General features: G+C 72.6%; 46 protein-coding genes and 1 pseudogene (2 of these 47 cut by a window edge). 23 read left to right on the forward strand and 24 right to left on the reverse strand.

Translation table 11 applies throughout. The features are described from left to right. From AS97_RS33390 to AS97_RS33420, 7 genes are all read left to right on the forward strand, one after another. Window positions 1-733, forward strand: the 3' portion of a protein-coding gene (locus AS97_RS33390) for a carbohydrate ABC transporter permease (RefSeq protein WP_059141706.1). It extends 218 nt beyond the left edge of the window; the window shows 733 of its 951 coding nt (coding positions 219-951); its start codon lies beyond the left edge, outside the window; it ends in the stop codon at window positions 731-733. Window positions 734-1,127: 394 nt separating this feature from the next. Further along, the gene (locus AS97_RS33395) at window positions 1,128-2,327 is read left to right on the forward strand and encodes an ROK family transcriptional regulator (RefSeq protein WP_059141854.1); all 1,200 of its coding nucleotides are present in this window, start codon (window positions 1,128-1,130) and stop codon (window positions 2,325-2,327) included. Between the two features lie 216 nt (window positions 2,328-2,543). After that, window positions 2,544-3,644, forward strand: a complete 1,101-nt coding sequence (locus AS97_RS33400) for a substrate-binding domain-containing protein (protein ID WP_079059089.1) — start codon at window positions 2,544-2,546, stop codon at window positions 3,642-3,644. Window positions 3,645-3,773: 129 nt separating this feature from the next. Then, on the forward strand, window positions 3,774-4,553 hold the full coding sequence (locus AS97_RS33405) for an ATP-binding cassette domain-containing protein (RefSeq protein WP_079059090.1): 780 nt from the start codon (window positions 3,774-3,776) through the stop codon (window positions 4,551-4,553). After that, a complete protein-coding gene (locus AS97_RS33410; RefSeq protein WP_059141709.1) occupies window positions 4,550-5,866 on the forward strand; it encodes an ABC transporter permease in 1,317 nt (438 codons plus the stop codon). The genes AS97_RS33405 and AS97_RS33410 overlap by 4 nt, the downstream gene beginning before the upstream one ends. Before the next feature lie 171 nt (window positions 5,867-6,037). Beyond that, window positions 6,038-8,002 carry a 1-deoxy-D-xylulose-5-phosphate synthase gene (gene dxs / locus AS97_RS33415; RefSeq protein WP_059141710.1) on the forward strand — a complete coding sequence of 655 codons (1,965 nt, stop codon included), beginning with the start codon at window positions 6,038-6,040 and terminating at the stop codon, window positions 8,000-8,002. 195 nt (window positions 8,003-8,197) lie between these two features. Then, window positions 8,198-9,769 carry an amino acid permease gene (locus tag AS97_RS33420; protein WP_236670382.1) on the forward strand — a complete coding sequence of 524 codons (1,572 nt, stop codon included), beginning with the start codon at window positions 8,198-8,200 and terminating at the stop codon, window positions 9,767-9,769. A gap of 14 nt (window positions 9,770-9,783) precedes the next feature. On the opposite strand, the gene AS97_RS33425 is transcribed toward AS97_RS33420, so the two are convergent. Further along, on the reverse strand, window positions 9,784-10,191 hold the full coding sequence (locus AS97_RS33425; RefSeq protein ID WP_210566170.1) for an NTP pyrophosphohydrolase: 408 nt from the start codon (window positions 10,189-10,191) through the stop codon (window positions 9,784-9,786). 69 nt (window positions 10,192-10,260) lie between these two features. On the opposite strand from AS97_RS33425, the gene AS97_RS33430 reads away from it, so the two are divergent. Continuing rightward, entirely contained in the window at window positions 10,261-11,307 is a 1,047-nt protein-coding gene (locus AS97_RS33430) for a hypothetical protein (RefSeq protein ID WP_210566171.1), read from the forward strand. A 95-nt stretch (window positions 11,308-11,402) separates the two neighbouring features. Here AS97_RS33430 and AS97_RS33435 read toward each other — a convergent pair whose 3' ends face one another. The 5 genes from AS97_RS33435 to AS97_RS33455 all read right to left on the reverse strand — a co-directional run bounded on the left by AS97_RS33435 (window position 11,403) and on the right by AS97_RS33455 (window position 18,185). Continuing rightward, the gene (locus AS97_RS33435) at window positions 11,403-13,541 is read right to left on the reverse strand and encodes a 3-hydroxyacyl-CoA dehydrogenase NAD-binding domain-containing protein (protein ID WP_059141713.1); all 2,139 of its coding nucleotides are present in this window, start codon (window positions 13,539-13,541) and stop codon (window positions 11,403-11,405) included. Beyond that, window positions 13,538-14,755: an acetyl-CoA C-acyltransferase gene (locus AS97_RS33440; RefSeq protein WP_059141714.1), complete on the reverse strand. Its 1,218-nt coding sequence runs from the start codon at window positions 14,753-14,755 to the stop codon at window positions 13,538-13,540. The genes AS97_RS33435 and AS97_RS33440 overlap by 4 nt, the downstream gene beginning before the upstream one ends. A 168-nt stretch (window positions 14,756-14,923) precedes the next feature. Continuing rightward, on the reverse strand, window positions 14,924-16,201 hold the full coding sequence (locus AS97_RS33445; protein ID WP_059141715.1) for a ribonuclease D: 1,278 nt from the start codon (window positions 16,199-16,201) through the stop codon (window positions 14,924-14,926). A gap of 113 nt (window positions 16,202-16,314) precedes the next feature. Then, window positions 16,315-16,974, reverse strand: a complete 660-nt coding sequence (locus AS97_RS33450) for a response regulator transcription factor (protein ID WP_014055528.1) — start codon at window positions 16,972-16,974, stop codon at window positions 16,315-16,317. A gap of 482 nt (window positions 16,975-17,456) precedes the next feature. After that, complete coding sequence (locus tag AS97_RS33455; protein WP_210566172.1) at window positions 17,457-18,185, reverse strand: DUF3000 domain-containing protein; 729 nt, start codon at window positions 18,183-18,185, stop codon at window positions 17,457-17,459. Between the two features lie 91 nt (window positions 18,186-18,276). Between AS97_RS33455 and hemE the strand changes: the two genes are divergently transcribed. Then, window positions 18,277-19,383, forward strand: coding sequence for a uroporphyrinogen decarboxylase (hemE, locus tag AS97_RS33460; RefSeq protein ID WP_059141717.1), 1,107 nt, complete (start codon window positions 18,277-18,279; stop codon window positions 19,381-19,383). Window positions 19,384-19,426: 43 nt separating this feature from the next. Next, window positions 19,427-20,956 carry a hypothetical protein gene (locus tag AS97_RS33465; RefSeq protein WP_236670471.1) on the forward strand — a complete coding sequence of 510 codons (1,530 nt, stop codon included), beginning with the start codon at window positions 19,427-19,429 and terminating at the stop codon, window positions 20,954-20,956. Window positions 20,957-21,197: 241 nt separating this feature from the next. On the opposite strand, the gene AS97_RS33470 is transcribed toward AS97_RS33465, so the two are convergent. The 4 genes from AS97_RS33470 to AS97_RS33485 form a co-directional block, all read right to left on the reverse strand. Continuing rightward, window positions 21,198-22,595 (reverse strand): FAD-dependent oxidoreductase, encoded by a 1,398-nt coding sequence (locus tag AS97_RS33470; protein WP_125760520.1) that lies wholly within the window; start codon window positions 22,593-22,595, stop codon window positions 21,198-21,200. A 43-nt stretch (window positions 22,596-22,638) separates the two neighbouring features. Continuing rightward, a complete protein-coding gene (locus tag AS97_RS33475) occupies window positions 22,639-22,989 on the reverse strand; it encodes an MFS transporter (RefSeq protein WP_247204563.1) in 351 nt (116 codons plus the stop codon). Window positions 22,990-23,264: 275 nt separating this feature from the next. Continuing rightward, window positions 23,265-24,077, reverse strand: a complete 813-nt coding sequence (locus tag AS97_RS33480; protein WP_086710517.1) for an IclR family transcriptional regulator — start codon at window positions 24,075-24,077, stop codon at window positions 23,265-23,267. A gap of 23 nt (window positions 24,078-24,100) precedes the next feature. Beyond that, window positions 24,101-25,282 (reverse strand): 4-hydroxybenzoate 3-monooxygenase, encoded by a 1,182-nt coding sequence (locus AS97_RS33485; RefSeq protein ID WP_086710516.1) that lies wholly within the window; start codon window positions 25,280-25,282, stop codon window positions 24,101-24,103. 79 nt (window positions 25,283-25,361) lie between these two features. On the opposite strand from AS97_RS33485, the gene AS97_RS33490 reads away from it, so the two are divergent. Genes AS97_RS33490 through hemQ form a run of 3 tightly spaced genes read left to right on the forward strand, consistent with a single transcriptional unit; the run spans window position 25,362 to window position 29,327 of the window. Continuing rightward, window positions 25,362-27,119, forward strand: a complete 1,758-nt coding sequence (locus tag AS97_RS33490) for an IclR family transcriptional regulator C-terminal domain-containing protein (protein ID WP_185930155.1) — start codon at window positions 25,362-25,364, stop codon at window positions 27,117-27,119. Next, window positions 27,116-28,606, forward strand: coding sequence for a protoporphyrinogen oxidase (gene hemG, locus AS97_RS33495; protein ID WP_125760522.1), 1,491 nt, complete (start codon window positions 27,116-27,118; stop codon window positions 28,604-28,606). The genes AS97_RS33490 and hemG overlap by 4 nt, the downstream gene beginning before the upstream one ends. A 4-nt stretch (window positions 28,607-28,610) precedes the next feature. Further along, complete coding sequence (gene hemQ / locus AS97_RS33500; RefSeq protein WP_059141724.1) at window positions 28,611-29,327, forward strand: hydrogen peroxide-dependent heme synthase; 717 nt, start codon at window positions 28,611-28,613, stop codon at window positions 29,325-29,327. Window positions 29,328-29,395: 68 nt separating this feature from the next. Here the strand turns inward: hemQ and AS97_RS33505 are convergent, their stop codons facing one another. From AS97_RS33505 to AS97_RS33520, 4 genes are all read right to left on the reverse strand, one after another. After that, window positions 29,396-31,246 (reverse strand): alpha/beta fold hydrolase, encoded by a 1,851-nt coding sequence (locus AS97_RS33505; protein ID WP_125760524.1) that lies wholly within the window; start codon window positions 31,244-31,246, stop codon window positions 29,396-29,398. 85 nt (window positions 31,247-31,331) lie between these two features. Continuing rightward, on the reverse strand, window positions 31,332-32,138 hold the full coding sequence (locus tag AS97_RS33510) for a TIGR04222 domain-containing membrane protein (RefSeq protein ID WP_059141726.1): 807 nt from the start codon (window positions 32,136-32,138) through the stop codon (window positions 31,332-31,334). Window positions 32,139-32,763: 625 nt separating this feature from the next. Beyond that, a complete protein-coding gene (locus tag AS97_RS33515; protein ID WP_210566173.1) occupies window positions 32,764-33,744 on the reverse strand; it encodes a TIGR04222 domain-containing membrane protein in 981 nt (326 codons plus the stop codon). Continuing rightward, entirely contained in the window at window positions 33,741-35,048 is a 1,308-nt protein-coding gene (locus AS97_RS33520) for a DUF692 domain-containing protein (RefSeq protein WP_125761089.1), read from the reverse strand. The genes AS97_RS33515 and AS97_RS33520 overlap by 4 nt, the downstream gene beginning before the upstream one ends. Before the next feature lie 424 nt (window positions 35,049-35,472). Here AS97_RS33520 and AS97_RS33525 point away from each other — a divergent pair, with 424 nt between their 5' ends. Then, complete coding sequence (locus AS97_RS33525) at window positions 35,473-37,452, forward strand: transglycosylase domain-containing protein (protein WP_059141729.1); 1,980 nt, start codon at window positions 35,473-35,475, stop codon at window positions 37,450-37,452. 329 nt (window positions 37,453-37,781) lie between these two features. On the opposite strand, the gene AS97_RS33530 is transcribed toward AS97_RS33525, so the two are convergent. Both AS97_RS33530 and AS97_RS33535 read right to left on the reverse strand, forming a co-directional pair. Then, window positions 37,782-39,071, reverse strand: a complete 1,290-nt coding sequence (locus tag AS97_RS33530; protein ID WP_059141857.1) for a hypothetical protein — start codon at window positions 39,069-39,071, stop codon at window positions 37,782-37,784. Between the two features lie 109 nt (window positions 39,072-39,180). Beyond that, complete coding sequence (locus tag AS97_RS33535; protein ID WP_125761087.1) at window positions 39,181-40,578, reverse strand: hypothetical protein; 1,398 nt, start codon at window positions 40,576-40,578, stop codon at window positions 39,181-39,183. A gap of 153 nt (window positions 40,579-40,731) precedes the next feature. On the opposite strand from AS97_RS33535, the gene AS97_RS33540 reads away from it, so the two are divergent. Together AS97_RS33540 and AS97_RS33545 are read left to right on the forward strand one after the other, a co-directional pair. After that, on the forward strand, window positions 40,732-42,024 hold the full coding sequence (locus tag AS97_RS33540) for a molybdopterin-dependent oxidoreductase (protein ID WP_125761085.1): 1,293 nt from the start codon (window positions 40,732-40,734) through the stop codon (window positions 42,022-42,024). 44 nt (window positions 42,025-42,068) lie between these two features. Continuing rightward, complete coding sequence (locus AS97_RS33545) at window positions 42,069-42,659, forward strand: hypothetical protein (RefSeq protein ID WP_247204564.1); 591 nt, start codon at window positions 42,069-42,071, stop codon at window positions 42,657-42,659. Window positions 42,660-42,885: 226 nt separating this feature from the next. Here AS97_RS33545 and AS97_RS47785 read toward each other — a convergent pair. From AS97_RS47785 to AS97_RS33565, 4 genes and pseudogenes are all read right to left on the reverse strand, one after another. Next, window positions 42,886-44,394: pseudogene (locus AS97_RS47785) on the reverse strand (glycosyltransferase 87 family protein); the annotation flags it as partial. 3 nt (window positions 44,395-44,397) lie between these two features. Further along, window positions 44,398-45,246: a methyltransferase domain-containing protein gene (locus tag AS97_RS33555; protein ID WP_247204565.1), complete on the reverse strand. Its 849-nt coding sequence runs from the start codon at window positions 45,244-45,246 to the stop codon at window positions 44,398-44,400. After that, the gene (locus AS97_RS33560) at window positions 45,243-45,866 is read right to left on the reverse strand and encodes a DUF2064 domain-containing protein (protein WP_125761803.1); all 624 of its coding nucleotides are present in this window, start codon (window positions 45,864-45,866) and stop codon (window positions 45,243-45,245) included. The genes AS97_RS33555 and AS97_RS33560 overlap by 4 nt, the downstream gene beginning before the upstream one ends. A 152-nt stretch (window positions 45,867-46,018) precedes the next feature. Continuing rightward, window positions 46,019-46,741 (reverse strand): glycosyltransferase family 2 protein, encoded by a 723-nt coding sequence (locus AS97_RS33565; protein ID WP_210566174.1) that lies wholly within the window; start codon window positions 46,739-46,741, stop codon window positions 46,019-46,021. Window positions 46,742-46,857: 116 nt separating this feature from the next. On the opposite strand from AS97_RS33565, the gene AS97_RS33570 reads away from it, so the two are divergent. Together AS97_RS33570 and AS97_RS33575 are read left to right on the forward strand one after the other, a co-directional pair. After that, entirely contained in the window at window positions 46,858-47,706 is an 849-nt protein-coding gene (locus AS97_RS33570; RefSeq protein WP_125761801.1) for a response regulator transcription factor, read from the forward strand. Beyond that, window positions 47,699-48,811: a HAMP domain-containing sensor histidine kinase gene (locus tag AS97_RS33575; RefSeq protein ID WP_059141735.1), complete on the forward strand. Its 1,113-nt coding sequence runs from the start codon at window positions 47,699-47,701 to the stop codon at window positions 48,809-48,811. The genes AS97_RS33570 and AS97_RS33575 overlap by 8 nt, the downstream gene beginning before the upstream one ends. 244 nt (window positions 48,812-49,055) lie before the next feature. Here AS97_RS33575 and AS97_RS33580 read toward each other — a convergent pair whose 3' ends face one another. After that, window positions 49,056-50,108, reverse strand: a complete 1,053-nt coding sequence (locus AS97_RS33580; RefSeq protein ID WP_210566175.1) for an NAD-dependent epimerase/dehydratase family protein — start codon at window positions 50,106-50,108, stop codon at window positions 49,056-49,058. 258 nt (window positions 50,109-50,366) lie between these two features. Here AS97_RS33580 and AS97_RS33585 point away from each other — a divergent pair, with 258 nt between their 5' ends. Then, window positions 50,367-51,278 carry a class I SAM-dependent methyltransferase gene (locus AS97_RS33585; protein WP_125760005.1) on the forward strand — a complete coding sequence of 304 codons (912 nt, stop codon included), beginning with the start codon at window positions 50,367-50,369 and terminating at the stop codon, window positions 51,276-51,278. Window positions 51,279-51,316: 38 nt separating this feature from the next. Here AS97_RS33585 and AS97_RS33590 read toward each other — a convergent pair whose 3' ends face one another. Beyond that, the gene (locus tag AS97_RS33590; RefSeq protein ID WP_125760011.1) at window positions 51,317-52,030 is read right to left on the reverse strand and encodes a peptidyl-tRNA hydrolase; all 714 of its coding nucleotides are present in this window, start codon (window positions 52,028-52,030) and stop codon (window positions 51,317-51,319) included. A 190-nt stretch (window positions 52,031-52,220) separates the two neighbouring features. On the opposite strand from AS97_RS33590, the gene AS97_RS47790 reads away from it, so the two are divergent. From AS97_RS47790 to AS97_RS33600, 3 genes are read left to right on the forward strand one after another with little or no spacing between them, the layout of a single operon-like run. Next, window positions 52,221-53,267: an ATP-binding cassette domain-containing protein gene (locus AS97_RS47790; RefSeq protein WP_247204566.1), complete on the forward strand. Its 1,047-nt coding sequence runs from the start codon at window positions 52,221-52,223 to the stop codon at window positions 53,265-53,267. Beyond that, a complete protein-coding gene (locus AS97_RS47795; protein ID WP_236670370.1) occupies window positions 53,264-53,932 on the forward strand; it encodes an ABC transporter in 669 nt (222 codons plus the stop codon). The genes AS97_RS47790 and AS97_RS47795 overlap by 4 nt, the downstream gene beginning before the upstream one ends. A 46-nt stretch (window positions 53,933-53,978) precedes the next feature. Continuing rightward, window positions 53,979-54,161 (forward strand): hypothetical protein, encoded by a 183-nt coding sequence (locus AS97_RS33600; RefSeq protein ID WP_210566176.1) that lies wholly within the window; start codon window positions 53,979-53,981, stop codon window positions 54,159-54,161. A 377-nt stretch (window positions 54,162-54,538) separates the two neighbouring features. Here AS97_RS33600 and AS97_RS33605 read toward each other — a convergent pair whose 3' ends face one another. Together AS97_RS33605 and zapE are read right to left on the reverse strand one after the other, a co-directional pair. Continuing rightward, the gene (locus tag AS97_RS33605) at window positions 54,539-55,933 is read right to left on the reverse strand and encodes a PhoX family protein (RefSeq protein WP_185930061.1); all 1,395 of its coding nucleotides are present in this window, start codon (window positions 55,931-55,933) and stop codon (window positions 54,539-54,541) included. A 191-nt stretch (window positions 55,934-56,124) separates the two neighbouring features. Beyond that, entirely contained in the window at window positions 56,125-57,249 is a 1,125-nt protein-coding gene (gene zapE, locus AS97_RS33610; protein WP_086710120.1) for a cell division protein ZapE, read from the reverse strand. A 61-nt stretch (window positions 57,250-57,310) separates the two neighbouring features. On the opposite strand from zapE, the gene AS97_RS33615 reads away from it, so the two are divergent. Next, a protein-coding gene (locus tag AS97_RS33615) for a pyrimidine reductase family protein (RefSeq protein WP_125760007.1) crosses the window boundary here: on the forward strand, window positions 57,311-57,671 show its start. The gene runs 494 nt beyond the window's last position; the window shows 361 of its 855 coding nt (coding positions 1-361); it begins with the start codon at window positions 57,311-57,313; its stop codon lies beyond the right edge, outside the window.

Genomic DNA, 57,671 nt, shown 5'->3' on the forward strand with positions numbered 1-57,671 from the left:
CCTCAAGACCGACAAGCAGATCTTCACCTCGCCCTGGGGGCTGCCCTCCGTCCTGCACTTCGACAACTGGTCCCGGGCCTGGAGCAAGTCGAACATCGGCGACTTCTTCCTCAATACGATCCTGGTCGTGGGCTGCTCCCTGATCGGCACGATGCTGCTCGGTTCGATGGCGGCATACATTCTGGCTCGCTTTGAATTCCCGGGAAAGCGATTCATCTATTTCATGTTCGTCGGCGGGATGAGCTTTCCCATCATCCTGGCGCTGGTGCCGCTGTTCTTCGTGATGAAGAACATGAGTCTGCTCAACACGTTCCATGGGCTCATTCTGGTCTATATCGCCTATTCGCTGCCGTTCACGGTCTTCTTCCTCACCTCGTTCTTCAAGACGCTGCCGTCCTCGGTCGCGGAGGCGGCTCTGATCGACGGGGCGTCGCACACCCGTACGTTCTTCCAGGTCATGCTGCCGATGGCGAAGCCCGGCCTGATCAGCGTCGGGATCTTCAACTTCCTCGGTCAGTGGAACCAGTACATGCTGCCCACGGTGCTCAACACCGATGAGGACAAGCGGGTGCTCACCCAGGGGCTTGTGCAGCTCGCGGCCAGCCAGCAGTACAAGGGCGACTGGTCCGCGCTTTTCGCCGGTCTGGTGCTGGCGATGCTTCCGGTACTGGGCGTCTACATCCTCTTCCAGCGGCAGGTCCAGGCGGGCCTGACCGCGGGCGCGCTCAAATAGGGGCAGCCGGAGAGCGCTTTTCACGGCCCCGTCCTTTCCGTCGCGCGGAAAGGACGGGGCCGTGTGCCGCGGGCCGCCCCGGGGATTCCGTTTCGCCGCGCCGGTCGTACGCTGGCGGGGATATCGCCGCGCTGCCGCGGACCCGCCGGAAGACGGACGGGAGTGTCCGGAGGTGCCCGGGAGCTGTCCGGGGGCGGGCGGGAGGCATCAGGAGGTGGACCGGAGATATCAGAAGGTGTCGCCGGGCGTCCCGCGACGGTCAGGGACTTGACGTGGGACAACCGTGGCGGCTCAGCTTAGAGTTCACATGTTGGAGACACCGCTGGGCCTCACTGCTGCGGCCCGGCCGGCGGAGCGGCCGTCGTGCCGCCCGCGAAGGCGGGAGTGGATGGGCGTGGAGACTCCGGGATCGCAGTCGTCGCTGCACCGGGCCAATCTCGAGCGGGTGGTCCGGGCGGTGCGGATGGCGGGCTCGCTGACCCAGGCGGAGATCGCCCGGTCCACCGGGCTGTCCGCCGCCACCGTCTCCAACATCGTGCGTGAGCTCAAGGACGGCGGAACGGTCGAGGTCACCCCCACCTCGGCGGGTGGCCGCCGGGCGCGCAGCGTCTCGCTCAGCGGCGACGCGGGCATCGTCGTAGGGGTGGATTTCGGCCATACGCATCTGCGCGTGGCCATCGGCAATCTCGCCCATCAGGTACTGGCCGAGGAGGCCGAGCCGCTGGATGTGGACGCCTCCGCCTCACAGGGGCTGGACCGGGCGGAGCAGCTGGTCAGCAGGCTGATCACGGCCAGCGGGCTCAGCCAGGACAAGGTGGTCGGCGTCGGCCTCGGGGTGCCCGCACCGATCGATGTGGAGACCGGCACGCTGGGCTCGACCGCGATCCTGCCGGGCTGGGCGGGCACCAATCCGCGCGATGACCTGGCCCAGCGGCTCGGGGTGCCGGTGCACGTGGACAACGACGCCAACCTCGGCGCCCTCGGCGAGCTGGTCTGGGGCTCCGGCCGCGGGGTCGCCGACCTCGCGTACATCAAGGTCGCCGACGGTGTCGGCGCGGGGCTGGTGATCAGCGGGAAGATCTACCGCGGCCCCGGCGGTACGGCGGGCGAGATCGGCCATATCACCCTCGACGAGTCGGGCCCGGTGTGCCGCTGCGGCAACCGCGGCTGCCTGGAGACCTTCACCGCGGCCCGCTATGTGCTGCCGCTGCTGCAATCCAGCCATGGCGCGGACCTCACCGTGGAGCGCATGGTGCAGCTGGCCCGCGAGGGCGACCCCGGCTGTCGGCGGGTGATCGGGGATGTCGGCCGGCACATCGGCAGCGGGGTGGCCAACCTCTGCAATCTGATCAATCCGAGCCGGATGGTGCTGGGCGGTCAGCTCGCCGAGGCGGGGGAGCTGGTGCTGGGCCCGATCCGGGAGTCGGTCGCGCGGTACGCGATCCCCAGCGCGGCCCATCAGCTGTCGGTGATGCCCGGGGCGCTCGGCGGCCGGGCCGAGGTGCTGGGCGCGCTGGCGCTGGTGCTCAGCGAGATGGGAGATTCGACGCTGCTGGACGGTGCGCTCTCGGCGGGGGCTCCGGCCCTCACCTGACCGCCGGACCGCGGCCGTTGGCCCCGGTCTTGCCTGAGCGCCTTTGTCCGGTCACGCTCCGTCTATCCGGCCTGTCCGGCTGCGTTCACTCAGATAACGAATGGCACCGTTGCCATCTCGTTAAGGATTTACTTCTTGACGCCATGCGGGCGGCCGAGTTGACTTCCAGCCACCTCGGCCGCAATGACGCGGCCTCGTCAGGGAGGTCACCCCCAAATGAACGCAACGATGCGTCGCGTCGCTCTTGCTGCTTCTGTCGTGTCGATGACCGTAGCCCTCGCCGCTTGTGGTTCGGCGAAGGAGGCCGACAGCGACAAGAAGGACGAGAAGAAGAAGACCGGTCCGCTCACGATCGGGCTCTTGCTGCCCGAGGACCAGACGGCCAGATACGAGAACTTCGACCGGCCATACATCACCAAGAAGGTCAAGGCGCTCTGCGCGGACTGCAAGATCCTTTACGTCAACGCCAAGTCGGATACGTCGGTTCAGCAGCAGCAGGTCGACTCGATGATCACCAAGAAGGTCGACGCGCTCATCCTCGACTCGGTGGACTCCAAGTCCATAGCCTCCTCGGTCAAGAAGGCCGACGAGGCCGGGATCCCGGTCGTCGCCTACGACCGGCTGGCCGAGGGCCCGGTCTCCGCGTACACCTCGTTCGACAACGAGACGGTCGGCAAGGTCCAGGGCCAGGCGCTGCTCGAGGCGCTGGGCGACAAGGCCAAGAGCGGCAAGATCGTGATGCTCAACGGCTGGGAGGCCGACCCCAACGCCGCCCTGTTCAAGAAGGGCGCGATGTCCGTCCTCAAGGGCAAGGTGAACGTCGGCAAGTCGTACGACATCGACCGCTGGCTCGCGGACAAGGCCAACGAGGCCATGACGGGCGCCATCTCCTCCCTCGGCAAGAAGAACATCATCGGCGTCTACTCGGCCAACGACAGCATGGCGGGCGGCGCGATCACCGCGCTCAAGAGCGGCGGCTTCAACCCGCTGCCCCCGGTCACCGGCCAGGACGCCGAACTCGAGGGTGTGCGCCGGGTCGTCACCGGCGAGCAGTACATGAGCGTCTACAAGTCCTACCTGGACGAGGCCGCCGCCGCCGCGGAGATGGCCATCGCGCTCGGCCGCGGCGAGAAGGTCAACGAGTCCAACACGGTCGACAGCCCGACCACCAAGGACATCCCGGCGACGCTGATCACCCCGATCTCGCTGACCAAGAAGAACATCAAGGACACCGTCGTCAAGGACGGGAACTACACGGTCGCCCAGATCTGCACCGCCAAGTACAAGGCGGCGTGTGACGAGGCCGGTCTGAAGTAGCGGCGCGGGGCCGTCCGCCCCTCGCGGACGGCCCGCCCGCCCCCTGACACCCCCCCAACCGAGGGGAGAGCGCGCTCTCCCCTCCGTCACACAGCAGGGATCTCCCTGCCCGGAACGGAGCTGGCCATCGTGCCGAACGGACCCGTGTTGGCGTTGCGCGGGATCTCCAAGCGGTTCGGCGCCGTCCAGGCGCTCACCGACATCGATCTGGAGGTCCACGCCGGTGAAGTCGTCGCCCTGGTGGGCGACAACGGCGCCGGCAAGTCGACCCTCGTCAAGACCATCGCCGGAGTCGGCCCCGCCGACGAAGGCGTCATCGAGTGGCAGGGCAAGTCCGTCCAGGTCACCCGGCCGCACGACGCCCAGGGACTGGGCATCGCGACGGTGTACCAGGACCTCGCCCTCTGCGACAACATCGACGTCGTCGGCAACCTCTTCCTCGGCCGCGAGATCCTGCGCGCCGGGGTGCTCGACGAGGTCGAGATGGAGCGGCGCTCACGCGAGTTGCTGCAGACCCTGTCGATCCGCATCCCCAGTGTGCGGATCCCGATCGCCTCGCTCTCGGGTGGCCAGCGGCAGACCGTCGCCATCGCCCGTTCGATGCTCGGCGAGCCCAAGCTGGTGATCCTGGACGAGCCGACCGCCGCCCTCGGTGTCGAGCAGACCGCGCAGGTCCTCGACCTGGTCGAGCGGCTGCGCGACCGCGGCCTGGCCGTCATTCTCATCAGCCACAACATGGCCGACGTCAAGGCCGTCGCGGACCGCGTCGCGGTGCTGCGGCTGGGCCGAAACAACGGCATCTTCGATGTGAAGACCACCTCTCAGGAAGAGATCATTTCCGCCATCACCGGCGCCACGGACAACGCCGTGACCCGCCGCAAGGCGCGTAGCGGGGAGGTCGCGAAGTGACCACGAACGTCGACAAGACCAACGGCGGTCCGTCGAACGGCGGCAACAAGGCGAGCGGCCCGGCCGACGTCAACCCCGTGGCCAAGGACGCGGTCACCGTCGTCGACCCCCGGCTGCTGGTCCGTCAGGAGGGGTTCAAGGGCTATCTGACGGAGTTCGGCCGGAAGATGCGCAGCGGCGATCTGGGCGCGGTCCCGGTCATCGTCGGCATCGCCATCATCTGGGCGGTCTTCCAGTGGAAGGACAGCGCCTTCCTCTCGCCCAAGAACCTCTCCGACCTCTCGATCCTGCTCGGCGGCACCGGCATGATCTCGGTCGGGATCGTCTTCGTGCTGCTGCTCGGTGAGATCGACCTGTCCGTCGGCTCGCTCAGCGGTCTGGCCGCGGCCACGTTGGCGGTGCTCAACGTCAACGAGGGCGTGCCCGAGGGGATCGCGGTGCTCGCCGCGCTCGCCAGCGGCGCGGTGCTCGGCGCGCTGCACGGCTTTTTCTTCGCCAAGATAGGCGTCCCGGCCTTCGTGGTGACCCTGGCCGGTCTGCTGGCCTGGAACGGTCTGATGCTCCAGGTGCTCGGCACCACCGGCACCATCAGCATCGCGGACGACAGCTTCGTGCGGGATCTGACCGCCCACTACTTCAGCCAGCTCATCGCCGCGTACGGGGTGGCGGCGCTGGCGACGGCGGGCTTCTTCCTCGCCCAGTTCCTGGACAGCAGGCGCCGTAAGGCGGTCGGCGTGCCCTCGCGGCCGCTGAGCGAGATCCTGGTCCGCACCGGCGTGCTCGCGTTGATCGCCTTCACCGCGGCCTGGCGGCTGAACGAGTACAAGGGCCTGCCCCTGGCCCTGGTGATCTTCGTGGCGGTCCTGGTGATCCTCGACTTCGTGGTCCGGCGCACCGCCTACGGGCGCAAGGTGATCGCCCTGGGCGGCAGCGTCGAGGCGGCCCGCCGCGCGGGCATCAACGTCGTCGCCATCCGGATCTCGGTCTACTCGCTGGCCGGCCTGATGGCCGCCTTCGGCGGCATCATGATCGCCTCCCGGATCGGCTCCGCGAGTCAGCAGGCCGGCACCGGCAACCTGCTGATGGAGGCCATCGCGGCCGCGGTCATCGGCGGCACCAGCCTCTTCGGTGGCCGGGGCTCGGTCTGGTCGGCGCTGCTCGGCATGCTGGTCATCGGCTCGATCTCGTCGGGGATGAACCTGCTGGGCGTCGCGAACTCCGTCCAGTACATGATCACCGGTGGGGTGCTGCTGGCCGCCGTCGTCATCGACTCGGTGTCGCGCAGGACACAACGGTCCGCGGGTCGCGGCTGACCCGCACGTCTCACCCGGCTGCCCGGTGCCTCCACAAAGGCGCCGGGCAGCTGTCCGAAAAGAACACGCGTGACAGACATCGCACGGGGGGAGGTCTGCGCCGGAGGGCGGAACATTAGACTCGGGCGGACCGGCAAGCTCCATGGAGACGCTCGAAGCAAGGAGGCACGGGTGCTGCTGACCCGCATCACGGGACCGCGCGATCTGGACCGGCTCACTCCGGAGGAGCTGGACCAGTTGGCCGCGGAGATCCGCTCCTTCCTCGTCGACGCCGTCTCCAAGACCGGTGGCCATCTCGGCCCCAATCTCGGCGTGGTGGAGCTGACCATCGCCCTGCACCGGGTCTTCGAGTCGCCCCGGGACAAGGTGCTGCTGGACACCGGGCACCAGTCCTACGTCCACAAGCTGCTCACCGGCCGCCAGGACTTCTCCAAGCTCAAGAGCAAGGGTGGTTTGTCCGGTTATCCCTCGCGGTCCGAGTCCGAGCACGACGTCATCGAGAACAGCCACGCCTCGACCGTCCTCGGCTGGGCCGAGGGCCTCGCCAAGGCCAATGAGCTGCTCGGCAAGCAGGACCATGTGGTCGCCGTGATCGGCGACGGCGCGCTGACCGGCGGTATGGCCTGGGAGGCGCTGAACAACATCGCCGCGGCCAAGAACCGCCCGCTGGTCATCGTCGTCAACGACAACGAGCGTTCCTACGGCCCGACCATCGGCGGCCTGGCCAACCACCTCGCCACCCTCCGCACCACGGACGGCTATGAGCGCTTCCTGGCCCGCGGCAAGGACCTGCTGGAGCGCACCCCGGTGGTCGGCAGGCCGCTGTACGAGACGCTGCACGGGGCCAAGAAGGGGCTGAAGGACTTCATCACCCCGCAGGGCATGTTCGAGGATCTGGGGCTGAAGTACGTCGGCCCGATCAACGGCCATGACATCGAGGCGCTGGAGTCGGCGCTGCAGCGGGCGAAGCGTTTCGGCGGCCCGGTCATCGTGCACTGTCTCACCGAGAAGGGCCGCGGCTACCAGCCCGCCCTGCAGGACGAGGCGGACCGCTTCCACGCCGTCGGCAAGATCCACCCGGACACCGGGCTGCCGATCTCGGCCTCCGGCGCCGACTGGACCTCGGTCTTCGGCGAGGAGATGGTCAAGCTCGGCGAGGAGCGCGAGGACATCGTCGCGATCACGGCGGCCATGCTGCACCCGGTGGGGCTCACCGAGTTCGCCAAGCGCTTCCCGGAGCGGGTCTACGACGTGGGCATCGCCGAGCAGCACGCGGCGGTCTCGGCGGCCGGGCTCGCCACCGGCGGTCTCCACCCGGTCTTCGCCGTCTACGCCACCTTCCTCAACCGTGCCTTCGACCAGGTCCTGATGGATGTGGCCCTGCACAAGTGCGGGGTGACCTTCGTACTGGACCGCGCCGGTATCACCGGCACCGACGGGGCCTCGCACAACGGCATGTGGGACATGTCGCTCCTGCAGGTCGTCCCGGGCCTGCGGATCGCCGCCCCGCGCGACGCCGACCAGGTCCGCGCCCAGCTGCGCGAGGCCGTGGAGGTGGAGGACGCGCCGACCGTGGTGCGCTACTCCAAGGGCGCGGTGGGCCCGGCGGTCGCGGCCGTGGGCAGGATCGGCGGCATGGACGTGCTGCGGGAGCCCGCGGCGGCCGACCGCGAGCGGCCCGATGTGCTGCTGGTCTCGGTGGGCGCGCTGGCCCCGATGTGTCTGGAGGTTGCCGACCTTCTCGACAAACAGGGCATTTCCACTACGGTGGTCGACCCCCGCTGGGTCAAGCCGGTCGACGAGGAGCTGCCCGCCCTCGCCGAGCGCCACCGCGTCGTCGTCACCGTCGAGGACAACAGCCGGGTCGGCGGTGTGGGCTCCGCCGTGGCCCAGGCGCTGCGCGACTCGGGCGTGGACATGCCGGTGCGCGACTTCGGCATCCCGCCCCGCTTCCTCGACCATGCCTCCCGTAAGGAGGTCATGGCGGAGATCGGGCTGACCGCGCCGGACATCGCCCGGCAGGTCACCGGGCTGGTCTCCAGGATCGGTGGCCGCTACGGGAGCGAGTCCGCGGACGCGGGCTCCCGGAGTGCCGATGTGACCCGGTCGACGACGGCCGAGCCGGTGCGCGACTGAGCCACCGGGCCGCCGCCCCCTTTCCGCCGCCTGGGCCGGCCGGAGCCTCCTGCTCCGACCGGCCCAGCGTGCGTCCCCAGGGCCCGCCCCCATCGGGTGAATCGGCCGGGGCTTCGGGGGTGCGCACCTCCCTCCCGCCCGGTTGGCAGAACCATGGGCGCCCACGGGGCACGGGCAGGCGCGGAGGTGGCAGCGGTGAGCGAGCGGGAACCCGAGGGCCGCTCCGGCGGCGGCGCTGGTGGCGATGGCAGCCGTAAGGCTCGTCCGGACTATCTGCGGACGAAGTCGATCGAACAGTCCATCAAGGACACCGAGGAGCCCGAGCACGCCCTGACCCGGTCGCTGTCCGCCCTGGACCTCACGGTCTTCGGCGTCGGCGTGATCATCGGGACCGGCATCTTCGTCCTCACCGGGGCCGTCGCCAAGGAGCAGGCGGGCCCCGCGACCGCCCTCGCCTTCGTCGCCGCGGGCATCGTCTGCGCGCTGGCCGCGCTCTGCTACGCCGAGTTCGCCTCGACCGTGCCGGTGGCCGGGTCCGCGTACACCTTCTCGTACGCCTCGCTGGGCGAGCTGCCCGCCTGGACCATCGGCTGGGACCTGGTGCTGGAGTTCGCGCTCGGCACCGCCGTGGTCGCGGTCGGCTGGGCCGGCTACATCCGCTCGCTGCTGGCCAACGCGGGCTGGGAGCTGCCCGCCGCCCTGTCCGGGCCCGACGCGGCGCACGGCTTCTCCTTCGACGTACTCGCCGCCGCGCTGGTGCTGGCGATCACCGTGATCCTGGTCCTCGGGATGAAGCTGTCGGCGCGCGTCACCTCGGTGGTGGTCGGGGTGAAGGTGACGGTGGTGCTGCTGGTCATCATCGCGGGCTCCTTCTTCATCGACCCGGCCAACTACCGGCCCTTCATCCCCGAGCCCAAGGGCACGATCTCGGGCTCGGGACTCACCGCCCCGCTGATCCAGCTGATCTTCGGCTACGAGCCGACGACCTTCGGCGTCGAGGGCATCTTCACCGCCGCCGCCGTGGTCTTCTTCGCCTTCATCGGCTTCGACGTGGTGGCGACCGCGGCGGAGGAGACCAGAAACCCCCAGCGGGACATGCCCCGGGGCATCCTCGGCTCGCTCCTCATCTGCACCGTGCTCTACGTCGCCGTGTCGATCGTGGTCACCGGGATGCAGAAGTACACCCGGCTGACGGTGGACGCCCCGCTCGCCGACGCCTTCAAGGCCACCGGACACCCCTTCTACGCGGGCGTCATCAGCTTCGGTGCCGCGATCGGGCTGACCACCGTGTGCATGATCCTGCTGCTCGGCCAGAGCCGGGTGTTCTTCGCGATGAGCCGGGACGGGCTGTTGCCCAGGGTCTTCTCCCGGGTGCATCCGCGCTTCGGCACGCCCTACCGGTCGACGATCCTGCTCGGCACGCTCATCGCCGTCGTCGCCGGGTTCACCAGCATCTCCCAGCTGGCGGCCCTGGTGAACATCGGCACCCTCTTCGCCTTCGTCGTGGTCGCGCTCGGCGTGCTGATCCTCCGCGGCACCCGGCCCGATCTGCCCCGCGCCTTCCGTACGCCCTGGGTGCCGGTGCTGCCGATCGTGTCGGTGGCCGCCTCGCTGTGGCTGATGCTCAATCTGCCCGCCGAGACCTGGCTGCGGTTCGTGGTGTGGATGGTCATCGGCTTCATCGTCTACTTCCTGTACGGGCGCCGGCACAGCCGGGTGGCCGAGGCGGGGACGCGTACGGAGCAGGGCCCGCGCGGAGCCGCCTGAGCGGACCTGCCGTCCTAGGACGAGCCGTCAGGGCGGATGGACCGGGGGCCCGTCGTCCGCGCGCCCAGCGCCGTGACCCGCGCCCGCAGCCCCTGGTCCGCCGTCACCACCAGGCAGGGACGGCCCTCATCGCGGGCCGCCACCACCCGCACGATCTGGTCGTCGCCGCTGCCCGGCGCGCTCTCCACCCGTACGCCCGCCACCGGCTCGATGCCCCGCGCCGCGCCCTCGACCACCATCACGATGTCCACCGGAGGGCGGGTGGCCCAGCCGGGCACCCCCGGGCGGTCGGCGAGCCCGGTCCTGGCCAGGACGGCCAGCCGGTCGCGGAGCCGCTCGGCGGCGCCGCGGCGGTCACGCCACCAGCCGTCGGGGACCGAACCGATCACGTTGGCGGCATCGACGACCACAAGTCCATCCATAGTCCAGGCAAATTACTATGGACATCGTTCGATCAGGTGGACCGGCTCGGGGAAGGTTGGCAGCGGGCCATGGCGTTGCGGTTGCTCCGCGGCAAGGACGACAGGCTCACGGCCTATGCACTGGTGCCAGGCGGTGTGGCGCGCTGGACGGAAGACCGGCCCGGGGGGCCGGGGTGGACGGGCCCCTGGCTGATCGAGTCCCCCGGCCTGGTCAGTCTGACCGTCACTCAGAGCGTGGAGGGGTACGCGCATCTGGTGGGGCTTCGGCGCCGCCCGGGCGGCGCGGGCGAGCCGGCGCGCGTGGACCTCGTCCACGCCACCCAGTTCCAGACCGGCCGCCCGCTGACGGCGTGGCACTCGCTGGGCACTCCGCATCCGAAAGACGCCCGTAAGGCCGAGCGGACCGGCGCGCCCGCCATGGCGGTGGACTCCTCCGGCGCTCTGCGCGTCTTCGTCCGCAACGCCGGGGGCGGGGTGAGCGCGCGGCGGCAGGACCCCAAGGGGACCTGGGAGCGCTGGACCGACTGGAAGGGCACCCATGTGCTGGGCGGCCTTTCGGCGGCCGCGACCGCCGACGGCCGTCTGGAACTGCTCGCACCGGCCGGTAAGGGCGCCGCGCTGCGCTGGTACCAGCCCAAGCCCGGCGCCGCCCCGAAGCGGGGCGAGGACGTCCCCGCCGACGCCCGGCCGGATTCGGCGGCCGTGGTGGAGACCAGCCCCGGCACCCTCACCCACTACTGGCGCGACGCCGACAGCGGCGAGCTCATGGCCTGGCGGCCGGGCGCCCCGGCCCCCGCGCCGCTGGGCGGGTCGACGGGCACCGGCCCGGTCGCCGCGGTGCGCGCCGTGGTGGACGGTCATGACTGCACCGTCCTGGCCCACCAGGACACCGGGCGGCTGGCGGTCGCCGCCCACCCCAGCGAGGACGAGGCGGCGGGGGTGTGGTGGACGCCCTCGGGCGAGCAGGGCGCCCACACCCCGGCGCTGGCGCTGGACGGCCAGGACCGGGTGGTGCTGGCCGCGCTGGGACTGGACGGACGGCTCCTGGTGGCCCGTCAGAAGACCGACGAGACCGGGCTGGCCCTGAGGGCCTGGAACCGCGTGGGAAGCGGCTGAGCGGCCCGCCGGCCCCGTTGAACGGCCGGAAACGGCGCGCGCCGGGCGGGACCGATTCCTCGGCCCGCCCGGCGCGCGGCCGGACCACTGTCGCGTTACGCCGGGACGCTCGCGACGCCCGGAGCCAGGAACGTCTTCCCGTTCACCCGCTCCGAGACGCCCTCACGGTCCAGGTACGGCGTGATGCCGCCCAGGTGGAAGGGCCAGCCCGCACCGGTGATCAGGCACAGGTCGATGTCCTGCGCCTCGGCGACGATGCCCTCCTCCAGCATCAGGCCGATCTCCTGCGCGACGGCGTCCAGCACCCGGGTGCGCACCTGCTCCTCGGTGAGGACGGTGTCGCCCTGCTGGAGCAGCGCGGTGACCTCCGGGTCCAGCTCCGGCTCCGCTGAATTGCCGTCGGCACGGACGTAGAAGCCGCGCTTGCCCGCCTCGACCACGCGCCGGAGGTTCTCCGAGACCGTGAAGCGCTCCGGGAACGCGTCGTGCAGCGTCTCGGAGACGTGCAGGCCGATCGCCGGGCCGACCAGCTCCAGCAGTACCAGCGGCGACATCGGCAGGCCCAGCGGCTCGATGGCGCGCTCGGAGGTGCCGATCGGGGTGCCCTCGTCGATGACGTTCTGGATCTCGCCCATGAAGCGGGTCAGGATCCGGTTGACCACGAACGCCGGGGCGTCCTTGACCAGGACGGCGGTCTTCTTCAGCTTCTTGGCCACGCCGAAGGCGGTGGCCAGCGCCGCGTCATCGGTCTTCTCACCGCGGACGATCTCCAGCAGCGGCAGGATCGCGACCGGGTTGAAGAAGTGGAAGCCCACGACCCGCTCGGGGTGCTTGAGCTGGGACGCCATCTCGGACACCGACAGCGAGGAGGTGTTGGTGGCGAGGATGGCGTGCTCCGGCACGACCGCCTCGACCTCGGCGAAGACCTTCTGCTTGACGCCCATCTCCTCGAAGACGGCCTCGATGACGAAGTCCGCGTCGCCGAAGGCGGCGGCCTTGTCCAGCGAACCGGTCACCGCGGCCTTGAGGCGATTGGCCTTGTCCTGGTTGATCCGGCCCTTGAGCAGCAGCTTGTCGATCTCGCCGTGGACATAGCCCACGCCCTTGTCGACCCGCTCCTGGTCGATGTCGGTCAGGACGACCGGCACCTCCAGCCGCCGCACGAACAGCAGCGCCAGCTGCGAGGCCATCAGACCCGCGCCCACGACGCCCACCTTGGAGACCGGGCGCGCCAGCGACTTGTCCGGGGCGCCGGCCGGGCGCTTGCCGCGCTTCTGCACCAGGTTGAAGGCGTAGATCCCGCTGCGCAGCTCACTGCCCATGATCAGGTCGGCGAGCGCCTTCTCCTCGGCCTCGTAGCCCCGGGCGAGGTCACCGTTGCGCGCGGCGTCGATGATCTCCAGCGCGCGGTAGGCGGCCGGGGCCGCCCCGTGCACCTTGCCGTCGGCGATGGCGCGGCCGCGCACCACGGCCTCGTGCCAGGCGTCGCCGCGGTCGATCTCCGGCCGTACGACCTCGATCTCGCCCTTGAGGACGGAGGCGGTCCAGATCAGCGACTGCTCCAGGAAGTCCGCGCCCTCGAAGATCGCGTCCGCGATCCCGAGGTCATAGACCTGCTCGCCCTTGAGCTGCTTGTTCTGGTTGAGCGAGTTCTCGATGATGACGGAGACCGCGCGGTCGGCGCCGATCAGGTTCGGCAGCAGCGTGCAGCCGCCCCAGCCGGGGACCAGGCCCAGGAACACCTCGGGCAGCGAGAAGGCCGGCAGCGCCGCGGAGACGGTGCGGTAGGAGCAGTGCAGCCCGACCTCGACCCCGCCGCCCATCGCCGCGCCGTTGTAGTACGCGAAGGTGGGCACGGCGAGCGCCGACAGCCGCTTGAAGACGTCATGGCCGCCCTTGCCGATGGCCAGCGCGTCCTCATGACGCTTCAGCAGCTCCACGCCCTTGAGGTCGGCGCCCACGGCGAAGATGAACGGCTTGCCGGTGATGCCGACACCGGTGATCGTGCCGTCCGCCGCCTCCTTCTCGACCTGGTCGATCGCCGTGTTGAGGTGGGCGAGCGAGGCCGGGCCGAAGGTGGTGGGCTTGGTGTGGTCCAGGCCGTTGTCCAGCGTGATGAGCGCGAAGCGGCCCGCGCCCAGGGGGAGATCGAGGTGGCGGACGTGCGCCTGCGTCACGACCTCGCCCGGGAACAGCTCTGCCGCCCCCTTGAGAAGCTCTGCGGTGTTGGTCACTTGTTCCCCTCGAAGTGCGGGTTCTCCCAGATCACGGTGCCGCCCATGCCGAAGCCGATGCACATGGTCGTGATGCCGTAGCGGACCTCGGGGCGCTCCTCGAACTGCCGTGCCAGCTGCGTCATCAGCCGGACACCGGAGGAGGCCAGCGGATGGCCGAAGGCGATGGCGCCGCCGTACTGGTTGACGCGCTCGTCGTCGTCCGCGATGCCGTAGTGGTCCAGGAACGACAGGACCTGGACGGCGAACGCCTCGTTGATCTCGAACAGTCCGATGTCGTCGATCGACAGACCGGCCTTCGCCAGGGCCTTCTTGGTGGCCGGAACCGGGCCGTAGCCCATCACCTCGGGCTCGACGCCCGCGAAGGCGAAGGAGACCAGGCGCATCCGCACCGGCAGGCCCAGCTCCCGGGCGAAGTCCTCGGAGGCGACCAGCGAGGCGGTGGCGCCGTCGTTGAGCCCCGCGGAGTTACCGGCGGTGATCCGGCCGTGCGGGCGGAACGGGGTCTTCAGCGTGGCCAGGCCCTCCAGCGTGGTGCCCGGGCGCATCGGCTCGTCGGCGGTGGCCAGGCCCCAGCCCAGTTCGCCGCCCTCGGGGGAGGTGCGGCGCACCGAGACCGGCACCAGGTCCTGCTGGATCTTGCCGTTGGCGTACGCCTTGGCGGCCTTCTCCTGGCTGCGCACCGCGAACTCGTCGGCGCGCTGCTTGGTGATGTGCGGCAGCCGGTCGTGGAGGTTCTCCGCCGTCATGCCCATGAACAGGGCCGACTCGTCGACCAGCTTCTCCGAGACGAAGCGGGGGTTGGGGTCGACCGCCTCGCCCATGGGATGGCGGCCCATGTGCTCGACGCCGCCCGCGATGACGGCGTCATAGGCGCCGAAGGCGATGGATCCCGCGGTGGTCGTCACGGCCGTCATCGCACCGGCACACATCCGGTCGATGGCGTAGCCGGGGACCGACTGGGGCAGCCCGGCCAGGATGCCCGCGGTGCGGCCGATGGTCAGGCCCTGGTCGCCGATCTGCGTCGTCGCGGCGATGGCCACCTCGTCGATGCGCTCCGGCGGCAGATCCGGGTTGCGGCGCAGCAGCTCCCGGATGCACTTGACGACCATGTCGTCGGCGCGGGTCTCATGGTAGATGCCCTTCGGGCCCGCCTTGCCGAATGGGGTCCGGACGCCGTCGACGAAGACGACGTCCCTAGCGGTACGAGGCACGTTGGCTCTCCTCCAGGTGCGGGATGGCACTGCTGCGGGCACGCCCGGGGCGCGCCTCACAACGTCATGCTACTTATGAGTAACCAAGCTGCCCAGTCCTCACGACCGGAGGGTTGAAGGTCACAGCCGCGGACCGGCGGCAGCCGCCGCCGGTCCACGCGCGTCACATCAGGCCGGGGTTGCCAGCAAGGCGGCTGCCAGCACCGGGGTCACCTGGTCGATCTGCCAGGGACGAGCACCGTGACCTGCGAGAACGGAAGCGACCGCGTCCGTCGTCGGCTCGGCGGGCGGCTCCCAGCACAGCCGCCGGACGGTGTCCGGGGCGATCAGGTTCTCCTGTGGAAGATTCAGCCCTTCGGCCAGTTGGGTGACGGCCGCACGCGCCGCGGAGAGCCGCGCCGCCGCGGCCGGGTCCTTGTCGGCCCACGCCCGCGGCGGGGGCGGACCGGCCACTGGCTGGCCCGGCTGCGGGAGGTCGGCCTCCGGCAGCTCCCGCGCCCGGTCCACCGCGGCCTGCCACTGCTCCAGCTGGCGCCGGTTCATCCGGTGGCCGAAACCGCTCAGCGCGGCCAGCGCCCGCACATTCGCGGGCAGGGCCAGCGCGGCCTCGACGATGGCCGCGTCGCCCAGCACCTTGCCCGGCGAGACATCGCGGCGCTGGGCGATCCGGTCCCGGGCCGTCCACAGCTCGCGCACCACGGCCATCTGCCGGCGCCGCCGGACCTTGTGCATCCCCGACGTCCGCCGCCAGGGGTCCTTGCGCGGCGGGGCGGGCGGGGCCGCGGCGATGGCCGCGAACTCCTGATGCGCCCACTCCAGCTTGCTCTGCCGCTCCAGCTCCTCCTCCAGCGCGTCGCGGAGGTCGACCAGCAGCTCGACATCGAGCGCGGCGTAGTGCAGCCAGGGGTCGGGCAGCGGGCGGGTGGACCAGTCGACGGCGGAGTGGCCCTTCTCCAGGGCGTATCCGAGGATGTTCTCGACCATGGCGCCGAGCCCCACCCGGGCGAATCCGGCCAGCCGGCCCGCGAGTTCGGTGTCGAAGATCCGGGTGGGGATCATGCCTATGTCACGAAGACAGGGCAGATCCTGGGTCGCGGCGTGCAGAACCCATTCGGCGTCGGCGATCGCGGCGCCCAGACCGGAGAGGTCGGGGCAGCCGACGGGGTCGATCAGTGCGGTCCCCGCTCCGGCCCGGCGCAGCTGGACCAGATAGGCCCGCTGTCCGTAGCGGTAGCCGGAGGCGCGCTCGGCGTCGACGGCCACCGGGCCGTGGCCCGCGGCGAAGGTCGCGATGACCTCGGCGAGCGCGTCCGCGTCGGCGGTGACGGGCGGGATGCCCTCGCGCGGCTCCAGCAAGGGGACCGGCGCCGGGGGGAGGTCGTCCGGAGGAGCGCCCCCGGTGGTTCGCAGTGTCGTCTCTGCTGCGGTCTCTTGGGCGTCGGTCACCTGTCAAGGGTAGCTGTGTGCGGCGAGTACGCAGGGCGCCCGTCGACGGAACGTTCCGTCGACGGGCGCGGGGGTGGTGGGGAGAGGCGCGACGGCCGGGTGGGCGATACGGCTCAGTGGATGATCCCGGTGCGCAGTGCGACCGCGACCATGCCGGCCCGGTCCCCGGTGCCCAGCTTGCGGGCGATCCGGGCGAGGTGACTCTTGACGGTCAGGGCGGACAGGCCCATCGAGACGCCGATGGCCTTGTTGGACTGGCCCTCCGCAACCAGCCTCAGCACCTCGACCTCGCGGCCCGACAGCTCCCGGTAGCCGCCGGGGTGGCCGGGGGCGCCCGGCGGGCGGCGGTGCATCCGGGCGGCGGCGCCGAGCGGGGCGGTGCCGGGACGGCCCGGGATGCCGAGGTTGGTGCGGGTGCCGGTGACGACATAGCCCTTGACGCCGCCCGCCAGCGCGTTCCTTACGGCGCCGATGTCATCGGCGGCGGACAGGGCCAGCCCATTGGGCCAGCCCGCGGCGCGGGTCTCGGAGAGCAGGGTGAGGCCGGAGCCGTCGGGAAGGTGGACATCGGCGACGCAGATGTCGCGCGGATTGCCGATGCGGGGACGGGCCTCGGCGATGGACGACGCCTCGATGACGTCGCGCACTCCGAGGGCCCAGAGATGGCGGGTGACGGTGGAACGTACGCGGGGGTCGGCGACGACGACCATGGCCGTCGGCTTGTTCGGGCGGTAGGCGACCAGGCTGGACGGTTGCTCGAGGAGAACAGACACCAGGCCTCCTGGGGAGTTGTGGGACGGGTCACCACGTCCTTCGGCACCGATACGGCCTGGCTTTAGGGAATGATCACGATTTGGTGAGTAACAATTCGGGCAATTAGGACGACTGATCGATCACGGGCGCACTTTTTACGGGCTCGGTTCGCCTCCGGGGCGCAAAAGCCTCCCCCAGCTACCGCCGGGAGGTGCCTCCTGCCGACGGTCGACCGTGCTCGGTCGCCCGCGCGGCGGAGCCGCACATCGATACGAGCCCGAGGGCCCTGCGCGCGCTCTCCCTTTCGACGGCGACGCGCCCCTTCGGCTCGCCCCCAGCTACCGCTCGGAGGCGCCCTGGACCGGTCGGCCCAAGCACCCGGATACGTTGCGCGCGCCCGTCGGCTCAGTCGGTTGGCCGCTGGGAGGTGCCCCGGCCGGAAGGCCCGAGCACCCCGGAAGCTCCACGGCACCCCGGCGCCTACGGATGGCGCCCAGGGCGTCTAGCGGGCCTGGGGGCCCCGCCGTTGGGGCAGCGACACGACCCCCGCCTCCGCCGCTCCCGCCGGAGGCAGCCCGGCGATCTGGCACAGGAGGTCGCACCAGGCGGCCAGATGTCCCGCGGTGTCCGGCACGCCCAGCGGTTCCGCCGCGCCCTCTTCCGCGGGCTCGGGGCGCCGTGGGCCGGGGCGGGCAGGTTCGGGGGCCGGGTGGGCGGCCGGGGTCCACGACGCGCGGATCTCGATCCGGGTCGACGGCTCCCGTTCGCCCATCGCGCCGAAGTAGTGCGAGCTCGCCCGGGTGACCGTGCCGCTGGGCTCCCCGTAAGGCAGACCGCGGGCCTCCAGCGCGCCGGTGAGCCAGGACCAGCACACTTCCGGCAGCAGCGGATCCGCCGCGATCTCCGGCTCCAGGTCCGCGTGGACCAGGGTCACCAGACGGAAGGTGCCGCGCCAGGAGTCGTGTCCGGCCGGGTCGTGCAGCAGGATCAGCCGCCCCTCGGCCAGCTCCTCGTCGTCCGACGCGCCGGTGACCACCGCCTCCAGCGCGTACGAGTAGGGTGCGAGCCGACGCGGGGGTGGGGTCGGATCGAGCTCCACCTCGGGCCGTACCCGCACACCGCACATCGCGGCGACGGCATGCCGGAAGGCGGGAGGGGTGTCCTCACCGCCTGCTTCCGTGCCGTCAGGGCCGTCAGCACCGTTCGAGAGGTGTCCTTGAACCGCTGCCATGCCCGGAAGACTAGGCGTAGTGAGGGCCCTAACCGGGGAGGAACACCCGGGTTGGCGGGTCACTCGTTCGGCCCGTGCGAAGATTTGGGGCATGAGTGCCAATGAGCGGCCCTCGGGCCAGCAGCAGACCGGCCGCGCCGCGACTCGTGCCACAGCCGATTCGGCCTTTCTGCGGGCCTGCCGCCGGGAGCCGGTGCCTCATACGCCGGTGTGGTTCATGCGGCAGGCGGGGCGCTCGCTTCCGGAGTACCGCAAGCTGCGTGAGGGCACCGCGATGCTCGAGTCCTGCATGCGGCCCGACCTGGTCACCGAGATCACCCTGCAGCCGGTGCGCCGGCACCGGGTGGACGCGGCCATCTACTTCAGCGACATCGTCGTGCCGCTCAAGGCCATCGGCATCGACCTCGACATCAAGCCCGGAGTCGGGCCCGTTGTCGAGCGGCCGATCCGTACCCGCGCCGATCTGGAGCGACTGCGTCCGCTCGATCCGGACGATGTGAAGTACGTCACTGAGGCCATCGGGGCGCTCGTCGGCGAGCTCGGCGCGACCCCGCTCATCGGCTTCGCGGGCGCCCCCTTCACGCTCGCCAGCTATCTGGTCGAGGGCGGCCCCTCGCGCAACCACGAGCACACCAAGGCGCTCATGTACGGCGACCCGGCGCTGTGGGCCGCGCTGCTCGACCGGCTCGCCGACATCACCGCCGCCTTCCTCAAGGTCCAGATCGAGGCGGGCGCCTCGGCCGTCCAGCTCTTCGACTCCTGGGTGGGCGCCCTCGCCCCCGCCGACTACCGCCGCAGCGTGCTGCCCGCCTCCACGAAGGTCTTCGACGCCGTCGCCGGTTACGGGGTGCCGCGCATCCACTTCGGCGTGGGCACCGGCGAGTTGCTCGGACTGCTCGGCGAGGCGGGCGCGGATGTCGTCGGCGTCGACTGGCGGGTGCCGCTGAACGAGGCCGCCCGGCGGGTCGGCCCCGGCAAGGCGCTCCAGGGCAATCTCGACCCCGCCGTGCTCTTCGCCCCGCGTACGGCCGTCGAGGCCAAGGCGGAGGAGGTGCTGGAGGCCGCCCAGGGGCTGGAGGGGCATATCTTCAACCTCGGCCACGGCGTGCTGCCCAGCACCGACCCGGACGCGCTGACCCGTCTCGTGGAGTATGTGCACACAAGGAGCGCGTCGCGCGCACCTTCTGTGAAGGTCTGAACCAAGCGGGAACCCGGGTGCCTCCCGTGGCGTCGTGAGGGGCATGACCGACATGCCCGCCGCCGCGCTGTCAGATTCGCCAGAGTGTGTCCATTTCGTCGACGACTGGGACGGCATCCTCCACGAGACCTATGGCGGCGACGCGGACCGGGCCGTCCTGGACTGTGCCAGGCGGCTGGCGGCCGATCCCGCGGGCGAGGAGGCGTATGCCTGGACGCTCGGGCTGGTCATGATGGCCGCGTACATCGGCCGGTTCTCCCGTAAGGACGTCGCGGCGGCGGCCCTGGAGGCCCTCCACGCCACCGACCGGCGGCTGCGTGACCTGCCCTGCGCCCACCGGACGCATCCTTACGAGAGCGATCTGGACGACCGGATCGACCACTTCGTGGACGATCTGCCGCTGCTCACCAACGGATTGACCGAGGACGAGGACCCCGACTGGGAGGACGACGCGACCAAGGAGCAGTGGCTGTGCCCGCGCGATATCGCCGGGTACGCGCGGGTCGCCGTGGACATCATCGCCCCCGGCAGCGTGGGCGGCATCCCTCATCGGCTCCCGGCCCGCGACGCGCGCCGCGCCGAGGATCTGCGCTCGATCGTCTGGGACTATCCGAGCGCGGCCGTCGACCCCGGCCAGGAGCTGTCCGCCTACGCCAGGAACCTGGTCGCCAACCCGCTCGGCTATCACCGCGCCGGGCTCGTGGTCGTCCTGCACGCCGCCTGCTGGTACGCCGCCAGCGGCCGGATCCGCGACCGGGGGGTCCTGGACACCATGGTGGACGCACTGGAGGCGGTGCTGCCCGGCCTCGGCGACGCGTCCTGCGCGCACGGCGAGGGCGAGCACCCCGAGGTCGGCCGGGACACCGCGGAGCAGGCCACCGTGGGCATCCATCTGCTCAGCCCCGGCGGCCGGGGCGTCTACCGCCACTGGCACCGGGAGGAGCTGGAGACGGCGCCGCTGGAGGCGTGGCTGTGCCCGGCCTTCCTCGCCACGATCGCCCGCGAGGCGCTGGACCATCTGCGGACCGGCCGGGAGCGGCTCTTCGGCCTCCGGGACACCGCCCATCTGGACGAGGTGCTCGTACGTCCAGATGGACGGCTCGACGTCGAACGGCTCACCCACGCCGTGCGCTTCCGCTGCCGGGACGGACAGGCCGCGGAGGACGCGGGGCTGTGGGCCGCGCGGCGGTTCGCGGCGGGCCCGGCCGATCCGCGCGAGCGGCTGGTGCTGCTGCTGGTCGCCTGCTGGTCGGTGACCTCGGGCGAGGAGCCCCCGCCCGAGGCCGTCCGTCGGGATCTGCGGGCGATCCTCGGCGGGATGCGGACCGCCGCGTCGGCGGCCGAGACCTGCCCGCATGGGGACGTGCACCCCTGGGACGTGCTGAGCGAGCTGGTCGGGCGCCGTCACTTCGGCTTCCACGAGGACCCTTACGGTGCCCATCTCAACCAGCTGTACGCGCCCGGGGAGTACGACACGCCCGAGCGGCCCTTCGAGCCCGGGGCGTGGGGCTGCCCGCGCCATGTGGCGCGGCGGGTGCGGCTTGCGCTTCGGGTCCTCGACGGCGTGGGCTGATCGGCGAAGCGGTCTGGCCGGCCGCGGTCGCATGTACCGCGGCCGGACAGGCTCCCGTGGGGTGGCGCGCCTGCGGCGGGCTTTCCCCTACCCGCCCCTTCCCGCAACCGGGCTCCGCCCCGGCCCCCGCTCCTCAAACGCCGGAGGGGCTGGTTTTGGCTCCGGTGTCCCGGCCCCCGCTCCTCAAGCGCCGGAGGGGCTGGTTGCCCGTTAAACGCGGGAGGGGCTGGTTGCCCGTTCCTCAAGCGCCGGAAGGGCTGGTTTTCACGGTGCCCGCCGCCTTGCGTGCCGCCACCAGTACCGGGTCCCACACCGGGGAGAACGGCGGGGCGTAGCCCAAGTCCAGGGCCGTCATCTGCTCCACCGTCATCCCTGCGGTCAGTGCGACCGCCGCGATGTCGACGCGCTTGCCCGCGCCCTCGCGGCCGACGATCTGGGTGCCGAGCAGCCGTCCCGTGCGCCGCTCGGCGAGCATCTTCACCGTCATCGGGCGGCTGTCCGGGTAGTACCCGGCCCGGCTGGTCGACTCGATCGTGACCGCCTCGAACTTCAGCCCCACGGCGGCCGCTTCGGCCTCCAGCAGCCCGGTGCGGGCGATCTCCAGATCGCAGACCTTGCTGACCGCCGTGCCGACGACGCCGGGGAAGGTCGCGTAGTCGCCGCCCACATTGGCGCCGATGACCTGCCCGTGCTTATTGGCGTGGGTGCCCAGCGGAATGTGCCGGGTGCGGCCGGAGACCAGGTCGAGGACCTCTACACAGTCGCCGCCCGCCCAGATGTTGTCGTAACCGCGCACCCGCATGGCCAGATCGGTCAGCAGGCCGCCGTAAGGGCCCACCGGCAGTCCCGCCTCCTGGGCGAGCGTGGTCTCGGGGGCCACTCCGAGGCCCAGGACCACGAGGTCGGCGGGGTATTCGCTGACCTTGGTGGCCACGGCCCGCACTCGGCCGTCCTCGCCGGTGACCACCTCGGTGACCTCCGCGCCGGTCACGGTGTCGATGCCGAGCCCCGACATCGCGTCGCGCACCAGCCGCCCCATGTCCGGGTCGAGCGTGGACATGGGCTGCTCACCGCGCTCCAGGACGGTGACCTGGCAGCCACGCTGGATGAGCGCCTCGGCCATCTCCACCCCGATGTAGCCGGCGCCGATCACGACCGCGCGCTCGACCCGGGTGGACTCCAGGGTCTCCAGCAGGGCCCGCCCGTGCTCCAGGGTCTGCACCCCGTGGACGCCGGGGGCGTCGATCCCGGGCATGTCGGGGCGGCGGGGCCGGGCGCCGGTCGCGATGACCAGGTTGTCGAAGCCGTGCCAGTGCTCGTCGCCCTTGCCGTGCGGGTCGACGTCCCGCGCCAGGACGCGCTGCCCGGCGGGGTCGATCTCGACGACCTCGGTGTGCGTCCGTACGTCGATCCCGCGGCCCTGGTGGGTCTCGGGCGTGCGGGCGACCAGCTCGTCGGGGCCGTCCACCACCCCGCCGACCCAGTAGGGGATGCCGCAGGCCGAGTACGAGGTGAACTGGCCGCGCTCGAAGGCGAGGATCTCCAGTTCGCTCCGGCTCTTGAGCCTGCGGGCCCGCGACGCGGCGGACATGCCCGCCGCGTCGCCCCCGATGACCACCATGCGTCGTGCCGCCGCCATGTATGCCCCTCCGCCACTGGATGTCCGGCTATTGGGGACCAACCTATGCGCGCGAGGTGTTCTCCCGGATCAGCACATACAGCCCCGCGCCGGCGAGCATCAGCGCGCCGTCGATGTAGACCGCGTGCGTCCGGCTGCCGTAGTGGCCGAAGAGGGTGCCGCTGAGGGCCGGGCTGACCACCGCGCCGATCTCCCCGACCAGGTTGAACAGGCCGAAGGCCGCGCCGCGTTCGGCCCCGTCGACCACATCGTTGAGCAGCGCGTGTGCCATCGGCTGGAGCGCGTTGAAGAACAGACTGGTCACGAAGAGCAGGATGGACATCACCCAGAGGGAGGGCTTCTCATTGGTCCGCAGATAGGCGGCGAACATCAGCACCAGCACGCTCTGGACCACGGTGAACGCGATCAGCTGCGGCCGCCGCAGCCGGTGATCGTGCGGTCGGCGTACGAGAAGAGCCAGCCGCCCAGCAGCATGGCCCCACAGGGTGTTGATACGGCTGCCGGCCGCCCTGGGGCGCCTCCCGCCCCTGCGCGGTGGGCTCCGCGGTCACTTCGGGCATGTCTCCATGTCCCCCTTCGGGCCTGGGAGGTTCAGGCTCGGCAGCTCGGTGGGTGCCACACGGAATGTGACCGGATACCGGCCGCGGCAAGGCGCGCTCCGGGGGTCTTTCACCGACCGGAAGCCTCCGCGACGGGTTCTTGCCCCAGGGCGTCGGCGAGGGTACGGGAGATGCCGTGGGCGGCGACCCGCACGGCCGGGACCAGCCCCGGGGCCCGCCCCTCCGCGGCCGGCACCACCACCGACAGCGAGGCCACCACCTCCCCGCGCGGTCCGCGCACCGGGGCGGCGATGGACAGCCCGTCCATGGTGATCTGCCGGTCGCTGACCGCGATCCCGGTGCGCCGCACCTCGGCGAGGGCGGCCCGCAGCCGGTGCGGGTCCTGGATGGTCAGGTCGGTGTAGCGGCGCAGCGGGCGGGCGCACACCCGCTCGTACAGCCGTGGCGGCCCGTACGCGAGCAGCACGAGACCGACCCCGGTGGCGTGCAGCGGCCAGCGGCTGCCGACCCGGGTGCGCACCTGGACCGCCGAGTGTCCCGAGATCAGCTCGACATAGACCACTTCCAGGCCGTCCCGCACGGCGAGCTGGACGTTCTCGTGGGTGGCCTCGTACAGGTCCTCCATGAACGGCAGCGCCGCCTCGCGCACCCCGACCCCGCGCGGTGAGAGCGTCGCCACCTCCCACAGCCGCAGCCCGATGTGGTACGCCCCGGTGGCGTCGCGCTCCAGGGCGCCCCAGCGGGTGAGCGAGGCGACCAGCCGGTGCGCGGTGGCCAGCGGCAGCCCGGCGCGCCGGGCGAGGGCGGTGAGGGACAGCGAGCGGTGCGAGGCGTCGAACGCGTCGAGGACCGCCAGTATCCGGCCCGCGACCGAGCGGCCCGCGTCCGGGCCGCCGGGGGCGCGGGAGCCCGGTGGGCTCATGGGGGTGAGCGGGCCCGGAGCCGTCATGACAGCGGGAGGCCGACGTAGTTCTCGGCCAGCTCGGCGGAGGCGGTGGGGGAGGAGGCGATCCGCTCCAGTCGCGCGAGCCGCACCCGGTCCTCGAACGGGCTCTCGTCCGGGCGCCGGTGGAGCGTGTCCGTCATGAAGTACGAGAACCGCTCGGCCTGCCACACCCGGTGCAGACAGGTCTGCGAATAGCCGTCCAGCAGCTCGGGGGAGCCGGTCTCCTGGTGGTGGATCAGCGCACGGGCCAGCGTGAACACGTCGCTGACGGCCAGATTGAGCCCCTTGGCGCCGGTGGGCGGCACGATATGTGCCGCGTCGCCCGCCAGGAACAGCCGCCCGTGGCGCATCGGCTCCTGGACGAAGCTGCGCATCGGGGTGAGCGAGGTGGCGGTGATCGGGCCGCGCTCCAGCGTCCAGCCCCCGTCGAGCGCGAAGCGGGCCGACAGCTCGTCCCAGATCCGCTCATGGGACCAGTCGCCCGGATCGGTGTCGCCCGGCACCTGGAGGTAGAGCCGGGAGACCTGCGGGGAGCGCATGCTGTGCAGGGCGAAGCCGCGCCGATGGCGGGCGTAGATCAACTCATCGCAGGACGGCGCCACATCGGCCAGCACACCGAGCCAGGAGTAGGGGTAGGTGTGCTCGAAGGTGCGGACCCGGTCGGCGGGGAGCGCGCGCCGGGCGATGCCGTGGAAGCCGTCGCAGCCCGCCACGTAGTCGCAGGTGAGGGTCTGCTCGCGGCCTTGGTGGCGGAAGCGGATGACGGGCGCGGCGGAGTCCGGCTTCTCGATGGCCAGCGCCTCGGCCTCGAACAGCAGCGGGGGACCGCCCGGCTCCGCCAGCTGAAGCGCGATGAGATCCTTGACGATCTCGGTCTGGGCGTAGACCATCACCGACTTGCCGCCGGTGGCGGAGGGGAAGTCCACGCGGTGGCCACGGCCCTCGAAGCGCAGCTCGATGCCCTGGTGGGGCAGTCCCTCACGGTCCAGGCGCTCGCCGGCGCCGCACTCCCGCAGCACATCCACGGTGCCCTGCTCCAGGATCCCGGCCCGCTGGCGCCGCTCGGCATACGCCCGGTCCCGGCTCTCCAGCACCACGCAGTCGATCCCGGCGCGGTGCAGCAGACGGGCGAGCAGCAGCCCGGCGGGCCCGCCGCCGATGATGCCGACGGTCGTGCGCATCACATCGTCCCCTCGCTGTGGTGGTCCAAGCGACTCGCACTTGTTCGCTGAGTGAAACTTCGTTCATAATCGACTGGTGATGAGTCTCAGCCCAGTGCCACCACCTGTCAATGGCCCCGTCGGGCCTCTCGAGCGCGGCCTCGCCGTGCTGCGCGAGCTGACCCGGCTGGCCGCGCACGAGGGGTGGACGACGGTCCGCCCCGGCGATCTCGTCCGCGGTACGGGGCTCGCCCGGTCCGTGGTCGACCGCGTGCTGGGCACCCTCGAACAGCTCGGATACGTGACGCTCGACGGGCGCGACATCGGCCTGTCGGTCCGGCTGATGGAGCTGGGCAACGCGTATCTGGCCGCGAGCGGACTGCCCGCCGCGCTCGGCCCGTTCGCCCAGCGGCTCGCGGACGGACTCGACGAGTCGGTCTCGGTCGCCGTCCCCGACGGCGACGGCGTGCGCTTCGTCGTCCAGATGACCCGCCGCCGCACCATGTCCCTCGCCTTCCGCATCGGCGATCTGCTGCCCGCCGAGCGCTGTTCTCCCGGCGCGCTCTTCGCCGCGGAGTGGTCCGCGTCCGGCTGGGCCGCCTGGCGCGCCCGCCGTGCCGAGGACCCCCTGGACACCTCCTTCCCCGCGGTCTCGCCGCGCCACCGGCGCGCCTCCGACGGCGATTTCGAGGCCCACGTCAAGGAGGCCGCCCGCGACGGCTGGGCCGCCGACGACCAGCTGATCGAGCCGGGCCTGGTGGCGGTGTCCGTTCCGGTACGGGACGCCTCGGGCCGGATCGCCTGCGCCGTCAACGTGGTCAGCCACACCAGCCGCCATGACGTGGACTCGCTGCGGGCGGCGGTGCTGGGGCCGCTGGGTGCGGAAGTCCCGGCGATGGAGGCGGCGTTGGCGGCCCGGCGGGCATGCCCCGCCGCCGAGCGTGTGGGGGGCGCCCCGGGCGGCGCGCCGACGGCCCTGGGCGAGGACCCCGCGCGGATGGCCAAGCGGGAGCTGGGGGCGGGGTTCCTGCAGTCGCTCGCGCGCGGACTGGCCGTCCTGCGGGCACTGGGCGGGGCGGAGGGCGCGGGCCAGGGCGAGACGGCCACGGCGGGCGGCGGCCGGGGCGGAGGAATGACGCTCAGCGCCGTCGCGGAGGCCACCGGGCTGGCGCGGGCCACCGCCCGGCGCTCGCTGCTCACCCTCGTCGAGCTGGGGTACGTGGAGGCCGACGGCCGGGCCTTCCGGCCGCTGCCGCGCGTGCTGGAGCTCGGCTATGCCCCCCTCGCCGAACTCGGCTTCACCGACATCGCCCAACCGCATATGCGCGAACTGGTCCGCACCGTCCATGAGTCGGCCTCCCTGGCCGTCCTCGACGGCGGCGACATCCGCTATATCGCGCGCGTCCCCACCGTCCGCATCATGAGCGTCAACATCACCATCGGCACCCGCTTCCCCGCCTACGCGACCTCCATGGGCCGGGTGCTGCTCGCGGGTCTGGACGCCGACGCCCGCGCCGCTCGCCTCGCCGGGGTGCGGCCCAGGCCGCTGACCCGGCACACCGTGACCGACGTGCCCGAGCTGGTGCGCGTCGTGGAGCGCGCGGCGCAGGAGGGGCACGCCCTGGTCGACCAGGAGCTGGAGGAGGGGCTGCGGTCGCTCGCCGTGCCCGTAAGGGACCCACGCGGACGGGTGGTGGCCGCGCTCAACGTGGCGACCCACGCCGGCCGCGGCACCGCCGAGAGCGCCCGCCGCGAACTCCTCCCGGCGTTGCGCGCCACCGCGGCCCGGATCGAGGCCGATCTGGCGACGGCCTCGGCACATCACGCCCTGGGGGCGGGTGAGAGAGTGGGCACATGAGAGCGGCGAACACCCCGGGGACGGGACGCACCGGCCATGTGGTCGTCATAGGCGGCGGAATCGCGGGCCTCGCGGCGGCTCACCGGCTGCTGGACGGCGGGGCGCGGGTGACGGTCCTGGAGGCGTCGGAACGGCTCGGCGGCAAGCTGCGCGCGGGGGAGATCGAGGGCGTACCCGTCGACCTCGGCGCCGAGTCGATGCTCGCCCGCCGCCCGGAAGGCGTCGAGCTGGCGCGGGCCGTGGGCCTCGGCGACCGGCTGCAGCCGCCCGCGACCGCGACCGCGTCCCTGTGGACGCGCGGCGGGCTGCGCCCGATGCCCAAGGGGCATGTGATGGGCGTCCCCGGCGATCTGGCACCGCTGGCCGCCTCCGGGGTGATTTCGGAGGAGGGGCTGGCCCGGATCGCCCGCGACCGGGAGCTGCCGCCCACACCGGTCGGCGAGGATGTGGCGCTCGGCGAGTACCTCGCGGCGCGGCTCGGCCGCGAGGTGGTGGACCGACTGGTCGAACCGCTGCTGGGCGGGGTGTACGCGGGTGATGTGTACCGCACCTCGATGCGCGCCTCGGTCCCCACCCTCTTCGACGTGGCCCGCTCCGGCGGCCCGCTGACCGAGGGCGTCCGGGAGCTGGCCGAGCGGGCCGCGCGGCGGCAGGACGGCGCGGTGTTCATGGGCATCGACGGCGGGATCGGCCGGCTGCCGCTCGCGGTCGCCGACGCCGTACGGGCCGCGGGCGGCGAGATCCGCACCGGTGCGCCCGTACGGGAGCTGCGGCGCACCGCCGACGGCTGGACCCTCGCGGTGGATGGCACGGCCGGAACGGACGGCAAGGACGGCCCGCCGGTGGTGACGGCCGACGCCGTGGTGCTGGCGGTCCCCGCGCCCGCCGCCGCCCGGCTGCTGGCCACCGAGGCCCCGGCCGCCTCCACCGAGCTGGCCACCGTCGACTACGCCTCGATGGCACTGGTCACCATGGCCTTCCGGCGCGACGCGCTCACCGGCGTGGACGCCCTCGCCGAACGGAGCGGCTTCCTGGTGCCGCCGGTCGACGGCCGGACGATCAAGGCGGCGACGTTCTCCAGCCGCAAATGGGGCTGGCTACGGGACGCCGGACCCGATCTCTTCGTGCTGCGTACCTCGATCGGGCGGTTTGACGACGAGGTGGATCTGAAGCGGGACGACGCCGACCTGGTAAGGATGTCGCTCGTCGATCTCGGCGAGGCCATTGGCCTGACGGCCCGGCCCGTCGCGAGCCGGGTGGACCGCTGGGACGGCGGACTGCCGCAGTACCCGGTGGGCCATCTCGACCGGGTGGCCCGCATCCGCGCCGAGGTCGCCAAGGTGCCGGGGCTGGGGGTATGCGGCGCGCTCTACGACGGGGTGGGCATCCCGGCGTGCGTCGGCAGCGCCCGTAAGGCGGCCGACGAGCTGCTGGGCGCGCTGACGGCCACCCTGGAGCAGGGCTCCGGAGCCGGAGAGCGAGAATAGGGCCATGACTGCTGCACCTGAGAAGACTCCCAACGCCGGTAAGAAGGCCAAGGACCTCAACGAGGTCATCCGCTACACCCTGTGGTCGGTGTTCCGGCTGCGTGATGTGCTGCCGGAGGACCGCACCGGCTACGCCGACGAGGTCGAGGAGCTCTTCTCTCAGCTCGCCGCCAAGGACGTCACCGTGCGCGGCACCTACGACGTGTCCGGGCTGCGCGCCGACGCGGACGTCATGATCTGGTGGCACTCGGAGACCTCCGACGCCCTCCAGGAGGCGTACAACCTCTTCCGCCGCACCCGGCTGGGGCGGCACCTGGAGCCGGTGTGGTCCAACATGGCGCTGCACCGCCCGGCCGAGTTCAACAAGTCCCACATCCCGGCGTTCCTCGCGGACGAGAACGCGCGCGACTACGTGAGCGTGTACCCGTTCGTCCGCTCCTACGACTGGTACCTGCTGCCCGACGAGGACCGCCGCCGGATGCTCGCGGACCACGGCAAGATGGCCCGCGGCTACCCCGATGTGCGCGCCAACACGGTCGCGTCCTTCTCGCTCGGCGACTACGAGTGGATCCTGGCCTTCGAGGCGGACGAGCTGCACCGGATCGTCGATCTGATGCGCCACCTGCGCGCCTCCGAGGCGCGTCGCCATGTGCGCGAGGAGGTGCCGTTCTACACCGGGCGGCGCAAGGCGGTCTCCGAGCTCGTCGCCGGTCTGGCCTGACGCTTTTGCGGTAGTCGGGACGGCCTTACGGTCGTCCCGTACGGGCCCCGGCGTCCCCTTGCGGTCTCTTACGGCGTGCCCGGCATCGCGGCCGGCTGCTTGCCCGATTCGGGCAGCGGGGCCGGGGCCGGAAGCGGTGCGGGCTCCGGGCGCGGGGCGCAGGTGGCGGACCGGCCCGGCGTCCTCCCGGTCAGCAGATACGTGTCCACATGGCGGTTGACGCAGTCGTTCGGCCCGCCCCACAACCCGTGGGTGCCCGCCTTCCGCTCGGTCACCAGCGAGGAGCCGGGCAGCCGGTGCCACAGCTCCTTCGCCCCCGCGTACGGGGTGGCCGCGTCCCGCTCCGCCGAGAGCAGCAGTACCGGCGGCAGCGCGACCCGCCCCGTCCGGGGGCCCACCGCCTCCAAGTGCCCCACGTCGAGGGGGCGGCCGGGCTTCAGCGGCCAGAAGGCGCACGGCAGGTTCATCGCCACGTTGTCCCAGGTCTCGAAGGGCGCGCGGCGGGCGAGGGCGGTGTTGTCGCGGTTCCAGGTGGCCCAGGTGCGCGGCCAGGGCGCGTCGTTGCACTCCACGGCGGTGTAGACGGCGTTGCCGTTCTCGTCGTCGGCCGCCTGCGCCGGATCGGGCGCGGCGAGCGCGATCAGCGGCTCGGGGTCACCGTGCAGATAGCCGGCCAGCGCCCGGGCGGCCGGATCCCAGTAGGCGTCGTTGTAGCCGGTCCGCAGGAACGCGCTCTGGAGCTGGGCGGTGCCGACGACCCCGCCCGCCGGCTTGTGCCCCAGCCGCCGCCGCGCCTTCTCGTACGAGGCGAGCACCCGGGCATCGGTGGTGCCCAGGTGGTAGACGGCGTGGTGCCGGGCGACCCAGCGGCGCCAGTCCCGCCAGCGCCGCTCGAAGGCGACCGACTGGTCGAGGTTGTCGCGGTACCAGATCCGCCAAGGGGCGGGGTTGACCACGCTGTCGAAGACCATCCGGCGCACCCGCCCCGGGAAGAGCGTGGCGTACACGGCCCCGTAGTACGTGCCGTACGAGGCGCCCACGAAGGTGAGCCGCCGCTGGCCCAGCGCCGCGCGCAGCACCTCCAGATCGCGGGCGTTGTCCAGGGTGGTGTAGTGGGCGAGCGCGCGGCCCGTGCGGCGCACACAGCCCCGGACATAGGCGCGCGCCCGCGCCACCAGCCGCCGTTTGAAGGCGGCGGTGGGGTGCGGCGGGGAGCTGGTCGGCGCCTTGGCGTAGGCCGACGGCCGCTGGCAGGACAGCGGCGCTGAACGGCCGACGCCCCGTGGGGCGTAGCCGACGAAGTCGTAGGCGGCGGCCACCCGGCGGAAGGCCCCCTCGGCCGCGTACTCGGGGAACGCCATACCCGAGGCGCCCGGTCCGCCGGGGTTGTAGACCAGCGCGCCCTGGCGCCGGGCCTTGGGGCCGGTGGCCCGGACCCGGCTGACGGTAAGGCTGATGTGCTTGCCGCGGGGGCGGGCGTAGTCGAGCGGGACGGAGACCTTTCCGCAGGTGATGGGGGCGGCCAGCGCCTCGGCGCGCGGGCAGCGGCGGAAGGCGATGCCCCGCTTTGCCGCGCGCCGGGCGGCGAGCGTCACCCCGCGCGCCGCGACCGCGTCACCGGGCGGGGTGGCGGCCGTGACGGCCGATGCGGGCGAGCCGGACCAGGAGCTCCAGGCGGGCGCCGCGGGGGCGACGGGGACGGCGGAGACCGAACGGGGCGCGGGGGAGGCCGGGGCCGTGAGGAGCGCGCCCGCCGCACCGGCCGGGGCCGTGGCGGACGGCGTCGTCGTAACCGTCGTGGCGGTGCGGGCGGTGGACGCGGCGAGCGGGCGGCCGGTGGCGGGCGTCGCGAGCAGCGCGCTCATCGCCAGTGACAGGGACAGCGGGCCGAGGATGCCGTACGGCGCTGCTGCTCTCACTGGCCATCCCTTCGTGCATCGCGCGATGAAAGGGATATTTGGCGCGGCGGATGACCATGTAAAGCACCGGGCCACGGTGTCGGGGTCAATGACCCCAATGCCCCTTCAGCGCCGCGCGCAGCGCCCGGTCGGGGAGGGCGGCGGTGCCGTGCACCGCGAGCGCGGTGAGCACCTCGCCGTCGTCGCCATCGCCGCCCGGGCCGCTGCCCGAGCGCTGGGCGAGGGTCCGCCGCGGGGGCACGTCGATCCGGCCCAGCAGCAGCTGACCGGCCGGGGAGGCCCACCGCGAGTACGGATGCGCCTCGACCCGGGCGATCAGCAGACAGCTCACCGTCAGCAGCAACGGCAGCATGAACCACGAGGCCACCGGACCGCGCCCCGCCGCGGGCGGCACCAGCAGCAGCGCGGCGGCCGCCGTCGCCAGCACCAGCACGCAGGCCGCGCGCACGTGCCGCACCGCGACCGCCACATTCGTACGGGCCGAGGCGGGCACCGCGAGCCCCGCCGCCACCAGCCGGTCGCCCAGCGCCCGTACGGGGGCGGCGGTGGCGAGCGCGGCCCGCACCGGCCGCACCGGCGACTGGCCCTCCGGCCCTATCGCGGTGATCACGGACCGCTCCAGCTCGTCCCGCCCGTCCGGGACCACGACGGTGACCCAGCCGGTGTGGGCCAGCAGCAGCCGGCGCTCGCGGTACATCGTGACGAGGACCAGATCGCCCACCCGCCGCGGACCGCCCGACAGGAACGCCGCCTCGTACAGGCTCAGGCCCTTCGCGTCCGCCGCCGGATCGGGGTCCAGCGGCTGGGCGGCGGCAACCGCCGCCAGGCACAGACGGGTGCAGCTGACAACCGCCGCGCCCCACGCGACGAGCAGGAAAAGGACCCACAACATGGCCGAGTTCTACTGGACCCGACCGCCGTCGCGCCATTGTTTTCACGATATGAACGACTCGCCCGGACGCGCGGGTTGCCCGGACGCGCGGCTCGCTCGGGGGCGCGGGTTGCCTGGGGGCGCGGCTCGCTCGAGGGCGGCGACCGATCGCCCGCGACCCGTACGGCCATGGCGCGGGAGGCGTTGCGCGGGCCGCTGCGGATCGGCGAGGACGCTTGGCTGATCGGATGGGCAGTCGGGTGCTGGGCGGTTTCACGGGGCTACGGCTCGGGCCGGTCGCCCGTACCCGGCGCCCGCTGGTCGTGGCGCACGGGATCGTCATCGGCACGGGGCGTTTCATCGGGCGGCGGCTCGGCCTGGCCGCCCGTACCCGGCGCCCACTGGTGGCGCGCGGGATCGCCATCGGCAGCGGGCGCCGAGCGATTTACCGGGCGGCGGCTCGGCCCGGCAGAGCTACGGCCCACCGCCCGCAGCCGGCGACCACTGGTGGTAGTGCGTCATCGGCATGTGGGTGAGTTTCACCGGGCTGCGGCTGCCGCCAACACCTGGCGCCCGCCGGTGGTCGCAGATGCGCGGCGGGCCCTGCCGGGCCTCCTGGCGGCGACCCGGCCCGTCATGTCGCGGCTCAGCCGCCGCCGCATCCTCCGCCCCCGCCGCAGCTCGACCCCGAGGAGCCGCCGCATCCTCCGCCTCCGCCCCCGCCACAGGACGAGCCGCCGCACGAGGAGCCTCCGCAGCCGGAGCCGCCCCCTCCGCACCACGATCCGCCGCCGTAGTCCGAGGTGCCCGAAGACCCCGAGTCGCTCGACGACCCCGAACCGCTCGGTACCTTCTGCGCGTCCAGCATCTGCTTGCGCAGCACCGGATCGTCCGTCAGGGTGGCCGCCCCCGTCAGCGCGACGACGACCGCGACGGGGACCGTCGCGGGATGGCCGACGGACAGGGCGTGCCGCCGTTCGCCGACCCCCGAGTCCCTTCGGTACGCCACCAGCGCCCGTTTCCCGGCGGCGGTCAGCCGGCGCTTGGCCGCGCCGGTGCAGATTCCGCCGATGAGGAAGCCGGTGAAGAGCGCGGGGCCGATCGCGAAGATCAGTGGAAGTCCGTCGTCGGCCACGGAGTCGGCGGTCAACATGATGGCGAGGAACAGGCCCACCGCACAGAGCGTGTTCTGCGCCCGTGCCGCGCGCCGCCAGAACCGGAGGGCTTCCGGCCGCACCAGCAGCCCGCGTGCCGCCAGCCGGTCGCCGATCGCCTGCATTGAGGCACCGCGCATCAGCTCCCGGCGCAGCCACTTCAGGGCGCCGTGCGGGGAACTGGCACACAGCCGCAGCAGGTCCTCCTCGACCGGGCCGCGCGCGATCGGCTGCCGCACCGAGACCACGCCGGGGTCGCCGATCGCCAGCCGGCCGTCCGCGTACATCGCGCTGATCACGGTGTCCGCCGTCCGGCCCGGCCCACCCGCCAGGAAGGCGGCCTCCAGCAGGTCGTACGCCCGGGCGTCCACCGGCCCCACGGCCTCCCCGCGCCGGGCCCGGACCGTGCCGGTGATGAGCACCACCGACGACAGGGCGACGGCCGAGTAGACCAGGATCACCGCCGCGCTCATGCCGCTCGCCGCCCGCTCAGCGCGAGCCGGACCCGGCGGGCCAGCCGTGCCGCCGGATGGGACGCCAGGGGCGCGGGCCCGGACCGCTCCTGCCACCACAGCGTCAGGCGGCGCCGGGCCGCCGGGTCGTCGGGCCGGCCCTCCGCCAGCAGATGCTCGGCGAACGCCAGCGCGTCGCGGCGGTAGCCGCCGGTCATCGGGCGGCCGTCGGCGTACCGCGCGAACGCCGGGCGGTAGCCGGTGCCCAGGATTTCCGGCAGCTCCGGGGCCACTTTGGCGACCACGGACGCCCGCTTGGCCGTCAGCGCCGCGCTCTGCACCCGCAGCCGCCGCCGGTCGAAGCCTTCGGGCGGCGGGGTGCCTCCGACCAGCGCGGACAGCAGCGAGGTCTGGGCGAGCGCCAGCCGCTCCCGGACGGCGTCCGGCACGGGGGCGCCGGGCGCGGCGGAGGCCGTCGCCGGAGCCACGGCCCCTTCCACGACCCCCGCCGCCGTCACCGCGCGGATCGCGTCCAGCTCGCCCGCCAGCTCCCCGGCCGCCGGGAAGTCCTCGTCGCGCTCCAGCAGTACGCCGGGCGGTGCCGTACGGGCGCACAGTTCGGCGAGGACGTCGAGCACCGGCTGGGTCACCGGATGGGCGTGGCTGTCGTGCCACACCCCGTCCTTCTCCACCCCGCCCGCCACATGGACGTAGGCGATTGCCGACGTGGGCAGCTCGTCCAGCGCCTTGGCCGGGTCCTCGCCCCGGTTGACGTGGTTGGTGTGCAGATTGGCCACGTCGATGAGCAGCCGTACCCCCGTGCGCTCCACGAGCTCGGCGAGGAACTGGCCCTCGGTCATCTCCTCGCCCGGCCAGGAGATCAGCGCCGCGATGTTCTCCACCGCGAGCGGCACCGGCAGCGCGTCCTGTGCGATGCGCACGTTCTCGCACAGCACGTCCAGCGCGTCACGGGTCCGCGGCACCGGCAGCAGATGCCCGGCCTCGATGGCCGGTGACGCGGTCAGCGGGCCCCCGGCCCTGACGAACGCGATGTGCTCGGTGACCAGCGGCGAGCCCAGCGCCTCGGCCCGCTCGGCCAGCGCCCGGAGGCGGCCGGGGTCGGGCCGCTCGGCTCCCCCGAGGCCGAGCGACACCCCGTGCGGGACCACCGCGGTCCCGCGCTCGCGCAGCCGCTGGAGCGCGTCCGGCACATGGTCGGGGCAGATGTTCTCCGCCACCACCTCGACCCAGTCGATGCCGGGCAGCCGTGCGATGTCGTCGGCGATCTCCGGCCGCCAGCCGATTCCGGTACCGAGGCGCACCATGGCTCCCCCTCCTCGTTCCGTACCGCGTCCCCCGCGGTGTTGTTCTCGCGTGCCGAGGTGATGACCCCGTAGAAGGAGGACGAATCCCCCGGGCCCGTGGTTCAGAGCTTCATTTGAGCTTCGCAGCATGGCGGCGGAGGGGAGTCCGCGGGGCCGCCGGCAGGGGTGGCCCGGCGGTGCGAAAGGTCATCGGGTGGGTGGTGTCGCTGGTTATGGTCACTGTTGCAAAAAATTGGAGCCCTGTGGGGACAGACGTTGAGAGGGGAAAATAGGATCGTCTGGTCCGGGGGGATGGAAGATCACACCTTTGTGCCGCGCCCGCGCGCGGAGCGAGCGTGGGGGAAAACACGTGCTGGGCAGCAGTGACAACGCCATGGGGAAGCACCGCAAGCACCGCCGAAAGCCGTCCTCGGGGAGCCGGGGGATGCGGCTGCGCCGCTGGGCGGCGGCGCGGGTCCGGCTGGACTACCCCCGGGCGGGGCGGCGTGGTGTGGGGCGATGGCTGCCGTCGTGGCGTCAGATCACTCTCCTCTTCGTCTTCTGCCTCGGCAGTCTGACCGGTCTGCTGAGCTATCTGTATCTGCAGACCGACATACCCAAGAACCTGAACGACTTCGCCACCCAGCAGGACAACGTCTACTACTGGGCAGACGGCAGCGAGATGGCCCGCACCGGTCCGGTCAACCGGCAGGAGGTGCCGCTGGACAAGGTGCCGCAGGATGTCCAGTGGGCGGTGCTCGCCGCGGAGAACGCCAGTTTCTACTCCGACAGCGGAGTGTCCCCGAGCGGTCTGATGCGCGCCGTGACGCGGATGGTGACGGGTGGTGAGACCCAAGGCGGCTCCACCATCACCCAGCAGTATGTGAAGAACGCCTATCTGAATCAGCGCCAGACCTTTTCCCGCAAGCTCACCGAGATGTTCATGGCCATCAAGCTGGACGACCGGATGAGCAAGCGGGAGATCCTTCAGCGCTATCTGAACACGAGCTGGTTCGGGCGCGGCAGTTACGGCATTCAGCGGGCGGCGTACGCGTACTACGGCAAGGACGTCTCGGAACTCAACGCGAGCGAGGGCGCGTTGCTCGCCTCGCTGCTCAAGGGCGCCGGGACATTCGATCCGACGCTCAGCGCCAAGAACCACAAGCGGGCCGTCGACCGCTGGAAGTGGGTGCTGGACCGGATGGTCGACATCGGAAAGCTCTCCCGGTCCGAGCGGGCCCGCTATACGTCGTTCCCCGAGCCCAAGGCGCCGCCCAAGTCGGCCGGGCTCACCGGTCAGGTCGGCTATCTGGTGGAGACGGCCAAGGCGTATGTGAGTTCCCATACCGAGATATCCGACGCCGATTTCGACCTGGGCGGCTATCAGATTCACACCACCTTCGAGAAGCCGAAGGTCCAGGCGCTGGCCAAGGCGGTGAAGAAGACCCGGGACACCCTCGATCCCGAGCATCGCCCCGAGGACCGCCATGTGCGGATCGGCGCCGCCTCGGTGGCCCCCGGCGGCGCGATACGCGCGCTGTACGGCGGCCCCGGCTATCTCGAGCAGGGATTCAACGACGCGAACGCCTCCAACGTCCCGGCCGGCACCTCCTTCACCCCCTTCGTCTACGCCGCCGCGCTGCGCGACGGCGTTCTGCTGAAGCGCGACGGGGAGCGGACGCCCGTGACCCCCTCGACGCTCTACGACGGCGACAACAAGATCGCGGTGCATACGCCCGAGGGGCCGTACTGGGACCGCAGCGGCAAGATCGTGCGGGCCGGCAACGACGGTGACGCCTCGTATGGGCAGGTCTCCCTGCGCCAGGCGATCGTGCGGTCCATCAACACCCCGATGATCCAGTTGGGCATGGACGTCGGCCTGGACCGGGTCCGGCAGGCGTCCATCGACGCGGGGATGCTGCCCAGCAGCTTCGGCGCGCGGGTGCCCGCGTTCTCGCTCGGCACCGCGACACCCAGCTCGATCCGTATGGCCAGCGCCTACGGGACGTTCGCCGCCGAGGGAACGCACCACGCGCCGTACTCGGTGAGCGGGCTCACCCACGGCGGGCAGCGGCTCTCTCTGCGCAAGGACAGCGCCAGGCGGGCCTTCAGCCCGGCGGTCGCGGCGGAGGTGGACGATGCGCTGCGGGGCTCCGTGCAGAGCCCGGAGGGCGCGGCGCGCGGGGCCGCCGCTGCCGGTGATGAGGTGGCCGGTAAGGCGGGCACGGCGCAGGACGGCAACTCCGCCTGGTTCGTCGGCTACACCAAGAAGCTGTCGACGGCGGTGTCGCTGTCCCGGGTGGACCCCAAGTCGCAGGAGCTGATGCCGCTCAAAGGGATGGGCGGGAAAGCCACCGACACCTCGGGCGACACCTACCCCTTGGACATCTGGAAGACCTATATGACGGACCGGGCGGCGGAATGAACCCCGGTGGGACAAGCCCCGGTGGAACAGGCCCCGGTGGAACAGGCCCCGGTGGAACGAGCCCCGGTGGAAACCCGGCAACAGGACCGCTTCCGCACGCTACCGGGGCTATTCGCAGTGCACCGGGCTTCAGTCCGGTGGTGAAGCGAATCCGAAAACTGCTCTGACCTTGGCTGTGTGCACGGATCCACACTGTTCACCTCGGCCTGGGCCCCAGGTAAGACCAGGACTCGTCCCGGCACCGCGCAGCGAAGCAGGAACCCACTCGACACCGCAGCCTTCAACGGCGCGGTAGGCGGGAATCTCGCCCCTCAGGGGGGGAGAGGAAGTCAATTGGTCTTGGTGTACGTGGACCAGTCCGGCGATTCCGCCGGGTCCAGCATCCGCAGCTTCGCCAGGACCTTCGGGTCCTGGGCGTCCAGCCAGTCGGCGAGCTGCTTGAACGACACGCACCGCACTCCGTCGCGGCGGCAGACGCTCCGCATCACGTCCTCGATGGCCTGCATATAGATGCCGCCGTTCCAGGTCTCGAAGTGATTGCCGATGAACAGCGGCGCCCGGCTGCCGTTGTAGGCCCGCTCGAAGCCGTTCAGATAGCCCTCGCGGGTCAGCCGCTCCCACTCCGTGTACTTCGCCGGATCGCCCTCGGTGCTGTCACCGGACTGGTTGAAGAGGAAGTTGAAGTCCATCGAGAGGACCTGCTTCTCGCTCTCCGGGTACGGCACCAGCTGCAGCGGGAAGTTCCAGATCCCGTCGATCTTGGACGGCCAGAGCTGGAAGTCGCCCGGGGAGCTGGCGTCATAGCGCCAGCCGAGGGACTTGATGGCCGGAATCAGCGTCTTCTGGCCCTCCAGGCACGGCGCGCGCCCGCCCGCCAGCTCCACGTCGTAGTCGAACGGCAGCGGTTTGATGTCGGTGAAGCCGGTGTTGGTCTTCCAGTGCTTCACAAAGGAGACGGCCTGCTCCGTTTCGCTCTTCCACTCCTGGGTGGACCAGTCCTGTCCGCCCTTGGCGCCGCAGAAGTGGCCGTTGAAGTGCGAGCCGATCTCATTGCCGTCCTGCCAGGCCCCGCTCAGCTGCTCCAGGGTCTCCCTGATGTGCTCGTCGGTCGGGAAGGATATGGCGGCCGAGCCCGGCTTGTGCTGGGGCGGGCGATAGAGGTCGCTCTTCGTCTTGGGCAGCAGATACATGCCGCTCAGGAAGAACGTCATCGTGGCGTCGCTCTCCTTGGCGACCTGGCGGAAGCGGGAGAAGAGATGGTCGTCGTTCTCCAGCGCGCCGTCCCAGGAGAAGACCACGAACTGCGGGGGCTTCTCGCCCGGTTTGAGCTTCTCGGGCTTGAGCTGGTGCGGCTGCGGTCCGGTGTAGGACGTGGAGCCGTCCCCGAGCACCTTGACCTTGCCGTCCCAATGGGCGTACTTGTCCTTCTTCTTGGGCTCCCTGGGGACCCGGTCCGACTTGGGAGACGCCGCGGCGGCGGGGAGATCCCCGTCCCGTGCGCCGCCCGCGTCCCCCGGCGAGGTGAGGGCTATCAGCAGCGCCACCACGACGGCCACGGCCGTGAGCGCGCCTATGGGCGCGGCCACGCCATAGGCGTTCTTCGCGTTTAAAGCCTTCAACGCTTGCACGATCTTCAGCGCCTTCACGGGTCCCGCCCCCTGGCAACAGTACAGATGTACGTCCCCCTCAGTATCACAGAAGTATCACGTGGCCTTCACATCGGTCTCCTCACCAACCGGTCAAAAGCAGGTGGTTGACGAGCAGTCCGAGACACGCCTGGGCCACAAGCCAGCGGCGGCGATCGACAGCGGGCAGCAGCGCGGCGGTGGGCAGCAGCCAGACCAGGAAGGGAAGCCAGATCCGCTCCGTCTCGGCCTTGCTCATTCCGGACAGATCGGCCACGGCGAGTGCGAGCAGCACGGCGAAGGTCAGCACCACGAGCCCGTCCGGGGCCCCCGGGCCGCCCGGGCGCAGCCGCCTTACGGTGTCCGGCACCGCCGACAGCATCCGCCGCACGCCCGCGACACCGGCCGGACCGGCGACCACCGTCGCGACGGCCAGGTTGGCCCAGACCCAGTACGCGTACGGGCGGTCCGAGGCCACGCCCTGGTAGTAGCGCTCGACCAGCAGGGAGTACCCCTCCCACCACTGGAAGCCGGTCAGCGTGAACGCACCGGCCACCGCCGCCGCCCCCATCAGCGCGAAGGGCAGCGGCCGCGCGGTACGGGCGAGCAGGAGCACGGCGACGGCGGGCAGCGCCAGCAGCGTCAGCCCGTAGGAGAGATAGGCCGTCAGCCCCAGCAGCAGCCCGGAGCCGAACGCGACCGCCCCGGGCGCCCGGACCGTACGCGTCGCCGCGAGCGCCAGCAGCGCGAGCCCCCAGGCCGCGACGGCCGCGAAATAGCCGTCGGCCGAGGCGCCCACCCAGACCGCCCCGGGCGCCAGGACCAGGAACGGGGCGGCAGCGCGCGCGGCCCGCTCCTGCCCCAGGGCGCGCAGCGTGACCAGGATCGCGGCCGCCGCCGAGCCGCCCACCGTGATGCAGAAGGCCCCCGCCCAGGCGCCGCCGCCCAAGCCCAGCCGGTCCAGGCCCACGAAGGTGAGCACGGCGCCCGGCGGATGGCCCGCGATATGGGCGGGCCAGTGGTCGGGCTGGGTGAGCAGGATATGGCCGGTGAAGCCGCGCAGGGCCGCGCCGATGTCGTGGAACCGGTCGACACCGCGCAGATATTCGTGGCGCGCGGTCAGCCGCTCCGCCACCCCCCGCTGCCATCCGTCGACCAGCGCCAGTGACCAGATCCAGGCCATGGACGCCGCCCAGACGGCCCCCAGCAGCCCGCGCCACGGCAGCCGCACCGCGAGCCGGGGACCGTGGACGACGACCGCCGCGGCGACGGCCAGGGCGGCGGGCGTGCCGGGGCCCACATGGGGCAGCCAGTCGGCGTACAGCGGCGCCCAGTCGACGTACAGCGAGTGATCGGCCCGCTGGATCAGGGTGCCGACGACGGCGGCGACGGCGAAGAGCACGGCGGCGGCAACGGCGGCGAGCATGTCCCGGCGGCGGCCGGTCCGCTTCTCGTTCTCGACGGCCCGGATGTCGATGCCGCTGTGGAGAGGGAGTTTCACGACGTCACGCTACGTCGTGAAGCCCGCGTCCGGGCCGCCGCGCCGCGCGACGTCACCGGACCGTCAGATCCTCGCGGCCGGGGCGGCTGACGTCACCGTTTCGTCATGGGCTCAAGGCCCCGGAACGCGGCGCGGCCGCCCTACCGTCATGCCATGAGCCACCCTCCCCGTACCCACCGTGACCGCCGCGCGCTGTGGCGCAGTCCTTTGCGCGGCCCCTGGCTGACGTCTGTCTTCGGCGTGATCCTGCTCTTCGGCCTGCCCGTGCTCTTCGTGACCGGACTGCTGTCGTACGCCGCTTACAACCCCGGACTGTCCCCGGTCAACGACCAGACTCCGGACAAGGGGCTGCTCGGCTTCTATCTCTTCACCTGGCCGACCAACCCCTCCTGGCTCTACCGCGTCAACCAGGGCGTGCACGTCACCCTCGGGATCGTGCTCGTGCCGGTGCTGCTGGCCAAGCTGTGGTCGGTCATCCCCAAGCTGTTCACCTGGCCCCCGGTGCGGTCGGTGGGGCACGGGCTGGAGCGGCTCTCGCTGCTGGCGCTGGTCGGCGGCGGGCTGTTCGAGTTCGCGACCGGGGTGCTCAACGTCCAGCTGGACTACATCTTCCCCGGGTCCTTCTACCCGCTGCACTTCTACGGGGCGTGGATCTTCATGGCCGCCCTCGTGGTCCATGTGGCGCTGCGGTTCCCGGCCATGGTGCGGGCGCTGCGCAGCCGCGATCTGCGGGCCGAGCTGCGCACCCGCGCCCACGACACCACGCCGGAGCCGCCGGACGAGACCGGTCTGGTCAGCCCGCAACCGGCCGCGCCCACCATGTCGCGGCGGGGCGCGCTCGCCATGGTCGGCACCGGCTCGTTCGCGCTGCTGGTGGTGACGGCCGGTCAGAGCATCGGCGGCCCGCTGCGCGAGACGGCCGTACTCGCGCCGCACGGCCGCAACCCGGGGTCGGGGCCGGGCGGCTTCCAGATCAACAAGACCGCCATGGCCGTCGGCCTCCGGGCCCGCGACATCGGGCCCGACTGGCGGTTGACGGTGCGCGGCGCGACGGGCCGCGAGACGGTCCTCACCCGGGAGCAGCTGCTGCGGCTGCCGCGACACGGCGCGGCGCTGCCCATCGCTTGTGTGGAGGGCTGGTCCACGTCCGACCAGCGGTGGGACGGGGTGCGGCTGGCCGACCTCGCCGCGCTGGTGGGGCATGCCGACCGGCCGCCGAGGGTCCTGGTGGAGTCGGTGCAGCGGCACGGCTCCTTCCGCCGCGTGGTGCTGAGCGACGTCCAGGTCCGCGACCCCCGCTCGCTGCTGGCCCTGAGGGTCAACGGCGCGGATCTGTCGCCGGACCACGGTTATCCGGCGCGGGTGATCGTGCCCGGGGCCCCGGGTGTGCACAACACCAAGTGGGTCGGCCGGCTGACCTTCGGAAGCTTCGAGGAGACCGCGTGAAGGGGCTTGGGGGAGGCCGCATGAGGGGGGTTCGGGGAGGACGTATGAGCGGGTTTCGAGGAGACCAGATGAAGGCCGCGCTGCGCCGCTTCGGTCCGCGGGCCGCGCTGCGCCGCTTCGGTCCGCTGCGGCTGGAGCCGGAATCACCGCTGCGGTTGGTGCTGCTGCTGTGCTCGTTCGCGCTGACCGGCTACGCCGGGCTCAGGCTGCTGAGCGGCGACTGGTTCGGGATCCTGCTGTGGATCGTCGGCGCCGCCATCCTCCATGACCTGGTGCTGCTTCCGTTGTACGCGCTCGCCGACCGTGCCGTGGGCGCCGCGCTCCCGGCCGCGGCCCGCTGGATCAACCATGTGCGAGTGCCCGTCTTCCTCTCCGGGCTGCTCCTGCTGGTGTGGTTCCCGCTGATCCTCGGCCGGCAGGAGCGCCGCTACGAGAACGCGACCGGGCTGAGTGCCGACGTCTTCTGGTCGCGCTGGCTGCTGATCACCGCGGGACTCTTCGCCGCCTCGGCCGTGTGGCTGGCGATCCGGGTGGTGATCCGGGTGTGGCGGCGTCGTCCGGGGCCTCGGCGTGGGGCCCCGGCGGCGGGGGAGCGGAAGCCGCCCGCAGGGCCCGCACGGCCCAGCCGGCCATGACCGCCGCACCGGCGACCGCGTACCCCAGCGTTCCGACCCACGCGCCGTCGTCGACCGCACGGGCCGTCACATACTGGACAACTCCCGCGAGCGGCAGGCCGAGCCACTCCCAGCGCCCGTCGAGGGCCACCAGCGCCACCACCAGCAGCGCGTACCAGGGATAGCCGGGCGTCATCAGCAGGAACGCGGTCCCGGTCACCACCAGCGCGCCGCGCCAGGGCCGCCCGGGATCGCCGCGCAGCAGCACCCACGCGACGATCACGAGCAGGACGGCGGCGACCACCGGCAGGGCCCAGCTCTCCGGGGCGGGGTGGAGCAGACGCAGCAGTGCGTAGCGGTTCTTGTCAGCGGCGGCGGTGGAGCCCGTCTCGTACCCCTCCTCGGCCACATAGCCGGTGAGATAGCCGAGCACGGAGGAGCGCGAGAGCAGGACGTACGGGAGGTAGCCGAGCGCGACGACGGCCGCGGCGGGCAGCACGATCGCCGCGGCAGGGCGCACCGCCGTTGCCGCGGCGCGGCGGAGCCGGGTGGTCGGTGAGGCGGGGCTCCCGGCGTTTTCAGGGGCCTTGAGGGTCTTGGAGTTCATGGCGAGGATGCCGGAGAGCGCACCCGGCAGGGTTACCGCGGGCAGCAGCTTGGCGGCGATCGCCGCGCCGAGCAGCACGCCGCCCAGGGCGCGGCGGCGGGGGACGGCGACCAGGCCCGCGACGGTCAACAGCGCGCCCAGCGCGTCGACATGGGCGTTGTTCACGGCCTCCACCGGCACGGCCGGGCACCAGGCCCACAGCGCCGCGCGGGCGGTCGCGAGGCGGGGATCGGGGCGGCGGCGTGCCGCGGCCAGCAGCACGGCGGTGGTGGCGACGGACAGCAGCGCGCCGCCGGTCTGCAGGGGGAGGAGAGTGGAACCTGACGGCGCCGAGCGGTGTACAAGCAGGAAATAGCCCTCTGCGACGGGAGGATAGATCGTATGGACCGCGGGGCGGTTGAGGCGGGTGCACTGCGACTCGGCGGGGCCGGAGGTGCCGCGCGTGTGGCCGGAGGTCTTGCGCGTGTTGCTGGGGGTGTCGGGTGTGTGGTCGGGCGCCGGATCGGTGCGTGGGTGGGCGCCGGGCGCGGGAGGTTCGGCTGCGGGGCGGACGGGGGCGCGGTCGGGGCCGTGGCAGGCGGAGCCCTTCGGGAAGAGCCAGCGGTCGCGCAGCGGAGCGAGTGCGGGGTCCTCGGGCGCGTGGTCATAGGGGGATATGCCCGCGGCCTGCACACGTCCGTCCCAGGCGTAGCGGTAGGCGTCGGTGCTGGTGCGCGGCGGCCCGAGCAGGCCCGTGGCGGCGACCGCGGCGCTCCCCACGAGCACGAAGACGGCGGCCTGGCGGGCGCCCAGGCGGCGGACCGTCCACGCCGCCGCGGCGAACAGCACCCAGGCGAGGGCGTACCAGCGGGAGAGCGTGCCGGGCGCGGTGTGGAAGTCGTCCCTGCGGAAGGTCAGGGCGAGGACGGCGACCAGCGAGCCGAGCAGCGTGGCCAGCGCGAGGGGGGATATCCGCGGGTGGGCGGTCCGCCCCCGCGCGGCCCGGGTGGGGCGCTCTGCCGGGCGGGGCTCGTCCGTGCTGTCAGGCGGTGGTGCGAGGCGGCCGCGGGCCGGTGGGCGAGGGCCCGGGCCGAAGTGCTGATCAGGCACCCGGCCGACCCACCGGGCGAGTGGGCCGGGCCGCAGCGGGCCGCGCGGCGATGCGGGCACGGCTCAGCGCTCCGTGGCGGACCTGGGCAGGGGCGGGGTGCGGCGCAGCGACACAAAGCTCCGGTCCCGCGCGGTCCATTGCTCGACCGGGTTCCAGCCCACCGCGCGCGCGTGGTGCAGCAGCGCCGGGACGCCGACCCGGGCCCAGGGGAAGGCCGTTCCCATGTCGCCCCGGCCGTCGTCCACCCGCACCCGCACCCGCTCGTCCACATCGGCCGCCGCGGCCTCCACCAGCAGCAGCCCGTTGGGGGCTATGAGTTGAGCGACGCGCGCGAGGAGTGCCTGCGGATCACCGCCGATGCCGATGTTGCCGTCGATCAGCAGCGCCGTGCCCCAGCGTCCCTCGCCGGGCAGCGGTTCGAAGACCGAGCGGCACAGCGCGGGCCCGCCCGCACGGACCGTTCGGGCGACCGCGGCCTGGCTGACGTCGATGCCCAGGCAGGGGCGGCCGCGCAGGGCCAGTGCCGCCACCAGCCGACCGGGTCCGCAGCCGATGTCGAGGGCCGGGCCCTGGCATCGCCGCAGCACGGTCCGATCGGCCGCGTCGGCGTCCGCACACCAGCGTTCGACGTCCAAGGGCAGCATCCAGCCGTCGGCTCGGCGCAGGAACAGCGGACCTCGGCCCGCGTGCAGCGCCCGGACATAGGGGTCGGCGTGCCAGGCGGCGGCCGCACGGCGAGCGGGAGTCCGCTCACGCACCGATCCGTCGCGTACCGGTCCGTCGCGTACCGGTCCGTCGCGTACCGGTCCGTCGCGTACGGCTCCGTCTCGCACCGATTCGTCGCGTACGGACCCGTCTCGCACCGAGCCATCGCGTACGGCTCCGTCTCGCACTGTCTCGGCCGTGCTCATCGGGCGGTGGTCCGGGACAGCCGGGCGAGGGTCCGGGCGAACCGCCCGCCCGGAGCGTCGGCCGCCACGCGTGCGGCGTCCTCCGCCGTGTCCACGTCGCGCAGCATCGGCAGGTCGCGCACCCGCAGCCCCGCGTCCGTCAGCCGGCGCCGCTGTGCGGCACCGGTGGTGGCGGTGGACATCGGCACGCCCCGCAGCAGACCGGGATCCGGTTGCGCGAGGCCCAAGGCCCAGAAGCCGCCGTCGGCGGCCGGGCCGAACCAGGCGTCGCAGTCGTGCCAGCCGTTCGGGTGCAGCGCGGGGGCGAGCAGAGCGGGGGTGACCTGCGGGGTGTCCATGCCGATCAGCAGGGCGGCGCCCCGGCAGGCGGCGAAGGCCGCGGCGAGCCGTTCGTCCAGACCGCCGTCGCACTGCGGCACCACCTCGAATCCCGACGGCAGCCACGGCCCGGGGCGCCCGTCGAGGACCAGCACCCTGCGACCGGCGGGCATGGCGAGCGCGGCGTGCAGTGTGTCGGTGAGGCACGCCTCGGCGAGCGAGGCGGCCTCGGCGGGGGTGTACGGGGGAGTGAGCCTGGTCTTCACCCGCCCGGGCACCGGTTCCTTGGCGATGACGAGCAGCGTCGTCCCGTCCGCGTGGGCAGGTCGGGAGCCGGTGTCCGCACGGATGTCCGCCCCCGGGACCGGCCCGCCGACGGCGTCGGGTCCGGAGCCGGGGCGGTCGGGAGCCGAGGGGACCCTCGCCGGGTTCGCATCCTCGCGTGGCGCGGGGCTCACCGCGCGGCCATCGAGGAGGCGGCCAGGTCGTGGGCCACCGGGGGCTGGCGCAGCACGGCGCGCATATCGCGCACCGCGTGCCAGGTGCCCCGCCAGGTGCCGGTGACCTTCGACTTCCCGGTGCGCGGCCGGTACGGCACCTCGCGTTCCTCGATCCGCCAACCCGCGTCCGCGGCCCGCACGACCATCTGCAGCGGGTAGCCGCTGCGGCGGTCGGTGAGGCCGAGGTCGAGCAGCGGTTCGCGCCGCGCGGCCCGCAGTGGGCCGAGGTCGCCCAGTGTGAGGCCGGTGCGCCGCCGCAGCATGCGGGTCAGGGCGATATTGCCGAGCCGGGCGTGCATCGGCCAGGCCCCCCGCTCCTGGGGACGTCGGCGGCCCAGCACGAGGTCGGCGCCGCCTTCCGTGACGGTCCGCACGAAGGCGGTCAGCAGGCCGGGGTCGAGCGAGGCGTCGCAGTCGCAGAAGCAGACGATGTCGGCCTCGGCGGCGAGGAGCCCGGCGTGGCAGGCGGCGCCGAAGCCGCGGCGCGGTTCGTGCACGACGGTGGCGCCGTGGGCGCGGGCGATCGTGGCCGAGCCGTCCGTGGAGCCGTTGTCGACGACGATGGCGCGCCAGCCGGCCGGGATGCGGGCCAGCACCCAGGGCAGGGCGGCGGCTTCGTCCAGACACGGCAGGACGACGTCCGCACAGGGGGTGGTCGAATTTGTCACCCGCACCACACTACGAAGGAGAAAGCGACATTCCGGGCTTCAGGTTCTTACGAAACACGGACGTCGCCCGGTCCTCGGCCTCCCTGCCGCACCCGGGCGCCGGACCTGGTGTCACGCTGTGGGGCATGCAGCAGACCCCGTCTCCCACCCGCGTGCTCGTCGTGGACGACGATCCGACCGTGGCCGAGGTCGTCGCCGGGTACCTCGGCCGGGCCGGATTCGCCGTGGACCAGGCCGCCGACGGCCCCGGGGCGCTCGCCCACGCCGCCCTCCGCTGGCCGGACCTGGTCGTCCTCGACCTGATGCTGCCCGGTATGGACGGGCTGGAGGTCTGCCGCGCGCTCCGGGACAAGGGCCCGGTGCCGGTCATCATGCTCACCGCGCGCGGCGACGAGGAGGACCGGATCCTCGGCCTGGAGATCGGCGCGGACGACTACGTCACCAAGCCGTTCAGCCCACGGGAGCTGGTGCTGCGCGTGGAGTCGGTGCTGCGCCGCGGCCGGCCCGGTCCGCAGGTCCCCGGCTCGTCCGCCCTCGCCCCGGGCGGTGTGGCACACCGTGCCGGGATCACTCTCGATCCCCTGGCCCGGCGCGCCACCCGGCACGGCCGGGAACTCGCCCTGACGGTGCGCGAGTTCGACCTGCTGTCCTTTCTGCTGCGCCACCCGGGGGTGGCCTTCACCCGCGAGGAGCTGATGCGCGAGGTGTGGGGCTGGGACTTCGGGGATCTGTCCACCGTCACCGTCCATGTGCGGCGGCTGCGCGGGAAGGTCGAGGACGATTCCGCCGCGCCCCGGCTCATCCAGACCGTATGGGGCATCGGCTACCGCTTCGACGCCCCGCCCGAGGCCGCCGGCGGGCCACTCGGCGACGAGCCACGGGACGAGGGGCGACGGGACGACGACGGACGGGACGAGGCACGACGGTACGAGGGACGGGACGGCGACGGGCGGGGGGCGGGCTCCGATGCGTGATGTCCTCCTCATGGCGGCGTTCGCCTTTCTGGGCGCGGCGGCGGCCGGTCTGCTGGGCGCGCTGGCGCTGCGGCTGGTGCGCGGTCGTTCGGTCGCGGTGTCTCTCACCGTCGTCGCCGCCGTCGCGGTCACGGCGATGCTCACCGGGACGCTGGCCGTCGCCTGGGCGATGTTCCTGTCCCCGCACGACCTGACGGTGGTCACGACCGTGTGCGCCATGGCCGCCGTGGTGTCCATGGCCACCGCGTTGCTGATGGGCCGCTGGGTGGTGGCGCGCAGCAACGCGCTGGCCCTCGCCGCCCGCTCCTTCGGGGACGGCGGGAGCTTCGCCGCCCCCGACGGCCAGGCCACCGCCGAGCTCGCCGCGCTCGGCCGTGAACTGGCCGCCACCAGTGCCAAGCTGGCCGCCTCCCGCGAGCGCGAGCGCGCCCTGGAGTCCTCCCGCCGGGAGCTGGTCGCCTGGATATCCCACGATCTGCGCACCCCGCTGGCGGGGCTGCGCGCGATGTCCGAGGCGCTGGAGGACGGGGTGGCCCCGGACCCGGACCGCTACCTCCGCCGGATCCGCACCGAGGTGGAGCGGCTGAACACAATGGTCGGCGACCTCTTCGAGCTGTCCCGCATCCACGCCGGGGCGCTCTCCCTCAGCCCCACCCGGATCTCCGTCTACGACCTGATCGGCGACGCGCTCGCCGGGGTCGATCCGCTCGCCCGTGAGCTGGGCGTCCAACTGATCGGCGACCGGGTGGACCCCGTCCCGGTGGAGGTCGACGGCAAGGAGATGACCCGTGTGCTCGGAAACCTCCTCGTCAACGCCGTCCGCCGCACCCCGGCGGACGGCACGGTCGCGGTGACCGCCGAGCGGGAGGCGGACACGGTCGTGCTGTCGGTCACCGATGGCTGCGGCGGGATCCCGGAGGAGGACCTTCCGCGCGTCTTCGACACCGGCTGGCGCGGCACCAACGCCCGCACACCCCCGGCGGGCGCCGGTCTGGGCCTCGCCATCGTCCGCGGCATCGTCGAGGCTCACGACGGCCAGGCGGCGGTCCGCAATGTCGACGGCGGCTGCCGCTTCGAGGTCCGCCTCCCCGCCGCCGCCACTTGAGCGGCCCTCCCTTCGGGCCGCCATCACCTGAGCGACTCGGCCCCTGAGACCGCTTGGACCGCCGTCACACAGGTGAGCGGCTGCTCCCCTCAGGCCGCCGCCCCCGCAGCCTCGGCCCCGGCACGCTCCGGTCGGCCCCGCCCCCTCAGCCTCGGCCCCCGGCACGCCCCGGCCGACCCCACCCCCGCAGCCTCGGCCCCCGCAGCCCCGGCCCTCCTCGGCCTCGGACCCCTCCGCCTCAGACTCAGACCCCCGCGCGCTGGGGGGCGCGGGCGAACGCGGTCATGCCCTCCGTGAAGGAGATCGCCGCGCGCCAGCCCAGGGCCTCGCGGATCCGCCGCGACGACGCGGTGATGTGCCGTACGTCGCCCAGCCGGTACCCGCCCGTCACCACGGGTGCCGGGCCGCCGAACGCCGTGGCCAGAGCCGCGGCCATCTCGCCCACCGTATGGGGGTCGTCGCTGCCGGTGTTGTACGCGGTCAGCGTGGACGGGGCCACCACCCGCGCCGCCGCCTCCAGTGCGGCGACATTGGCCGCGGCCACGTCCCGGACATGGACGAAGTCCCGGCGCTGGCCGCCGTCCTCGAAGACCGCGGGCGCCTCGCCGCGCGCCAGGGCGGAGCGGAAGAAGGAGGCCACCCCCGCGTAGGGGGTGTCGCGCGGCATCCCCGGCCCATACACATTGTGGTAGCGCAGCGACACCGCGCGGCCGCCCACCGACCGGGCCCAGGCCGCCGCCAGATGTTCCTGGGCCAGCTTCGTCGTCGCGTACACATTGCGCGGATCGACCGGTGCTTCCTCCTCCACCTTGCCGGGCCGCAGCGATGTGCCGCACTCGGGGCAACGGGGGTCGAAGCGGCCCGCCGCGAGATCCGCCTCGGCGCGCGGACCGGGACGGACCCGGCCGTGGCGGGGGCAGTCGTAGCGCCCCTCCCCGTAGACGACCATCGACCCGGCCAGCACCAGTTGGCGCACCCCGCACTCCGCCATCGCCGCCAGCAGCACCGCGGTGCCCAGGTCGTTGCAGCCCACATAGGCCGGGGCGTCCGCGAAGTCCTTGCCGAGACCGACCATCGCCGCCTGATGGCATACGGCGTCCACGCCGCGCAGCGCGGCGACCACCGCCTCCCGGTCCCGTACGTCGGCGTGGATCCACTCCCCGTCCACCGTGGGCGGCGTCGGATGAGCGGCCGGGAGCAGGGCATCGAGGACGACCGGCTCATGGCCGTGATCGACAAGGGCGGTGACGATATGCGAGCCGATGAAGCCCGCGCCTCCGGTGACCAGTACACGCATGGGGACGACGCTAGGCCGGAGCGGGCGCCGGGGTCCGCCCCCGCGCCGTTCCGTCACCGCTCCGTAAGACCTTCCGGAGGAGGCGTGGTCACAGAATGGCCACAGGAGAGACGGCCCCGCGTTGCCTTTCACTGCGACCGTGGCGCCCACTCGCGTCCCCCGGGACCCCGTCCCCGAGGATCCTTCCCCCAGGGGCTCCCGGACACGATTACCGGACACGTCTCTCCGGACCGCCGCCATCGACGAACAGAGAGCCACATGACGGTCACCACCGCGCCCGCGGCCCAGCGTCCCCGCAGCCTCAATGACGTCAAGGGCTGGTTCCCCAGCCTTGACCAAGTACTGTTCGACCGCTTTCTGACCCGCCAGGAGCGCCTCGGACAGCACGGGGACCTGATGGAGATGGGCGCCTACATGGGCAAGAGCGCCATCTTCACCGCCGCGTATCTGCGGGCGAACGAGCGGTTCACGGTCTGTGACCTCTTCGACGCGGATGCGCCGGACGAGAAGAACGCGGCGGAGGCACGCAAGTCGTACTCCACGTTGACCCGCACCGCATTCGAGCAGAACTACCTGGCCTTCTGGGACGAGCTGCCGCACGTCATCCAGGCCCCGACCTCCGTCGTGCCCGACCACGTCGGTGCCGACACCTGTCGCTTCATCCACGTGGACGCCTCGCACCTGTACGAGCATGTGGCGGGCGACATCGGCACCGCGCACAACACGCTGCTGCCCGGCGGTCTGGTCGTCCTCGACGACTTCCGTTCCGAGCACACCCCCGGGGTGGCCGCCGCGACCTGGGAGGCGGTGTTCACCCGCGGCCTGCGGCCCATCTGCCTGACCACGCAGAAGCTCTACGGCACCTGGGGCGACCCGGAGCCGATCCAGGACGAGCTGCTCGCGGACGAGGAGTGGCGCAAGGGGATGCACACCAGCGTGCAGGAGATCGCGGGCCGCAGGGTGCTGCGGTTCTCGGGGAAGCCCGCCAACCCGACCCCGCCCACCTCCCGCTACGCCGATGACCCGCGCGTCCCCGCCCCCGAGCCGCGCTCCGCGCCCGCCGCACCGGCGTCCGCCGCCGCGGCGCGCCGTCCCACCGCGGTCCGGCGGCTCGCCGCCGACGTGCTCCCGCCGGTCGTCACCCGCGCGATCCGCCGCCGCAGGCGATAGCCCCGGGCGCGGAATGGGCCCCGGCGCGGCGGACGGCCTTACGGGCGCCGCAGTGCCGGGTGGTCCGCCACCACCGTGCAGGACCCCGGCGCGATCTCGGTGAACCCCGCGTCGCGCACCACCGGCAGCCCGCTCGTGGTGAGCTCGTCCCACCGCTCGGCCGACGCCGTACGCACCGCCAGCGGGAACCCGGCCGCGCGCCAGGCCGTCCGCGCCGCGTCGTCCAGCTCCCACCAGGCCAACTGCGCGCCATGCCCGGCCTGGGCCATCGCCTTGCCCGCGGACATCTCCACCTGGGGGCTCAGCCACAGCACCGGACCGGTGAGGTCGGGGGCGGGCGGCGGCTCGGGATCGTCCAGGTCGGTGCCGGAGACCTGGAGCTTGGCCAGCTCCTTGGGCCAGCCGTCCAGCGGCACCGGCGGGAACACCCGCACCTCGGCGGCCGGCGGCGGTCCGTCCCCGGCAGCGGTCGCGGCGGGCCCCCGGCCCGTGACCGTGATGCCCGGCAGCTCGGCCGCGCGCCGCCACTCCGCGCCGCGCGCCCGCCGGACGACCTTGCGGATCCGGGCGTCCTGCCAGTCCCGTACGGACTGGGCCCACTCGCCGTCCGCGGCCGTCGCCCGCTCGTCCGACAGCAGCACCAGCACCGCGCGCGCCGCCGTCTCCAGGGCGTCCGTGCGCGCCGGGGGCGCGGCCTTCTCGATCCGGACCACCAGGGGCAGGACGAACTGCGGCGCGGCGTCCCGGTCGATCTCGGAGTGCCGGAAGGGGCTGCTGCTGGCGCCGGATGCGGTGCCCTGGTCAGCGGTTGCCCGGGCGCTGGTCTCGGTGCCGGTCTCGCTGTTGACTTCGGCGCTGGCGTCGGTGCTGGTCACGCGCCCAGTGTGCCAGGAACGCGGCGTTCTCCGCCGGGCCCGACCGCCACGCCTATGCTCAACCAGCATGAGACTGCGAGGAGTCGGCCGCCGCTACGGCCTGGGCGGGCCCTGGGTGCTGCGCGGTGTCGACCTCGAGGTGCCGCCGGGTTCGCTGACCCGCGTCGAGGGGCGCAACGGCAGCGGCAAGTCCACGCTGCTGCGGCTGCTCGCCGGGATCGACGCCCCCAGCACGGGCCGGATCACCGGCCGCCCGGCCACCGCCTACGTCCCCGAGCGGTTCCCGGCCGAGCTGCCGTTCTCCGCCCTCGGCTACCTCACCCACCTGGGCCGGATCCACGGGCTGTCCCGCGCCGCGGCGGCGCGCGGGGCGGGGGAGTGGCTGGAGCGGTTCGGGGCGGACGGATACGCCGGCACCGCACTCACCGAGCTGTCCAAGGGCACCAGCCAGAAGATCGCCGTGGCGCAGGCGCTGCTGGCCGCCCCCGGGCTGCTGGTCCTGGACGAGGCGTGGACCGGCCTCGACCGGGCCGCGCGCGGGGTGCTGGACGCGGCGGTCGCCGAGCGCGTGGCCGACGGCGGCGCGGTCGTCTTCGTCGACCACGACCCACGCCGCCTCGCCGGGGCCCCGGACCGGGTCCTGCGCGTCACCGAGACCCGGCTGGTGCCGGTGGAGACGGACACCCGCGAGGCGCCGGGGACAGCGGGCGGGCGCGCCCACGCCCCGGCCGTGCCCGGCCCGTCGGCTTCGGCCGGGGAGCGGCCGTCTCCCGCCGGGACGCGGCCGGGGCGGTCCACGGCCCCGGCCGTCGCATGGGTCCGGGTGGAGGCCGAGGGAGCGCCTGGGGCCGAGTTGCCCGCCGGGCTCCCGGGCGGGGTGGTGTGCGAGTACGGCGCCGCCGCGACGGCGCACGGGAGCGGTAAGGCGGTCGCCGGTCCGGCGGACCGGGCCGTACGGCTGACGGTCGGCGCCGCCCACTCCGACGCCCTGCTCCGCACCCTCCTGACCGCTGACCCGCCGTGGCACATCCGCGTGGTGACCACCGTCGGCGACCCCCACGAGCCCGCCGAGGGGCCTCAGGAACCCACCGAGGCGCCGAAGGAGAAGGCATGACCGCGCTGCTGCGCTATCAGGCGGCCCTGCTGGCCCGTTCGCATCGCTGGCTGCCGCCGCTGCTGCTCTACGGCGCGTTCCTGGGGATCGGAGTGCAGTCCGGGCAGCCGGTCCTCGACTCCCTCGGCTACGCCGCCGCCGCGCTGCTGCCCATCGCCGCCTGGCTGGTGCGGGTGTGCGTCACCCACGAGCCCGCCGCGGCGCGCGACTGCGCCGCCGCGGCGGTCGGACCGGCCCGGGTGCATCTCGCCGCCGTGCTGACCGCGCTGGGCGCGGCGCTGCTGCTCGGCACCTCCGGGACGCTGCTCGTCGCGGCGGTCAGCGATCCGCACAGCGCGGACCACCAGCACGAGGTCCCCATGGCGGAGGCGACCGTCGCCGGGCTGCTCGCCGCGGTCGCGTGTGCCCTGCTCGGCACGGCCGTCGGCGCGCTGTGCAACCGGCCGCTGCTGCGCCGCCCCGGCTGGGCGATCCCGGTCACCATGCTCGCCGCGCTGCTGGTGTCGGTGGCCGGTGCCTCGCCCGCGAACGCCGCCGTGTCGGGGCTGGTCGACGGCTCGCTCAGCGGCACCGTGACGATGCCCCTGCTGCCCCTGGCCCTGACCGCCGCGGCTGCCGCCGGGGCGACCGCACTGGCCTGCGCGCTCAGCTCCCGCCGGTCGTAGGGTTCGGGTCATGGACGAGCGAGGAGCCATGGACGATCGAGGAGTCATGGACAACCGACAAGACGACCGACCGGTCCATGACGACCGTAAGGACCTCCCCGAGGGCCCGCCGTACGCGGACTGCGTGCTGTGCGGCGAGCCCACCGAGCACCCCGCCACGCGCCCCGGAGCGACGCTGTGCCCCGTCTGCGAGTGGCAGGAGGCCCAGCGCACCGCCTGCTCCGGCTAGGGGGTATCCGGCGGATCTTGCCGTCGGCGGCCGGCTGCTCCCCGCCCCGCCCCTTCCCCAACCGGGGCTATGCCCCGGACCTCGGGACCCAGGGGTGGCGCTTCTGGCAGTGGTCTTGGGTGGGTGGGGAGCAGTCGGGTCTTGGGTGGGTGGGGAGCAGTCGGCCTCGTCCGTTCCCACGTCGTCGATGTGCGGCTCCGCCGGGTGGCAGGGCTCTGCCCCGGGCCTCGGGGTCCAGGGGCAGAGCCCCTGGTACCGGGAAGGGGCGGGGAGGAGAAAGCATCGATATGCGGCTCCGCCGCGTGCGCCGGACACCCCCGTAGGCCCTGCCCGACGAAGCCGCCGGACAGGGCCCAGCCCAGTGCCGCGGAGCGGCGCTAGTGGCGCCAGGGCCCGGTCACGGCGAACGTCGTGCCCGGGGTGTAGCAGTTCACATACATCGTGCGGCGGTCCGGCGCGAAGGTGACGCCCGCGAACTCACCCCACTCGGGCTCCTCCGGTGTGCCAATGTTCTGTGCGCCCCGGGCCATCGGATAGACCTCGCCGCGCCGGGTCAGCCCGAAGACGTGCTGGGCGCCGTTGCCGTCCTCGCAGACCATCAGGCCGCCGCTGGGGGCGAGCGTGATGTTGTCGGGGGACTCACCGGGCAGCTGGACATCCGTCTCGGGGCCGAAGACGATGACCAGCGTGAGGCGCCGCCGGTCAGGGTCGTAGCGCCAGATCTGGCCGAAGTGATCGGCCGCCGAGCCGTCCGCGCTCTTGGCGAAACTGGAGACGAAGTAGACCGACGAGCCGCCCCAGTAGCACCCCTCCAGCTTCTGGGCGTGGGTGATGCCGCCGGGGCCGAAGTCCTGGAAGCGGATGGGGGTTTGGCGGGCGAGCGGGTCGGGGACGTCCACCCACTCGACGTGGTCGAAGGTCGTGCCGGGCTCCTGGATGGTGGACAGATCGGGTACCCCCGGCACCCGCAGCGCCTGCAGTTCCCCGCCCGCCCGTAGCGAGCCGATGCCGCCGAGCGGCTTCTTCGGCCGGAAGCGGTAGAAGAGCCCGAAGGGCTTCTCGAAGGCGTCCTCGGTCTCGTAGACGACGCCGTTGCGCGGATCGACCGCGATGGCCTCGTGCTGGAAGCGGCCCATGGCGGTGAGCGGTACGGCGCCGGTGCGGCGCGGATCGTAGGGGTCGACCTCGAAGATGAAGCCGTGGTCCTTGGTGTAGCCGTTGGTACCGGCCAGGTCCTCGGTTTCCTCGCAGGTCAGCCAGGTGTGCCAGGGCGTGGGGCCACCCGCGCAGTTGACCGCGGTGCCCGCGATGGCCACCCGCTCGGACAGCACGCGATTGCCGGAGTCGAGTTCGAGGGCGGTGCAGCCACCCAGGCCCATGGGGTCGTAGGTGAGGCCGTTCACCGCGGGGACACGGATCGCGGCGTCGTTACGGTTCTCATGGTTGCGGACGAGATGCGTACGGCCGTGGTAGCCGCCGCTGCGGCCCGGGAAGGCGGCCATGCCGTCGCAGTGGCTGGGGACCTTGCCCTCGCCGGAGCGGAGCTCGTCGCCCTCGCGCGAGAGCACCCGGTAGCGGAATCCCTCGGGCAGGTCGAGCAGTCCGTCGGGGTCGGGGACCAGGGGGCCGTAGCCACCTCGGCCGAGTGGTGGGGCATCCGGTTCGGCGGCCGCGGCCGTTCCGGCGAAGAGCTCGGAGACGCTGCCGGTGAAGGCGATGGCGGCCCCCAGCGCACCGGTGCGGCCGAGAAGCTGACGTCGTGTCGCTGACATGCGGTAACTCCCTGCTGGCGGACAGAGAAGATGACCGCACGTGTGTATCACGGGTGCGGGGGCACGGTGAACCATCCGATCAGCAATGCGCGGGTCGATCAGCGATGCGCCGCAGCCATTCGATCAGCGGTACGCGGGTCGGTCAGCGATGCGTCGCGGGTCGATAGGCGACGCGCCGCCCCCATCCGCGCTCAACGTCCCGACGACGCGACGTCGGCCAGCCCCTTCGCGTCCCGGGCCAGGGCCGTGAGCCGGGATATCGCCCGGAAGTACTTCTTCCGGTAGCCCCCGTTCAGCATCTCCTCGCTGAAGAGCTGGTCGAACGGCACCCCGGAGGCCAGCACCGGCACCTCGCGGTCGTAGAGCCGGTCGGCCAGCACCACCAGCCGCAGCGCGGTCGACTGGTCGGGTATCGGGCCGACCCCGGTCAGGCAGACGGCCTGGACGCCGTCGCACATCGCGCCGTAGCGGCTCGGGTGCACCCGGGACAGATGGTCCAGCAGGGCGGGGAAGTCGTCCAGGGAGGCGCCGGGTATGTGGCGCGCCGCCCGGGTCACCGTCTCGTCGGAGTGCGGGGCCGGGGCCGCGGGCAGACCGCGGTGGCGGTAGTCCTCGCCGTCGATGCGCAGCGTGCGGAAGTGGGCGGACAGCCCCTGGATCTCGCGCAGGAAGTCGGCCGCGGCGAACCGGCCCTCGCCCAGCTTGCCGGGCAGCGTGTTGGACGTCGCGGCGAGCGCCACGCCCGCATCGACCAGCTTGCCCAGCAGCGTGGAGACCAGGACGGTGTCGCCCGGGTCGTCCAGCTCGAATTCGTCGATGCACAGCAGCCGGTGGCCGCTCAGGGTCTTCACGGTCTGCTGGAAGCCGAGCGCGCCGACCAGGTTGGTCAGCTCCACGAAGGTGCCGAACGCCTTCAGCTCGGGGGCGGCCGGGGTGGCGTGCCACAGGGAGGCCAGCAGGTGGGTCTTGCCTACGCCGTAGCCGCCGTCGAGGTACATCCCGCGCGGGCCGCCGCTCGCGGCGGGCTTGGCCTCTCGGCGGAACCAGTGCCTGCGGCGGCCGCCCTTCGCGCCCGCCCCGCCGTCGAGCCGTCCGGCGAAGCCTCGCAGCGCCTCGACCGCCTCGGCCTGGCTGGGCCGGCTGGGGTCGGTGATGTAGTGGTCGAAGCTCACGGTGGCGAAGCGGGGAGGCGGCACCATCTCGGCGACCAGGCGTTCCGCGGGAACCTGCGGCGCACGGGCGGTGAGAGCGACGGGGGCTTCGGCGGCTATGCGGCCTGCCGAGCCGGATGCGGTGGTTGGTGCAGACACGGATATCCAGGGTAGTCGCTCTTCACCCGAGCACTGTCCGAGAGGGAGGCATGTCACACTGCGGCCTATGCGACGCCTGTTCCCCGTGCCTGTCCGAACGTCTGCCGACAGCTCCGCCGAAACGTCAGCCGGAGAGCGTGAAACCGGAGCGCGTGCACTCGAAGACCGTGCAGCCGAAGACCGTGAATGGGGCCTCGACGAACTGGCCGACGCCTACGCGTATCCGGAGCCGCCGCACGGCCCCTCGGGCGCCTTTCTGCGGGCCAACATGGTGTCCTCGCTGGACGGGGCGGCCCATCACGACGGCCGGTCCAAGCCCCTGTCCTCCGACGCCGATATGCGGATCTTCGGGGTGCTGCGCGGACTCGCCGACGCCGTGGTGGTGGGCGCGGAGACCGTACGCCTCGAGGGCTACCGCCCGGCGCGCG

Source organism: Streptomyces sp. AgN23, assembly GCF_001598115.1.
GTDB classification, from domain to species: Bacteria; Actinomycetota; Actinomycetes; order Streptomycetales; family Streptomycetaceae; genus Streptomyces; species Streptomyces antimycoticus.

What these genes read in the sequence shown, in the direction of transcription:
- AS97_RS33605 (WP_185930061.1), bottom strand. Translation starts at nt 55,933, where the DNA reads ATGTCAGCGACACGACGTCAGCTTCTCGGCCGCACCGGTGCGCTGGGG.
- AS97_RS33540 (WP_125761085.1), top strand. Translation starts at nt 40,732, where the DNA reads ATGAGCCACCCTCCCCGTACCCACCGTGACCGCCGCGCGCTGTGGCGC.
- hemQ (WP_059141724.1), top strand. Translation starts at nt 28,611, where the DNA reads ATGACTGCTGCACCTGAGAAGACTCCCAACGCCGGTAAGAAGGCCAAG.
- hemG (WP_125760522.1), top strand. Translation starts at nt 27,116, where the DNA reads ATGAGAGCGGCGAACACCCCGGGGACGGGACGCACCGGCCATGTGGTC.
- AS97_RS33515 (WP_210566173.1), bottom strand. Translation starts at nt 33,744, where the DNA reads ATGAGCGCGGCGGTGATCCTGGTCTACTCGGCCGTCGCCCTGTCGTCG.
- AS97_RS33455 (WP_210566172.1), bottom strand. Translation starts at nt 18,185, where the DNA reads ATGGCAGCGGTTCAAGGACACCTCTCGAACGGTGCTGACGGCCCTGAC.
- AS97_RS33520 (WP_125761089.1), bottom strand. Translation starts at nt 35,048, where the DNA reads ATGGTGCGCCTCGGTACCGGAATCGGCTGGCGGCCGGAGATCGCCGAC.
- AS97_RS33430 (WP_210566171.1), top strand. Translation starts at nt 10,261, where the DNA reads ATGGCGTTGCGGTTGCTCCGCGGCAAGGACGACAGGCTCACGGCCTAT.
- AS97_RS33425 (WP_210566170.1), bottom strand. Translation starts at nt 10,191, where the DNA reads ATGGATGGACTTGTGGTCGTCGATGCCGCCAACGTGATCGGTTCGGTC.
- AS97_RS33585 (WP_125760005.1), top strand. Translation starts at nt 50,367, where the DNA reads ATGACGGTCACCACCGCGCCCGCGGCCCAGCGTCCCCGCAGCCTCAAT.
- AS97_RS33580 (WP_210566175.1), bottom strand. Translation starts at nt 50,108, where the DNA reads ATGCGTGTACTGGTCACCGGAGGCGCGGGCTTCATCGGCTCGCATATC.
- AS97_RS33570 (WP_125761801.1), top strand. Translation starts at nt 46,858, where the DNA reads ATGCAGCAGACCCCGTCTCCCACCCGCGTGCTCGTCGTGGACGACGAT.
- AS97_RS33485 (WP_086710516.1), bottom strand. Translation starts at nt 25,282, where the DNA reads ATGCGCACGACCGTCGGCATCATCGGCGGCGGGCCCGCCGGGCTGCTG.
- AS97_RS33465 (WP_236670471.1), top strand. Translation starts at nt 19,427, where the DNA reads ATGACCGACATGCCCGCCGCCGCGCTGTCAGATTCGCCAGAGTGTGTC.
- AS97_RS33480 (WP_086710517.1), bottom strand. Translation starts at nt 24,077, where the DNA reads ATGAGCCCACCGGGCTCCCGCGCCCCCGGCGGCCCGGACGCGGGCCGC.
- AS97_RS47795 (WP_236670370.1), top strand. Translation starts at nt 53,264, where the DNA reads ATGACCGCGCTGCTGCGCTATCAGGCGGCCCTGCTGGCCCGTTCGCAT.
- AS97_RS33510 (WP_059141726.1), bottom strand. Translation starts at nt 32,138, where the DNA reads ATGTTGTGGGTCCTTTTCCTGCTCGTCGCGTGGGGCGCGGCGGTTGTC.
- AS97_RS33400 (WP_079059089.1), top strand. Translation starts at nt 2,544, where the DNA reads ATGAACGCAACGATGCGTCGCGTCGCTCTTGCTGCTTCTGTCGTGTCG.
- AS97_RS33545 (WP_247204564.1), top strand. Translation starts at nt 42,069, where the DNA reads ATGAGCGGGTTTCGAGGAGACCAGATGAAGGCCGCGCTGCGCCGCTTC.
- AS97_RS33470 (WP_125760520.1), bottom strand. Translation starts at nt 22,595, where the DNA reads ATGGCGGCGGCACGACGCATGGTGGTCATCGGGGGCGACGCGGCGGGC.
- AS97_RS33555 (WP_247204565.1), bottom strand. Translation starts at nt 45,246, where the DNA reads ATGAGCACGGCCGAGACAGTGCGAGACGGAGCCGTACGCGATGGCTCG.
- AS97_RS33490 (WP_185930155.1), top strand. Translation starts at nt 25,362, where the DNA reads ATGAGTCTCAGCCCAGTGCCACCACCTGTCAATGGCCCCGTCGGGCCT.
- AS97_RS33600 (WP_210566176.1), top strand. Translation starts at nt 53,979, where the DNA reads ATGGACAACCGACAAGACGACCGACCGGTCCATGACGACCGTAAGGAC.
- AS97_RS47790 (WP_247204566.1), top strand. Translation starts at nt 52,221, where the DNA reads ATGAGACTGCGAGGAGTCGGCCGCCGCTACGGCCTGGGCGGGCCCTGG.
- hemE (WP_059141717.1), top strand. Translation starts at nt 18,277, where the DNA reads ATGAGTGCCAATGAGCGGCCCTCGGGCCAGCAGCAGACCGGCCGCGCC.
- AS97_RS33575 (WP_059141735.1), top strand. Translation starts at nt 47,699, where the DNA reads ATGCGTGATGTCCTCCTCATGGCGGCGTTCGCCTTTCTGGGCGCGGCG.
- AS97_RS33525 (WP_059141729.1), top strand. Translation starts at nt 35,473, where the DNA reads ATGCGGCTGCGCCGCTGGGCGGCGGCGCGGGTCCGGCTGGACTACCCC.